The following is a 57,671-nucleotide window of genomic DNA, read 5'->3' on the forward strand; positions in this document are numbered from 1 at the left end:
CTCATGAAATACGGTATTCTGATGTGACAAAACCTGAATCCTGGTCGTTAAAGTGTTTGTTTGCACTCATATTTTAACTGTTAGGACTCAGGTTTTTTTATTTAAAGCAAACTATGGGACAGCAGTGGCCTACAAGGCCTCTTTTTTTATCTCGGGTCATTGAATTGAAAAAAATGAAGATGAATGTCATGTATCTGTTAACAAGCCAAACGGGCCAAAAGAAGGGGATAGAAGTGAATAAAGTGGCTGAGTACAGTGAAGTGATCAATTGGCTGAGAGCGTGTGTTTCAGGCAACAGATGAATATATTAAGTTTAAGAAAAACAATCAATTTCGCTTTTTATAGAATATCGGGTGATTGTCATCAACCAGAGAGAATTATGACAATTGTAAGAAAGTGAACCGGTGCTGGATTGGCATTTTGTCATATTTTTACAGCGCTTTCATATTTTTTTAGACATCTTTCGAAATTTTAATAAGGTAGTGAAATGTTATTAAAATCATTATCTTAAATTAATATTTTGATATAAAGCAGGCTTCTAGAAACTATAAAAACAAGCTGCAAAATAAAACATCATTAAAGTGTCATAAAGGTGTAACTTTATTGTCATATTTTAAACTCACAATGCACATAACGAAATAAGTACAAAACTTAATAAAAAGTGGCGTACTCCGAATTTGCATAAATTGAGAGAGAACAGAATGCGCTTTACCAATATCGCACTTGCATTAGCACTATCTGGGGCAGCTGTAGCAACAACTGCGAACGCAGCTCGTGACACCATCCAAATCGCTGGTTCTTCTACAGTATTGCCATATGCAAGTATTGTAGCAGAAGAGTTCGGTAACACATTCCCACAATTCAAAGCGCCTGTTGTTGGTTCTGGCGGTTCTTCAGGTGGTTTGAAACAATTCTGTAACGGTGTGGGCGATAACACAATTGATATCGCAAACTCATCTCGTCAAATTAAAGATTCAGAAATCGCTGCATGTAAAAAAGCAGGCGTGAACCAGATCTTAGAAGTTAAAATTGGTTATGACGGTATCGTATTCGCGTCAAACTCAAACAAAGCTGCTTATAAATTAAAACCTTACCATGTATTTGCTGCTTTGGCTGCTGAGCTTCCATCGAAAGGTAAAATGGTTGCTAACCCATATACACGTTGGAACCAGATTGACAAATCACTTCCAAACGAACCAATTACTCTGGTAATTCCAGCATCTAACCACGGTACACGTGAAGTGTTCCAGGAGAAAATGGTTGATGCAGGTTGTGAAGCTTATGCAGCAATCAAAGCATTAGACAAAGATGCGAAGAAAAAAGCATGTACAACTTTCCGTAAAGATGGCCGTGTGATTGAAATCGCTGGTGACTACACTGAAACACTGGCACGTTTAAGAACTTCTCCAAGTGCAGTGGGTGTATTCGGTCTAGGTTTCTATGACCAAAACCGTGACAAGCTACGTGTTGCAACTGTAAACAATGTTGCGCCATCTGAGCAAACAATCCTGAACGGTTCTTACCCTGTTTCACGTCCATTGTTCTTCTACGTGAAAGGTGAGCACCTTAAATCAATCAAAGGCCTACAACAGTACACAGAATTCTTCTTAAGCAAGAAAGTATCTGGTAAAGGTTCTAAGTTAGACAAAGCAGGTCTGATCTCTTTATCTGACAAAGAACGTGCGCAAATCCTGGCGAACTTCAAAGCAGGTAAAGCTGTTAAATAATTGTGGTTAAAACAGCTGATGGCAGGGTTTCCTGCCATCAGCTTTTTGCGAAGAGAAATGTTTTTTCAAATAATGAAAATTGAAAAAACGGTGGAGAATACATGAATCTGCTACTCATAGGTGTGTTACTGGCAATTATTGCCATAGCCTATCAAATCGGGTTAAGCAAAAGCCGTAACCTAGCAGGTAAGGGAAATAATTCTGCAATGTTGCACTCACGCCCTGGTTATTATGGTGCGTTGGTGGCGTTGTGGTGTGCGATCCCTGCTTTTTTAATTTTGATTGTTTGGAATCTGGTTGAACCAACCATTTTGGAACAGGTAGTACTGAGTCATGTACCGGCAGATGTTGCTGCCAACCTGAATGCAGCCAGCACCAGCGTTCTGGTAGACCGTGTGCAAGCACTGGCTTCTGGCTTTGGTGTCACTGATACACCAGCCGCCTATGAACTGGCAGCTGCTGAACAATTAGCAAAATTTGAAACCATTGGTTCTTATATCAAACTGGCCGTTGTGATTTGTGCAGCGTTAATTGGTTTGCTATGGGCGAAAAAACGTGTCTCTCAACAGTACCGTGCCCGTAACCAGGTTGAAAAGATCATTAACATTTCTTTAGCCCTCTGTTCTGGTGTGGCCATTCTGACCACCGTTGGTATCGTGATGTCGATGTTCGGGGAAGCCATGCGCTTCTTTAGCTTCGTCAGCCCAATGGACTTCTTCTTTGGTACCCAGTGGAACCCAGGTTTTAGTACCACTGGTAGTGCCGATGGTGAATATGGCCTGTTACCGCTGTTATGGGGAACCTTGCTGGTCAGTGCGATTGCATTGCTGGTTGCAGTACCTATTGGTCTGATGATTGCCATTTACCTGGCAGAGTATGCATCTCCGAAATTCCGTTCTTGGGCAAAACCAACCATTGAAGTGTTGGCCGGTATTCCGACCATTGTATATGGTGTATTTGCCTTAATGATTATTGGTCCATTCCTGAAAAGTGCCGGTGCACTGCTGGGTATTGATATCAATGCCACTAGTGCATTAACTGCAGGTCTGGTCATGGGCATTATGATCATTCCATTTGTATCGTCTTTATCTGATGACATCATTACCCAGGTACCACGTGCTCTACGTGATGGTTCGTTGGGTCTGGGTGCGACTAAGTCGGAAACCATTCGTAAAGTGGTGATGCCGGCTGCCTTGCCAGGGATTATCGGCGCCTTCTTGCTGGCTGCATCTCGTGCAATTGGTGAAACCATGATTGTGGTCCTGGCCGCAGGTAACAGTCCGTTACTACATGCCAACCCGCTAGAAGCAGTTGCAACCGTGACCATGACGATTGTTAACCAGTTAACCGGTGATACCGACTTCGCAAGTCCGCAGGCATTGGTGGCGTTCGCATTAGGTTTAACCCTGTTTGTTATTACCCTGTGTTTGAACATTGTGGCACTTTACATCGTGCGTAAATATCGTGAGCAATACGACTAATGAGTACTTCAAATACTACTTCAATGGATCAACAACCGCTTGATCCACGGGCGGCCGCTGAATTACGCGCACAACGTAAACAGAAAATTGAAAGCTCGTTAGCAAAACGCCATCGTAAAGAAAGCATTTTCCGCATGTTTGGTCTGGCCTCGGTACTGGCAGGTTTATTCTTTGTCGTGTTACTGTTCGGCAGTATTCTGGCCAAAGGTTTACCGGCATTCTGGCAAAGCAGTATGGCAGTACCAGTCTACTTTGACCCAAGCATTATTAATGTGGGCGCCCAGCCAAAACAGCAGGCAGGTGAATCTCCGGCACAATTTAATGACCGTATGATTGCCTGGCAGACTGAAATGGGGATGGTTGATTGGGATGCACTTATCGTTAACGGTATCGTCGCTAAAGATGCGGCGCTTGAAGCCAAGCGTGATGATTTAGGCTACATGTACACCAGTTCTGAAGTCTATCGCTTACGTGATATGGTACTGGCAGATCCATCACTGATTGGTCAAACCAAAGAAGTGAAAATTCTGGCCGATGCCAATGTAGATGTATGGCTTGCGGGCAATATTGACCGTGACCTGCCGGCAGAACAGCAGCAGCTAAGCCCGGAAATCCGTCAGCTGGCAGATGATCTGAAAGCCCAAGGTATTATAGAAAATACTTTCAATACCAACATCTTTGTCAGCCCGGACTCGCGTAGTTCGCCTGCAACTTCTGGTTTGGCTGGTGCCTTCATGGGTTCATTATTCATGATGCTGATCGTGATCTTTATCTCGATTCCAATTGGTGTGGCATCTGCAATTTATCTGGAAGAATTTGCACCAAAAAATGTCATTACTGATATTATTGAAGTGAACATTAACAACCTGGCCGCAGTTCCATCGATTGTATTTGGTCTGTTGGGCGCTGCCATCTTCATTGGCTGGATGCATTTACCGTTATCTGCGCCACTGGTGGGTGGTCTGGTTCTAAGTTTAATGACTTTACCGACCGTAATTATTACCACACGTGCTTCACTAAAAGCGGTGCCGCCATCTATTCGTCAGGCTGCATTGGGCTTGGGTGCATCACGTCTACAAACCGTATTCCATCATGTATTGCCACTGGCATTACCAGGGATTTTAACCGGTGCGATTATTGGTGTTGCACAAGCATTGGGTGAAACCGCACCACTTCTATTAATTGGTATGAGTGCCTTCGTTGCGAGCGTACCGGCATCTCCATTTGATCAATCTACCGCATTACCGGTACAAATTTTCCTATGGCAGGGCAATGAATTGCGTAACTTCTTTGAAGGACGTACCGCTGCCGCCATTATCGTACTTCTTGCACTCATGATCGGCCTGAACAGTCTGGCGATCTGGTTACGTAAGAAATTTGAAGTACGTTGGTAATTGAGGGCAAAATATGACTACTGTATTAAGCACAGACAAACCGAATTCCTTAGAACAGGATAAAGCAGTGAATCCAGAGCAAACACAATTTACGTCAACCGAAGGTGAAGAACACAAACAGCCTGCAACTTCGTTTGTGTCTCAGTTTGATACCCAGGCGGCGAGCAAAAAAGAAGCCAAATCGAACAATGTCAAACTCAGCACCTCCGATGTTCATGTGTACTATGGTGAATCTGAAGCGATTAAAGGCATTGACCTGAATATTTATGAAAATGAAGTGATTGCCTTCATTGGTCCATCAGGTTGTGGTAAATCGACTTTCCTTCGTACCTTAAACCGGATGAATGACACCATTGATTCATGCCGCGTTACCGGTAAAGTCATGCTGGATAATCAGGATATTTATGATCCGAACCTGGACGTGGTGTTGCTACGTGCTCAGGTGGGTATGGTGTTCCAAAAGCCAAACCCGTTCCCGAAATCAATTTTTGAAAACGTGGCTTACGGCCCGAAACTGCACGGTTTGGCGCGTGACAAATACGATCTTGAAGAAATTGTTGAAAACAGCCTGCGTAAAGCGGGTCTGTGGGATGAAGTCAAAGACCGTTTAAGCCAGCCAGGTACTGGTCTGTCAGGTGGTCAGCAGCAACGTTTATGTATCGCGCGTACCATTGCGGTTTCACCAGAAGTCATTCTGATGGATGAACCATGTTCCGCACTGGACCCGATTGCAACTGCAAAAGTTGAAGAACTGATTTCTGAGCTGTCTACCCAGTACACCATTGCGATTGTTACGCACTCGATGCAACAGGCAGCGCGTGTATCAGACCGTACCGCATACTTCCACCTGGGTGATCTGATTGAAGTGAACTCGACTGAAAAAGTCTTTACTCAACCAGACCATCAATTAACGGAAGCGTACATTACAGGTCGTTTTGGTTAATTGCCAACCGCTGTATATCAAAAAACCGCAAATCAATATTTGCGGTTTTTTTATGGCTCTGGTTGAGGGGTAGGGGGAGGGTCATAGCGGATCTGGTGGATTATCCATCTATCAACACGCTTAAAACAAAGCTCAAAATAGATTTCAGTTTGAAGGGCTGAATCCGGAGCAGATCATTCCATCTGCTATCCAGTTGGTGGTTTTAATGTTGAGCTTTCCCAGCTTTTAAAAATCCCGTCCTGTTCAACAGGGCTGTATTTTTTAGTTGTTGCAAAAATGACACTACGGTTAACACGGAAGTAGATTAAATTAAGCAAATAAATGCGCTAATATTGAATTCTCAATATCCGCCCTCATCTAAAGTTGAGCCAAAATAAAATTGAGAACAGATTTTTATATGTTATTTCATTCCCCAAAACTACCTGCCGAAATTCGTATCCGTCATTTAAATGCGCGTATTAACGAACAACGAAAAAAAATAGCGCAGACTACGGCCTCCAAACTGGAGCTGTTGCAATTTAGCCAGCAATTGTCCAAAGAAGCACGCCTGCGTAAAAAGAATAACCAGAAAATTTACGTACTCGATTTTAAAGGGGATATGGCCGCCTCTGCGGTAGAGAATCTGCGTGAAGAAATTACCTTAATTCTGGCCACCGCCAAAGCTGGACGTGACCGCGTGGTGGTGCGTCTGGAAAGTCCGGGCGGGATGGTACATGGTTATGGTTTAGCCGCTGCACAACTGGTACGTCTGCGTGATGCTGGTTTTCATCTGACCATCTGTGTTGATAAGGTCGCAGCCAGCGGTGGCTATATGATGGCTTGTATCGCCAATGAAATTATCTCTGCACCGTTTGCTATTGTGGGTTCAATTGGCGTAGTGGCACAGGTGCCAAACTTTAACCGCCTGCTGAAACAGCACAATATAGATTTTGAACTGTATACGGCTGGTCAATACAAACGCACCGTGACCATGTTTGGTGAAAATACCGAAGAAGGCAAGGCCAAGTTTGAAGAAGAGTTGCAACAAACTCACAGCCTGTTCAAGCACTTTGTTGAAAAGTACCGTCCGCAGCTCAATGTTGAAAAAGTCGCTACAGGTGAACACTGGTATGGTCAGGATGCTTCCGATCTGAACCTGGTCGATAAACTGCAAACCTCAGATGAATACCTGTTAGGGTTATTGCCACAGCATGATGTTTATGTCATTGAAACCCGTCGCAAGCCAACCTTGGGTGAAAAACTCGGCCTACAAGCCGCACAGGTGGCCGATTCTCTGGTGCCTGCGGTCATTAACAAGATGATGGATACTTTAAGCAAAGCCAGTGCCAATCTGGTGCAAATGCGCGATCCTAAGCTCTAATCCAATTTTGCTCATGAAACATGAAAAAGCACTCAATCGAGTGCTTTTTTTCTGTCTTTGTATAAGCTCCAGCTTCCTGCCAGAATTGCGCCGAGCGTAGCCAGGAGCATATCTTTATGCGCATCCCAGACATCACCTTGCTGACCGTTATAATTTTCAGCCGCTTCTGGAGAGAGGAGGATGGCGAGTAACCATTCCAGCCATTCGTAAATCAAACTGCTGCTCATGACCCATTGCACGACCAGCAGAAAAATCACCAAGTCTTTGGCTTTTGGAAAGCAGAGCCGATGTAAGCGGAAAAACAGCGGGTAGAGCAGCACGCCATAGGCAAAATGCACAAAGCGATCATACATATTGCGTTCCCAGCCCAGCCACTGATTTAAATCAAAGCCGAAGTATTGCAGCAGCCAGTCGTTATAGGGCACATAAGAATAGAGATAATGCGCGCCTAAAATATGAATCAACAGAAAGGTGAGATAGAAAACAAAACTCGAAAAGCTTAAACCGACTTTTTTGAAGAGCAATAGCAGCACAATTAGCATGAGGATCGTTCCAACCTGATGTAGCACATAGGCTGAAAATTCCATCGGGTTGATACTGGCAAGCAGCATGGTCAGGCCTAACAGGACCAGCATCAGCCAATGTTTGGCTTGTAATTGGTAGTCGATCATTCTGGTTATAGGATTGGGATTTGTAATTATCATAATAAAAAAGCGAAACCGGAGCTTCGCTTTTTGATGCTGAGTTTTTCAAAATTACACCCTCTTTATGTTGCTTCCAGAGGAAGAAAGAAGATGTTGTGAAAAACTCAAATCATTTCATTAGATTTTAGCAATCAAATCTTTAATTTGTTTTGCCTGTTCAGCGGCATTACCGGTGTAAGACGCAGGGGTCATTTCAGCTAAACGTGCACGATCCGCAGCCGGAACAGCTTCGAGTTCGTTACCGTTGACGAAGCTCACCATCATGTCGCGAGTCATCGCTTGACCACGAGTCAGCGCTTTTAATTTTTCGTATGGTTTTTCAACGTTGTAACGACGCATAACCGTTTGAATCGGTTCAGCCAATACTTCTTGTGCATTGTCCAGATCTTCCAGAATACGGTCAGCATTCAGTTCTAGTTTACCAATACCTTTTAAGCAGGCTTCAAATGCGATCAAGCTCTGTGCAAAACCAACACCCATGTTACGAAGTACAGTAGAGTCGGTTAAGTCACGCTGCCAGCGAGAAATTGGCAGTTTCTCACCCAGGTGCGCAAGAACAGCATTGGCAATACCCAGGTTACCTTCAGAGTTTTCGAAGTCAATCGGGTTGACTTTGTGCGGCATGGTTGAAGAACCGACTTCGCCTTCTTTCAGTTTTTGTTTGAAGAAGCCCAGCGAGATATAACCCCAAACGTCACGATTAAAGTCGATTAAGATGGTGTTGAAACGACGCAGCGCATCAAACAGTTCCGCCATATAGTCATGCGGTTCAATTTGCGTGGTGTACGGATTGAAAGTTAAACCTAAAGATTCAACAAATGCTTGTGAATGTGCAGGCCAGTTGATGTCTGGATACGCAGACAGGTGAGCATTGTAGTTACCCACTGCACCGTTGATTTTACCCAGCAGTTCAACATTGTTGAATTGCTTGATTTGACGCGCTAAACGGTACGCTACGTTAGCCATTTCTTTACCCAAAGTGGTTGGGCTTGCTGTTTGACCATGAGTACGAGATAACATCGGTTGATCAGCATGTTTTTCAGCCAACGCGACAATTGAGTCAATGATTTGCTGCATAGATGCAACCAGTACATCACGGCCGTTTTTCAGCATTAACGCGTGTGACAGGTTGTTGATGTCTTCAGAAGTACAGGCAAAGTGAATGAATTCACCGGCATTTTTCAGCTCGTCGATGTTGGCGATTTTTTCTTTCAGGAAATATTCAACCGCTTTAACGTCGTGGTTAGTGGTACGTTCAATCTCTTTAATGCGGTTCGCATCTTCTTCAGAGAAATTTGCCACAATCGCATCTAAGGCCGCATTGGTTTCTGCAGAAAAAGCTGGGACTTCAGTAATTTCCGGACGGTTCGCAAGCGCTTGTAACCAACGCACTTCAACAGTCACACGAGCATGGATTAAACCAAACTCAGAAAGGAAAGGACGAAGAGCATCACATTTGCTCGCATAACGTCCATCTAATGGAGAAAGTGCAGTTAAAGCGTTCATAACGATTCCTTAAACTTTGGAACTAAACCTAAAACAAATGTCCGTACAGATCAGACCACCTGATACTGTAAACGGGCAAGATCCTGAATATCTTGAAGCAGTTTGCGTTTGCTAAAAATCATCGCCCATGAGCTGCCACCGAGTTGACGCCACAAATGTGCCATTTGCAGGCCGGTAAATAGCGAGGCACGAATACGGTTGGTATGGGCAGAATCTTTAAAGGCCTCGGCATTGCCACGCACCATAATCCGCGGATTAATCTGTCCAGCAGTATCAACATAGGTTTGGGCAAGATTGGCGAGAATACTTGGATGTAAATAGTTATTATCAAAAAAGGACAGCTGTTTTAAGATTTTTTGCTGGGATTGCTCAATAATTTCAATAAATTGCGGATTACTATAGACTTTCTTTTCCAGTTGCAGCAGCGCCATGGCATAGGACATCGGCAACTTGGCATTGGACATTTTCGGTAATCTGGATTTGGGTGAGGTGGTAAACGGATGGGTAATGCTATTTTCGAGGGTTTTTAAACCAAGGGAGATATCGGCCAGCTGACTAAAAAAGTCTAAGGTTTGGCCACTCTGGTTATTACTTGGACGGATATTCAGGCTGGCCTGAATCAGGCGCTCCAGATAAAAGTTACCGCTATCGCCAATACTTTGTCGGCCAGTCAGTGCGGTCATATGGGTCAGCTGCGTGGCCTGAAACACAGCAGCGAGGGCCAAAGCACGATTCTGGCGAACATTCAGAGTTCGAGGCTGTTGAAACGGTAACTCTGTCATGCCGAAACAATCCTTTAAACAAAATCCGGGTGAGGGGCATTGGTATGATGGATCACGCCACCCCCTAAGCACACTTCACCTGCGTAGAACACCACGCTTTGACCTGGTGTTACTGCACGTTGTGGCTGATCAAATTCAACACGTACACCATTTGGTGTTTCTGGATCTTTAAATAATACGCAGTCTTGGTCAGGTTGGCGATAGCGGGTTTTTGCCGTGCAGCGGAAACCGGTGTCAGGAATATCCTGTTCACCTGCGACCCAATCAATGGATTCGCTCCACAGAATCGTGCTTTGCATCAGTGGATGATCATGACCTTGACCAACCACCAGACGATTGCCGGCTACATCTTTATGCAGTACAAACCACGCACCTTCAGCTGCACCTTTCATGCCGCCAATACCAATACCACCGCGTTGACCGAGCGTATAGTACATTAAGCCGTGATGTTCACCAACCTCTTTGCCATCTTCCAGCACGATTTTTCCGGGTTGTGCGGGTAAATATTGTTTTAAGAAGTCATTAAAGCGGCGTTCACCAATAAAACAGATACCGGTGGAGTCTTTTTTCTTTGCAGTCGCCAAGCCCAATTCTTCTGCAATTTTACGTACTTGTGGCTTTTCAATTTCACCGACAGGGAACAGGGTCTTGTTAATTTCACGACCATGCACCGCGTGCAGGAAGTAAGTCTGATCTTTGTTGTTGTCGACACCACGCAATAAAGGTGCATATTGATCACCTTTAGAGTTGGTCATGGTTTCACCACGACGGCAGTAGTGACCCGTTGCAATAAAGTCAGCACCCAGGTTAATGGCATGATCTAAAAACGCACGGAATTTGATTTCTTTATTGCACAGAATGTCCGGGTTAGGGGTACGGCCAGCGGCGTATTCTGCCAAGAAGTGCTCGAAAACCCGATCCCAGTATTCCATGGCAAAGTTGGCGGTGTGCAGTTTGATGCCAATTTTATCGCATACGGCCTGGGCATCGGCCAGATCTTCCATGGCTGTACAGTATTCCGTGCCATCATCTTCCTCCCAGTTTTTCATGAACAATCCTTCAACCTGATAACCTTGTTGAAGGAGGAGTGCTGCAGAAACAGAAGAATCTACACCACCTGACATACCGACGATGACACGTTGTTGCATAGGATTAGGCATCCACACTATGAATTAAGGGAGAATTTTGGTGCTCGTAAATGAGCGATAAAGGATATTTTTGTCCGGTCTGAGCATCCTGTACGGCTTTAATCACCAAAGGACTGCGGGCGCGGGCCGATTCAAGCAGTTCATCCGGGCTCATCCAGACGGCACGGACAATACCAGTGTCTAGCTGTGCATCTGCATGATGGTGAATGGCTTCGGCCAGAAAGCAGAAACGGTAATAGGTACGATCTGGAAACATGGGTGGGGTATAGGTATAAATGCCCAGTAAAGCCTGAATACGTACATCGTATCCAGTTTCTTCCAGGGTTTCGCGAACCGCTGCTTCAATAATGGTTTCACCGGCTTCTACATGACCTGCAGGCTGGTTAAAGACGGTATGTGTAACGCCTTCAGTCTGTTCTTCTACGAACAGAAATTTACCGTCTTTTTCAACAACGGTGGCAACAGTCACATGCGCAGTCCAAGCGGTCATAAAAAAGCACCATGGGGTAAAACGCATATTCTACAAAATTTAGGGGGATGTGGCTATGAGGGAAGGGGATTTCTTTGGAGAAGATGATTTTTGAGTTTGAGTAAAAAATTGTGTGAAACAAGGACTTAATAATGAGCGTGGAACATGAGAAATCCATAAAGAAGTCCAAATCAGGTGATTTTGACTTCTTAGTATGAGCTAATATGCTGATTTAAAAAGAGAAGTAAAAATAATTTCGTATAACCTGTATTATGTTAATTTTAGGGAAATTTAACTATTCTGATTTTGCTGAAATCATAAATTTATAAGAGATAAATAATGCTAATAAAAAGATATTGGATTATTTCCTCGTATGTCCTGTTACTTATTGGATGTACATCAAAAGATATTTCAAAAGATATTCCTAAAGAAGGGGAAATAGTGACATGGAAGCAGAATCCAAATTTGATAGTAAAAGCAAAGCTTGGTCCACGTAGAAAACATATTCCTGACCAATTTGATAATGAATTTTATCGCCCTGAACGTGAACATTATTTAGGGCAGTTTCCAATTGACTATATTCCTGAAAAATTTCCCGCTATAACTCAAGAGGAAGCAAATACTTTACCAATGCCTGACTCTAATCGACAATTAGAATTTTATTTAACTTTCAATAGGGAAAAAATAGAAGCTACGGATGGTTTTGCACCTGATCATAAAGATCAGGTACGAGTACGAATAAAAGGTTTAGGTTTAGAGATGAGGGAAAATAATACTGATACAAAAAAAGTAATTCTTAATAATATTACTCCGGAATATGTCAAGATGGATTCGAAATTTAAAAAATTCGGCTTGGAATGTTATCGGAGGATTTTTTCTGATGAATATCTATTTTGTTATGCAGATTCGAATATTCCAAATGTTTCTGGTGTCTTTCTTAAAGTTAATACAAGAGGAAGAAGACCAGAAAATGGAGAATCAATTGAAATAATAGGAAATAACTATGAATCAAATAAGTATGGGGATATATGGGTTCAATGGGAAACTAATTTAAACAATTGGGAGAAATGGCAAGATATTGATAATGCAATATGGCGCTTATTAGACACATGGAACTCAGCTCCATCATCTCAAAAAAATAACTAAATTTTACTTATTTAACATAATGGCTGTTATGCGAAATATTAGTCATGACTAAGGAATGACTCTTCTAGTTTGGTAAAAGCTGGAGCAGTTTTTAGCCACTCTTGTACGTATATGCTCACAGCAATTCCGGTCCTTTTCGCCTATACGACCTGGCTTCAATTTCCTATGATGAAGACATGGAGAACAGGAAGTTCCAGAGAAGAATAACAAGAGATAGGCACAAGGAAAGTAAGGTACGACAGGAGTTATACCGAGCGAACCAATACGAAAAACCCCGGCAGGATGCCGGGGTTTTTTATTATTTAAATGATTTGGGGGAATTAGTACTATGTTAATTTTAGCTTTGCTAAAAGCTAAGTCATTAACTGTTTTTAAATTATATATTTTATAAATATTAAGAGTTTGTAATGAATTATTTTCAAAAAGGAATGGTGCTAATGGCTATGGTGCTTTTAGGAGGTTGTATGCCAAAAGAAAAAGTACATATCCCGAAAGAAGGAGAGATTGTGACATGGAAATTTACAGATCAGCTCATCATCAAAGCTGAGCTTGGACAAAGACGAAAACATATACCTGACACACATTGTACGAAGTGTGAGCGAGAGTTTTATCGACCGCACCTTGAGCATTATCTTGGTCAATTCCCTATTGACTATCAACCTAAAAAGTATCCATCGTTGAGCGAGTCGGAAGCAAAAGAAACGCCTTGGACAATGATAGATATGGGGGGAGGCCTTGAATTTAATTTGATATTAAATGGTTCAACTGTACAGGCAACGGACAACAGTATTCATGGGAATTATACTTTAGATCATTATGATCAAGTCAAAGTATTTGTAAGTACATTAGGAGGCTCTACAGAAAGGAATACAAAGCAATTTTTTGATTCAGAAATAATGAAAAACTTAAATATTGACTCAAAGCAAACTCAAAATGGTGTGGATTGTTATCAGTTTAATAATGGTTCAAAAGGAAAAATGTGTTTCGGGCATTCAATGAATGCTTTGAGTTCAGGGTTTCAGTTTTATGTCTCACCAGACCATAATTTTCAATTATTCGTGCGCTCTCAAGAGTTTATTCTTGGAGGAGTAAAAGTTAATTGGATTGTAGATCAAAAGCATTTTGATAACGTTCAAGAGATTGACGCAAATATATGGCGACTTCTAATGGCTTGGAATATATCACCAGTAGACCAAAAATAGTTTTATAAAAAATATATTTATTTATCAAAAGCTTAGTAAATAATTAAATATATTTTTTTCAGAATTCCTTTCAAATGCTGGACTCTTTTAAATAAATTCTTAGCTTTTATTTAACATAAAATCTCTTATGCGAAATCCAATTTTACTTATAATTCCCCGAAACCTTTACATAATTCTGCGCTGAATAGGGCAAAAAGGCTTTTTCTTTATCGGTTAGCGGACGTACTTTTTTAACAGGACTACCCATATACAAATAGCCACTTTCCAAAACTTTGTTTGGTGGAACAAGTGAGTCTGCACCAATCATCACATCATCTTCAACAACAACGTCATCCAAAATAATCGTGCCAATACCCACCAAAACGCGGTTCCCAATAGTACAACCATGCAACTTCACATGATGACCAATCGTCACATCTTCACCAATAATCAAAGGTGAACCATTTGGCTTGTCGGCTTTTTTATGGCTGACATGCAACATTGAATGATCTTGCACATTGGAGTTTTTACCAATACGAATAGAATTCACATCCCCGCGAATTACGGCAAACGGCCAAACCGAGACATTTTCGCCGAGAACCACATCACCAATGACCACGCCCATCGGGTCGATATAACAGGAATCATCAATCTGTGGATGGGTATCTAAATAAGGACGAATGTTCTGACTCATAGTGATCTGCTCGTAAAAGTGGAATGATCAAGACAATAGTATAAAAGAAAAAGCACCCATTCGCTGAATGAGTGCCTTCACTTAAGTCTAAAGTCGTGCTTTAAACTTAGAACAGGTTGCTAAAGAACTGCTTGATATGGTCAATGAGGCGCGAGAAGAAGCCAGCTTCTTCAACTGCGTTTAAAGCCACCAGTGGTTTTTCAGCAATTACTTTACCATCTAAGCTTGCGACATATTTACCAATGACCTGGCCTTTTTGTAGCGGCGCAGTCAATTTCGGCTGAACCACCAATTGCGTTTTAATTTCATTGGCTTTGCCTTTAGGCATGGTCACATTAAAGTTTTCAGCCAGACCAATTTGTACTTCATCCGACTGACCGAACCAGACTTTAGACTTGGCCAGGACCTGATTTGCAGGCTGTACATTTTTGGTTTCAAAGTTGGCATAACCCCAAGCCAGCAATTCACGTGTTTGTGTCGCACGTTCCTGCATGGTTGGCGCACCAAAAATCACAGAAATCAGACGCGTTGGGCCACGTTTTGCAGAAGTCGTTAAACAGTAGCCGGCTTCATTGGTATGACCGGTTTTTAAACCATCAACACTTGGGTCTGTATAGAGCAGGGCATTACGGTTGCCTTGACGGATGCCATTAAAGGTAAATTCTTTTTCTGAATAAATCGGATAATATTTAGAACTGTCTTTAATGATGTGCTGGGCCAAGGTTGCCATATCTTTGGCTGTTGAATAATGGCCGTCTGCTGGCATACCGGTCGAGTTAATAAACTGGGTATTGGTCATGCCAATTTTTTTGGCTTCTTCGTTCATCATGTGTGCGAAGGTGCCTTCATTGCCGGCAATGTGTTCCGCCATGGCTTTAGAGGCATCATTACCCGACTGAACAATAATTCCACGCAGCATTTCAAGTACAGTTGCAGTGCCATTCAGCGGAACATACATACATGATTCCGCGCTACTGCCGCGACACCATGCTGACTCGTTCATGCGCACTTGTTCATCTTCAGTGAGTTCACCGCTCAATAGTTTTTGTTCGATGATGTAGCTGGTCATCATCTTGGTCATTGAAGCAGGGGCTAATTTTTCATTTTCATTTTTTGAAGCGAGAAGTTGCCCTGTCTCGTAGTCCATTAGCACGTAGGATTTATTATTCAATTCTGGTGGTGCAGATAGGACAGTTGCTGCAAAGCTAAAACTAGGAACTAATAATAATGCAGCAAGGGCAGTTTTTTGGGTCATTTCTAGTGGGTTCCTATATCTTGATGTAAGCACGAAGAGCCTAGCATTTTAGGATAAAGCAAAGTCGACTTCTATGGGAGAAATCGGCTTATCGGAAAAAGTATTGTAACCAAATAGTTTTATTTGCTGTACGCGGTCAATTCCTGGCAAATGGCCTTATTTTTCTGGCTTCCCGCTTTTTTGGCATCGGCCTGTGCTTCAACCAGCATCGGCTTAAAACTTTTTTGCTTGCTTAGGGCTTGTAAAGCTGCAACCGGATCTTTTTCTGCCGGCATATATTCTTTGGCCAGTTTGGCATAGCCCTGATTAAATTTAGTCTGGTCTTTGTCCTGAATTAACGCTGGGCACACTTCAGATAATACATAAATGGCTGCCAGTTCCTGCTGGGTGACTTTTTGAAGTGGTGTGACTTCAATATTTTCATTCTGTGCCAGTGCGGTTTGCCCCAAACCCAAAGTAATGGCGATACCAGCCAGAAGTTGCAAAGATTTCGTTTTTAATTGGGAAGTGTACATAAAAAAATAGACCTAAAACTTAAAAATACCACATGCCCATAAGCTTAATGATTTTTGACAGAATGAAAAGAAAAGAAGTGTATCTGAGCAGGCTGACACACAACCAAAATTAAAAAGCCAAATCAGAAATGCAATAAAAAAGAGCAATCAACCTATGCTGATTACTCTTGATGTGAAGATGGTGCGTCAGTACAAACCTAAAGTTCGATTACAGCAGCATCCTGACAAACAGTTCTCTGTTCATCTGCCGTGGTTTCTTTAGCAGCATCACGTGCTTCAATCAGAATATTCTTATATTCAGCATCAGCCTGCAGTGCGCTGTAGCTTAAAGTCTGACCTTTTAAGTCTGCCAGGTAAGTTTCAATTAAAGCCTGAATATTGTTATCCAGTTTGGCGTTTTTGCCAATAATGGCCGGACAAACCTCAGCCATCACCTGAGCGGCAGCAATGTCTTCTTTCACAATGGTATTGGCTTCTTCTACCGTCAAGCCTTCAGCATTGACCGCTTGAGAGAGAATTACCGCAAAACCAAGCCCCAGTAAACGACGTACAGATAAGCGACGAATCATGTTATACACACTTTTTATTGATGGAAGTTCGACACTAAATATATATACTTCTCATTATATTTCAATGAAATGTGCTGACCGGTCATTTATTTAATTTGAAGAGTAAATTTGTGAATATCTTAATTGCCAATGATGATGGCGTTTTTGCGCCAGGGATCCAGGCGCTTGCACACGCATTAAAACCTTTGGGCCGTGTGGTAATTGTCGCGCCAGAAAGTGAGCGTAGCGGGTTTTCCAGTGCCTTGACCTTAGATCGTCCTTTACGTCCAATTCCGATTGCTGAAGATATCTGGGCGGTGAATGGCACTCCGGCAGACTGTGTCTATTTATCTATGAATGGCCTGTTTGATTTTGAATTTGATCTGGTGGTGAGCGGGATTAACAGCGGCGCCAATCTGGGTGATGATGTACTGTATTCAGGTACCGTTGGTGCTGCTTTTGAAGGGCGTTTAATGACGCAGCCGGCCATAGCTGTATCACTGGCTGGCCCTAATGTCCGAGCTTATCAGCATCCGGCCGATTATGCAGTTGCCGCGCAGTGGGTGCATGATTTTATTGCCAACGGCTTGCCAACCTTGCCGCCACGCCACATTTTGAATATTAATATTCCAGATGTGGCGGAATTAAAAGGCGCAAAAATTACCTATCAGGGCCGTCGCAGTCAATCTAAACCGATTACCAGCCATGTCGATCCGCGCGGTCGCCAGGTGTACTGGATTGGACTGGCCGGAGAAGCCGTTGCAGACCCGCGTAAAGATGTGGGTGAAATCCAGTCGGATTTCTTTGCTGTGGCCAATGGCTATGTCAGCATCACCCCAATTCAGATGGATGCGACCAATTACGATATTCTGGGGCATCTGCATGACAGCTTGAGTCCAGCCCTGTAAAGAATGTTATAACTTTGTGAAAAAGTACCGTCTGAAACTCTTTTTCGGTGCTTTTTTGTTAATCTTAGCGCAGTTCAATAATTACATTTAAGATGTAGAGAGGAAGATTAATGCCTTTGGTGTCACACGGTCGTTTATTTGCAGCACCGACAACATTGTTGAAAACTTTATTTGTATCTACAGCCGTTATTTCTACGCTCATCATCAGTGGCTGTGCGTCTAAACCTCAAGTACATAATTCTGCACGTTATGCGGCTGCGCCAAATTTCTATACCGTACGCTCAGGTGATACTTTAAGCGGCATTGCAGCACGTTATGGTTTAAGTTATCTCAGTATTGCGGAAATGAACGATATTGCCGCGCCATACCGGATTTATGTGGGCCAGTCGATTCGTCTGAAAAGTGGCAGTGCACCGCGTACCACCACGACGCGTCCGGTAACGCAGCCAGCACCAATCCAGCGTCAGACCATTGCTATTCCAAAAACTACGCCAGCACCGACCGCACCGGTAACCACGACGACCACAACCACACCACGAACCACTACTCCGGCGCCGACAGTGAGTTCTACCGTAGGTTCTTTACGCTGGGTGAAACCATCCAATGGTGCAGTAATTGAAAACTTCAATTTAGCGTCGAATGTGAAAGGGATTCGTTATGGCGGCAATGTTGGTGATCCGGTCTTTGCAGCTGCAGACGGGCAGGTGGTGTATGCCGCAGATGGCCTGAAAGAATACGGTAACCTGGTGTTAATTAAGCATATTAATGGCTACATTACGGCTTATGCACATAACAGTAAACTTAACGTGAATAGTGGACAAAATGTAGCAGCAGGGCAGAAAATTGCCGAAATGGGCTCATCGGGCACCACCCGCACCATGCTGGAATTCCAGGTCCGCCTTGATGGCAAGCCGATCAACCCGACTAATGTTTTACCAATAAATTAATTTTTTTAAGTGCAAAACGTAAATTTCACCGTATAATACAATGAGTTGCTTTTATCAAAGGTAGGAGCATCTCATAAGTTCAGAGGGAAATTTATGTTAGATCAACTTCGAGCAATGGGTGTATTTGCTTGTGTTGTTGAAAAAAGCTCGTTTAGTGGCGCTGCGCGTGAACTCGGTATCACCACAAGTGCTGTAAGTCAGCAAATTCGTTCTTTGGAAAATGAAATGGAAGTAACGCTGTTACACCGTTCCACCCGAAAACTGAGTTTGACTGAAGCTGGACAAGCTTTTTTCCACAGCTGTCAGGAAATGCTCGCCGCTGCGGAGCGTGGTAAAATACGCATTAATGAATTACGCGATGACCTGGTAGGTGATTTGCGTATCGCAACCACCCCGGAACTGGGTGCGAATCATGTCATTCCGGCATTGTCGCACTGGATGTCAGCCCATCGTGGCTTGGCCATACATGTCGAAGCGGACAATCAGTTTATTGACCTGATTGAAGGTCGGATTGATATTGCTTTGCGCATGAGTTCAAAAATTGAAGATAGTCAGCTGAATGTAGTGCCACTGGCGCGCGTTGAGCAGGTTCTGGTGGCATCACCAAGTTATCTGAACCAGACCACACCGGTGTCACGTCCTGAAGATTTAAAAAATCATGACCTGATTCCAGTAAATTTGATGAAAAATTATGCCAGTTTTTCATTTCATCACGCCAGTACGGGTGAAGTGGTCGGACTGGACATGAGCTCTCGCCTCACCACAAATAATGTTCTGATTGCCAAATCATTATGTTTACAAGGGCACGGAATCGCGAGACTTTTATATCTAGATGTACAAAAAGATTTAATTAACGGTTCTTTGGTCGAAGTATTACCTGAATGGAAATTGCCGACCTTTACATTGTATGCGATTACGCCAAAACGTGAGCAGCAGCCAATGAAAGTGCATCGTTGTCTGGATGCTTTAAAACAGTATTTTTGTCAGTTACCTGGCGGCAGAATTTACCAGGAAGCCTCATAAAATATAACAATTCAGAAATTAAAAAAGCCGCATCATGCGGCTTTTTTATGCAGATTGAGATCTGTTGAGATCAACACGCGGCTTAAGCCAGGAACGTTTTGATCATTTTCACCAGACGTTCAACCAGCTGATCGGCCTGTTCCTGGCTAATGTTCAAGGTTGGCAGTAAACGCACCACGGAGCCGGCGGTCACATTGACAATCAGTTTGTATTCATCACGGGCAATATCCACCAGTTCTGCGCAGGCTTTAGGTAATTCAATCCCGATCATCAGGCCAAAACCACGCACGCTGACATTTTGGTCAGCCAGCTGGTTGCGTAGCTGCTCAACAATATAGCTACCCATTTTTGCGGCATTCTCGACCAGATTTTCTTTCTGGATAATATCAATCACGGTGTAGACCACACGTGACCCCAGGGCAGTACCACTGTAGGTTGAACCATGGTTACCGGCCGTGAGTACACCCACACCGCGACCTTGGGTCATCACTGCACCAATCGGGAAGCCATTGCCCAGGCCTTTGGCAGTGGTTAAGACATCTGGCACAATATTGGTGTGCTGATAGGCAAAATATTTACCGGTACGGCCGTTACCAGTTTGCACTTCATCCAGCATCATCAGCCAGTTGTGCTGGTTACAGATGCGGCGGATATCTTCTAGGTAGCTAAAGCCTTGAGGCGCGGTATTAACACCGCCTTCGCCCTGAATTGGCTCAACCAGAATCGCGACGATGTCCGGATACTGAATGGCGGCTTCTTCAATGGCTTCAACATCACCAAACGGTACACGGATAAAACCTTCTACCAGCGGTGCAAAACCTTCCTGGACTTTTTTATTGCCGGTGGCAGATAGGGTTGCCAGGGTACGGCCGTGGAACGACTGATCGGCGACAATAATTTTCGGATTGGCAATGCCTTGTAAATAACCAAATTTACGTGCAATTTTAATGGCACCTTCATTCGATTCTGCACCACTGTTAGAGAAGAAGACTTCTTCCATACCAGCGACTTCTGCCAGTTTTTGTGCAGCGGCAGTTTGCCAAGGCACTTCAAACAGGTTGCTGGTATGAATCAGGGTCGCGGCCTGATCCGCGATGGCAGCAGCAATTTCCGGATGAGCATGACCTAAACCACAGACTGCAATACCGGTCAGGGCATCCAGATATTCGGTGCCATCTTCAGTGTACAGATAAGCGCCTCGGCCGCGGACAAAGCTGATCGGCTGACGGCCGAAGACGGGCATCAAATGAGACGGTTGATCAGTTTGCACAGGGGCAAGGGTAACGTTGTTCATGACTAACTCTTATCTGTAAGAAAGAAAGGAAAAAACTTATATAAGCAAAATCTGCCCCCGATTGAAAGTGTAAATGTAAATAAAAATGGAAATATTGCTTTAAGCATACTGTTTTGCTGTGTTTTCGGTATAATGCAAAACAGATTAGTTGAGGATTTATCAATGACTGAACAAGCACGCGATACCGAAGCGTTAATTCGTGACCAAATTGCTAAACATGCAGTTCTTCTTTACATGAAAGGCACACCGCAATTCCCACAATGTGGTTTCTCAGCTCGTGCAGTAGAAGCGCTCAGTCAAATTGGTCGTCCATTTGCCTATGTGAATATTCTTGAAAACCAGGATATTCGTGCAACTTTGCCGAAAATTGCCAACTGGCCAACTTTCCCGCAATTGTGGATCAATGGCGAGTTAATTGGCGGTAGCGATATTATGCTGGATATGTTCCAAAAAGGTGAGTTACAGCCTTTGGTTGAACAGTACAGCCCAGCGCCTGAAGCTTAATTCAGTCGTATAAAAAAGCGCCTTTCGGCGCTTTTTTGCTTTTTTAGACCGGCCATTATGAGCCAGTCTGGTTACGGGCATCTTCTACCGGAATAGCCTCAATTGCTGCTTCAGCAGGCTGATCTTTTTTCTTGGCCTTTTTTTCTTTCTTGGCTTTTTTCTTTTTCTTTGGCTCTTCCTCTTCAATTTCTGCGCCATCTTCAATGGCTTGCCAGTATTCAAGCTGCGCCATCACCATGTCATAAATCGAGCCTTTGCTATAACGGCCTTTTTTATCCAGTTTACCGACCGGACGCGCCATCAGAATTTCTAGCGCCTGATCAATCACATCAATGGCATGAATATGGAATTCGCCTTTTTGCACCGCTTCAATCACATCTTTACGCAGCATGAGATGCTGCATGTTTTGACGCGGAATAATCACGCCTTGCTTGCCGGTCAGGCCCTGTAATTTACAGGCATCATAGAAACCTTCAATTTTGGCATTGACGCCGCCGACAGGTTGTACCTGACCCAGCTGGTTCATGGAGCCGGTAATGGCCCAGGACTGATCAATCGGTAACTGGCTGATTGCTGAAATCAGGGCAGACAGTTCCGCAACGGTGGCGCTATCACCATCGACCTGACCATAGCTCTGCTCAAAGGCCAGTGCGGCAGAGAAGTGTAGAATCTGTTCGCGGCCAAAATGGGCTTTCAGGAAGCTGGACATTAACAGCACGCCTTTGGCATGCAGCGAGCCACCCAATTCAACACTGCGTTCAATATCCAGAATATCGCCGCCGCCCTGATAGACCGATGCCGTCAGGCGTGAAGGCAGACCAAACTCGACATCGGCATAATGAATCACGGACAGGGCATTGATCTGACCCAGACGATGACCTTTGGTTTCAATCAGCTGGGTGCCGCGTGACAGGTCTTGCCAGTACAGTTCACGTAAATAGCCTAAGCGATATTTACGATGATCCAGCGCCATGTTGATATGTTCTTCTGACACCATCTTTTTGTCGGCTTGTACCGCATGATGATGTGATTCCCGAATCAGATCACCCAGCGTCAGGGCATGTAAGGACAGCGAGCTTTGGTCCTCGGCCAGACGACTCGAGTCGGTTAACAGCGCGGCCAGGGCAGAGCGGTCAAAGGGCAGTAGTTTATCGGCCTGAACATAATCAGCTATCAGCTGCATATAAGCCTGCTCATTGGTGTCATTACGTTGTAATGTATCGGTGAAGTCGGCACGGATTTTAAAGACGCTGCCCAGCTCCGGTTCGACTTCCAGAATTTCATAATAGATTTCCGGCTCGGCCAGTAGAATGACCTTTAAGGTCAGGGGAATTGATTCCGGTTCAATCGAAATACTGCCGGTTAAAGTCAGCATATGTTCCAGTGAGGACAGTTTTAGCTGGCCCGATTTCAAGGCACGTTTCAGCCCTTGCCAGGCATAAGGCTGTTCCAGTAACTGTTCGGCTTCCAGAATTAAAAAACCGCCATTGGCACGATGTAAGGCACCGGAACGGATTAAGGTGAAGTCAGTGGTGATGGTGCCGTTCTGGGTCATCTGTTCCACATGACCGAGCAGGTTGTAGTGGGTCGGGAAATCTTCAAAGATCACCGGCGCACCCGAATTCGGTTTATGCGTGACAACAATATTGGCCTGATAACGCGCTGGCACCCGGCTAAACACTGCCGGAGTGAAGTCATCTTCTTCCTGTTCCAGCACCATTTCAACATTGTTGATAATGTCTTCGGCATAGTATTTCAGATAGTCTTCAAGCCCTTGAACCTCTGAAAATTTATTCAGCAATAAATCAATCCGCGGCATCACCACCTGTTTGGCAATGTCACGATTCAGGACCTGAACCCGATCGCGGGCATCATCTTCCAGATCGCCCAGATGCAGACCCAGACGTTCCAGTTTTTTATCCATATAGCGCATATTGGCGGCAATTTCGGCGCGCTCTTTGCTACTTAAGGCATTGACATCTTCCTGGGTCATTTCCTGCAGCTGGTCATCTTTAAACTGCACCGGAATAAAGCAGTGCTCGTCATTGCGCGAGACCAGTTTTAAATCCAGCGTTTCACCTTCTTTGGTCAGTTCAATGAGGGCCTGTTGCTGTTCATCGCCAGTTTGCTGGCGAATCTGTTCAATGCGGTTGTGATAGGTTTCGGCGCTAAAACGGCGTTCCAGCTGTTTTAAAATGGTCTGCCAGCTCTGATGCAGCTGGGTCTGGAATTTTGGTGCCTGACCGGCCGGCAGTCGCAGGGCAATGGGCTGACGCGGGTTTTTAAAATTATTGACATACACCCAGTCATTTGGCGTGGCCATGGTTTTGGCATGCTGCTGCAGTAAACGCCGGATCATGGTGCGTTTGCCCAGTCCTGCCGTACCGACCGCAAAAATGTTATAGCCGGAATAAGGCAATGCAATGCCGGCTTCTACTGAAGCGCGGGCACGATCCTGACCCAGAAAATTATTTAAAGGCTTAATCCGTTTGGTGGAGGCCGGAATTTTTTCCAGATCCGGAATATGGGTCAGCTGTTCCGGGCTTAAGCGGGTGTTATTAAGTGTCGTTTGAATTTCGGCTTGTTCGAAGGCTGAGGTAAGAGTTTGTTCTGGTTGTAAAACTAATGTTTGTTGTTCGGTAATTGAAGCAGATAAAGAAGAGGTCATGTGCTCGTGTCTTTGCGTCACTGTGAAATCCAAAACGAAATTATTGCAATAGAGATTTAAGGTATACAGGTTTAATAGAAAATTTCAAGCCAGGCCGCTGCATTTCTCCAGAAAATCACAGGGCGTTTGCATAAATCAGGTTGAAACCAAATCCATTAAACGATTGAATAGCAACATTCAGTTTTTTGACAAAAATAATGTAATGACAACACAATCTACAGGATGGAAATCTGCCTTTACCGCATTTTTAGATCGGCGTGCGCTGATCATGCTGTTTCTTGGCTTCTCGGCCGGTATTCCCATTCTTCTTATTTTTTCCAGTTTATCGTTATGGTTAGGTGAAGCCGGCATTAGCCGTAATGCCGTAACTTTCTTTAGCTGGGCGGCGCTGGGTTATTCATTTAAGTTTGTCTGGGCACCATTAATTGATGAGTTACCAGTGCCATATTTAACCCAAAAACTGGGCCGGCGCCGGGCCTGGCTTTTAATTGCCCAGGTCCTGATTATATGCGCCATCTGTATTATGGCCTTTTCAGATCCGGCCTTAGGGCAGACGCATCTCTACCAGATGGCGGTGGGTGCGGTGCTGCTCGGTTTTGCTGCGGCCACGCAAGATATTGTGATTGATGCCTATCGTATTGAGCTGGCTGAAACCCAGATGCAAACTGTATTGGCTTCGACCTATAACGCCGGTTATCGTATCGGGATGATTGTAGCTGGTGCGGGCGCTTTATTTCTGGCGGCGTATCTGGGCACGGCTAAAGGCAACTATATTTATGAGGCCTGGAAATACACCTATCTGGTGATGGCGGCGGTGATGCTGATCGGGATGTGTACCACGCTGGTGATTCGTGAGCCGGTGGTGGAGCGTGTCCGTAAAGAATATAAACGCAGCGATTATTATCGACTGGTGGTGGTGTTTTTTGTTGCCGTGATCAGTTTTGTGCTGAGTTATATCTATTCCGGTCAGGCGCTGGATGCGCTGAAAAACCAGCTCAGTATTCAGGATTCCTTCCTGCTGTTTACGCTGGAGGCGATTCGCTTTATTGGCTCGGGTGCGGTGGCTTTACTGATCGGAACTGTGCTGGTGAAACTGGGTGCAGTCAATAAACAGATGGCTTTTGAAACCTGGGTGCATCCGGTCGCGGATTTCTTTAAGCGCTATGGTTTAAAGCTGGCTTTGGTGTTACTGCTGCTGATCGGGTTTTATCGGGTTTCGGATATTATTGCAGGGGTCATTTCCAATGTGTTTTATCAGGACCTGAACTTCAGCAAAGAACAGATTGCTGAAGCAGTCAAAGTCTACGGGGTGATTTTCTCGTTGGTGGGTGGCTTCCTGGGTGGTTTGCTGGCCCAAAAAATGAATATCATGAAACTGATGTTTCTGGGCGCAGTGCTGGCCAGCTCGACCAACCTGATTTTTATTGGACTGGTCAAATCCGGGCAAAGCCTGAGTGATGTGCAGGTGAATGTCGGGGCGCAGCAATATAAGGTACAGGCTGATGAAGCCGGTTACTGGAGCATACAGGTACCGAGCAACGTGCTGGCTCAGGCCAATCAGATTCAGGTACAGGCACAATACGCCAATCAGTCCGATCAGGCGCAATTAAGCATGCCGTATTTGCAGCAGACCGGCACAGCCCAAATCCAGTTATTACCGATTACCTCGGATGACCGGATTTCTGCACAGGAAGCCGAGCAAAGTCTGGTGATTCGCGGGCAGCTGAGTGGACTCGATGCTGTACAGCTACAGCAAGAACAGCCGCTGAGTCTGGTTCTGGATGGCAAGGAATATCCGGCCAAGCTGGAAGAGGGCGGTCTGTTTAGTGGTGTGATTGAAGGCCAGCAGTTACAGACAGCGCAAAATAGCACGATTCAGGTGCAGGCCCGATTGCTGGATGGCAGTACACTCAGTGCTAACCGCAGCTATCAGCTGGCACCGCAACATCCGGCGCTGGATATTGATATTCAGGCCCTGACACCGGTGGATATCAACGCTGATGCAGCGGTAGAAGTTCGCGGCAAGGTGATTAAACCGTATAGCAGTTTATGGCTCTATCTGGCAATTATTATTGATAACCTGGCCTCCGGTCTGGCCGGTGCGGCATTTATTGCCTTCCTGTCCAGCTTAACCAGTGTGTCGTTTACCGCTGTACAATATGCGATCTTTAGTTCGCTCATGACCCTCACTCCTAAAATTTTAGGTGGATATTCAGGTACCATAGTCAATAATATCGGTTATCCGAGTTTCTTCCTCATGACCACGCTGCTTGGAATTCCGATTCTGATTCTGGTGGTGTGGGTGGCAAAATTATTGCGTGCTCATGAACACGCTCAAATTCAACAAAAGGACGAATAATATGCGCATGCTGCATACCATGTTACGTGTAGGCAATTTAGAACGGTCATTGCAGTTCTATACTGAAGTACTTGGCATGACTTTACTCCGTAAACGTGACTACGAAGAAGGCCGTTTTACTTTGGCATTTGTCGGCTATGGTGATGAAGACAACCATACCGTGCTGGAACTGACCCATAACTGGGATACAGACAGCTATGAGCTGGGCAATGGCTATGGTCATATTGCCATTGCAGTGGAAGATGCTTACAAAGCCTGTGAAGAAATCAAGGCGCGCGGCGGCAATGTGGTGCGTGAAGCGGGTCCAATGAAAGGCGGCGTGACCGTAATTGCCTTTGTGGAAGATCCGGACGGTTATAAAATCGAACTGATCCAGCAGGATGACAATGCCCGCAATAACTAAGTTGGCGCAGTAGTATAGCGCCACAAAATAGTGAACATTAAGCCAGCAGACTAGCTTTATTGTTCCGGCCCAGTAAGATGGAACTTTACCGTGAGGTAAAACCCGCTGACTGGGCTTTTTTATGTCGATGCAAAAATAAAATCACAGGATGTAGACATGCTAAAACTACTTGCATTGGATCGCTTTACCATATTGTTAATTGTGATGGTGATACTGGCCAGTATCGTGCCGGTGTCTGGACAGGTTGCTGAAGTCTTTGGCGTTATTACCACGGCGGCCATTGCGGTGCTGTTTTTTTTACATGGCGCAAAGCTGTCCAGAGAGGCAGTGGTACAAGGCATCATGCACTGGCAACTGCATACGCTGGTGTTTGCATTTACCTTCTTGTTATTTCCCGTCTTAGGTCTCATAGCCAAACCCGTATTACTGCCGTTGCTGGGACAGGAGCTGTACTGGGGCTTTTTATTTATGTGCTTCCTGCCCTCTACAGTGCAGTCTTCTATTGCCTTTACCTCGGTTGCACGCGGCAATGTCGCCAGTGCAGTCTGTAGCGCGTCTTTTTCCAATATTGCCGGCATGTTCATTACCCCGGTTCTGGTCAGCCTGTTTATTTTTGGTCAGTCGCAGCACGATTATGATCCGACCTCATCCATTATTCAGATTACCTTATTGTTATTGGTGCCTTTTATTCTGGGGCAATTGCTGCGGCCGTGGGTCTATCCATTTTTGGTCAAGTTCCCAAGTCTGGTTAAAGGCTTTGATCAGGGCACCATTTTAATGGTGGTCTATGGCGCCTTTAGTGGCGCCGTGGTGGCCGGACTGTGGAATGAAGTCAGTGGCACAACGTTACTGATTTTAACTGTGGCCTGTTCGGTGTTACTGACCATCATCATGCTGCTGGCGCTGTACATCCCGAAATGGTTGGGCTTTAAACGTGAAGACCAGATCGCGATTTTCTTCTGCGGCTCTAAAAAAACCCTGGCCAGTGGTGTACCGATGGCGCAGATTCTGTTTATTGGCCAGCCTTTGGGCATGATTGTGCTGCCAATCATGATTTTCCATCAAATCCAGCTGATGGTCTGCGGCATTATTGCCAATTACTGGTCGAAGCAGCCTGAAATTGAGAGCAAAGAATAATTCGCATATTGGCATAGATTCACGTATAATATGCCCCAACTTGTTGTGCTTAGCTCTGACGGTATCCGTCTCGGTGGGCCAAAAGAATGGTCTGTTGTGGTGTTGGTCTGCAGTTTATCTCGAATAAACAGCTTTTTTCCTCAGTCTTGAGAGTGATCAATTGCGACGACAGCAAAACCTTCTTTAATCTTATGGAGTAATCGACGATGCGCGCCGATATTCACCCAAAATATGAAAAATTAGTTGCTACTTGTTCATGTGGTAACGTGATCGAAACTCGTTCAGCTGTTGGTAAAGACACTCTTTACCTAGACGTATGTTCAGCTTGCCACCCATTCTACACTGGTAAGCAAAAGAACGTTGACACTGGCGGTCGTATCGACAAGTTCAAACAACGTTTTGCTGGTATGTCACGTTCTATCAAACGTGGTTAATACCCAGAATGAAAAAAACGGGCATTTGCCCGTTTTTTTGTGCCTGCACTTCAGGCGAAAAGTACAAGACCTTATTGGTCTTGTACATCAATGAGATGATCCAGTTTCTTCTGGAAGTAATCACCCTGAATATAACGGACATCCACATTCCAGGCGTTGGCAAACAGGTTCATATCGTTTAGTTCATGCAGCACCACTTCCACCGGCTTGATTTCGCTAAACTGCTGAATCTGTTCCTGTAACTCCTGAGTCGCGCTATCTTGCATCAGTTTGCTGGTCAGCGATGGATGCAGGGTCACATATTGCACATCCAGCTGTTTAAGAATGGATTCGCTATACATCGACTGGCCGAATTCACGGATGGAAATCTCCGCACCATGCTGATGCAGCAAATGCATCTGCTTTTGGGCATCCATCAGGTTCTGGCTCACATCTTCTTCAGAGAATTGCAGAATTAACGGATAAGCCTGCTGACTGCCCACAATGGTAATCAGTTTGGACACAAATTCCGGGAACGCGCGGTCTTGTAACAGCACATGCTTGTTCAGGTTAACAATCAGCTTGGCTTCCGGATATTGGGTAATGAAGTTGTGTAGCTGTTTGCAGGCTTCGACCAGAATCCAGCGATCCAGTTTAATTGAGAGTTCCGGATCTTCAGCCAGATCAACCAGCCCGGTCAGACTTTTCCATTCTGCTTGATGAATAAAGCCGCTGCTGACTTCATAGGTATATAAATTGCTGTCCTGTTTGTCATACAGTTGCTGGTATTTCAGATGAATTTCATTACGATCCAGGCTGTGGCGTAAGGCGCCTAATAGCGATGAAGCAGCGGTTTCGACCACAGGTGCAACCTTTGGCTCGACAATTTCCAGCGACAGATCGGTCATGGATAAATCCAGTCCGAGGCTTTGCTCATCTTTTTGCTGATAAGGCAGTGCGGTTACAAAGGCACGTTCCATCAGCTGTTCAAACTGGGTGCTGTCGGCAATTTCACCTTCTAGTACCGCATAGCCCATACGGAAATTCAGCGGATAACTTTGCCCATTGACGCTCAATAACTGCGGTTTACTCAGTGAGCTGAGACCAATCAGTTTGGAATGCAAAATGGTGGTTGATTCTGCCTGAAACAAGCCAATATAGATCGATGAATTGACCTTGAATAAAGGCACATTGGTCTGTTCTTTCAGGAAGGTTTTAATATTACCGAAATAGTTTTTCAGCGTAACCCAGTCCGATTGCAAGACTTTTTCAGGGCAGGAGGCCAGGGCAAATACCACCAGCGCATTAATTTTGGATGGCTGATTGTTCAGGGTGCGGTTAATCAGCTGATGGGTCGGCTGCTGACCAGCTGTGCTTTCATGGCTGGCTTTGGCTGGTGCTGCAGCGGCCTGCTGAATATCAATGGTCAGCTGCAAGGCATCTTCATCAGTGGCCGGTAAAAATTCCAGCTGTAGCGGATTTTGCGCGGCGACATGACTATTTAAAGAGCTGTAGCTGAAACGGCCTAAATCAAACAGACCTTGCGATACTTTTTTAAAGCGCAGTTTAAAATCGGCTAGATCTTCCGGTTGCAACAGGTCAAGCAAAGGCAGACCAATAATCTCATCTTCATTCTGAAAGCCAAACAGCTGTAAATATTCCTGATTGGCCTGTACATGAATGCCTTCCTGAATAATCGCCACCGCCTTGTTGCTGTCTTCCACCAGAGACTGCGCCTGCGTCTGGGCATTTTCCAGCTCTTCTTTGAGCTGGGCATGGGTTTGCTGCAAACGGCTGAAAGAGAGGGCACGAAGCAGACCCAGATAGAAACTGTCACTATCGTTCAGGTTGACCAGATCATAAATGCCTTTGCGGATGAGGGCGCTATATTGGGTGGCATCATAGTCTTCAGGTTGCAATAACACCAGCGGTAAATTCGGCTGTTTTGAGGCGCGAATCAGGGTCAGGGCCTGATCAATTTTCAAGTCGTAGGCGCGGCCAAAAATCACCACATCCCAGGTTAAATTCAGCTGTTTTTCAAAATTTTGCAGGTCATCGAGCAGGGTGGCCTGCACGGTATGTTCCTGTGCATTCAGCTGTTCGCAAATCTGATTAAAACGGATTTGGTTATCATCGATAATGAGTAAACGTGTTTCGGTACGTTTAAATTTTTTAGATAGTAAAGGATTTCTCACTTCAACGCTTCCCATAAATCTTGATTCTTAACGTCATTCATCTGCTTGTGAATAAAGGCATCGACTGTGGCTTGCTGCTGGTCATTTAACAGTTCAAAGTCAAAACGCATAAAGCTTTGAGTAATGAGTAACGGTTTAATTAAAAAGACTTTAATGTCTTCATCCCCTAAACGCAGCTGTACGGTCTGCTTGTCTCTTAATAATTGAATCCCCGGTAAAATAAGATGAGTGCTGACTTCATTCAGCTGTGAGCTCTGCATGAGCAGGGCAGGATGATAATGCCCGCTATGCCGGTCAGATTTCACATAGACGGCACATGGAATAATGTCCTGCGCCAAAACTTCAAGGCCCAGTTCCAGGGTTTTGTCAGTCGACTGTTTAATCCAGCGAATCACACCGCCACGCCACGGACTTTGCGGATTTTCCTGCACCAGAATAAATTCACCGGTTTTAAGGTTTTTTGGCGTTTCACCTTCCCATTTAATCCGGTAACCATTCACACTGATATCCAGCACTTCCGCGCCGTAAATCTGTTTGGCCTCGCGGTCCAGATTCTGGATTTTACTGATGTCGGCAGTGGCATGACTGTGCATCTGGTTGATGAACTGGCTTTCACTCTGGAACTGGTAATTTTCACCCAGTTGCAGGGTTTCCTGAAAATTCTTGCCTTTAGACAAATAGAAGTGCGCCACGCTTAAGCCAAAACAGATTTTGACCTGGGCCGAATATTCATAACGTTCATGGCGACGCTCAGGATTATGAGTGAGCAGGGTATGAATATGAAAATGCAGGGCCGGAGTTAAAAACAGCTTTTCATTGCGGGAGAAATGTTCGGCCTTGCGGCCCTGATTTTCACTAATATGATCCAGCAGTGCCTGCGTCGAAATAAAAATATCCGGCTCAAAATCACCCGATTGATGCGAGTTATAAATTGGCGGATAGTCTTTGTTGGTATCGACAATATAGCGTGACAGGGTGGTTTCTTTGGGTAAAATCTGAATCAGCTTGACCCAGTCAAAACTGCAGAGATACAGCCCCTGAATTTCGGCCGGACGAATCTGATGGGAATTGAAAATATCCAGCAGGATTAATTGCGCATATGCCTGACTGATATTTTGCAGCTGATGCTGGGTGCCTTGCAGATGGTTAATATTGTTCTGATGAAAATTGTGCTGCAGCGCGCAGTTAAACAGTTGATGCGCAGTGAGCCATTGCCCGGAAAATGGCGAGCTATATAGCATCTGTTGCTGATACAGCAATAAGGTCAGTTGTTGCAGCGCATAATAGGTGGCCACAGTCCGCGCAGTCTGCAGGTTATTTTTCAGGTTAAAGGCAAAAATGGAAAACTTCTGCTGGGCCAGCTGGCGGTGACTGCGGCGCGCGATTTCAATATAGACTTTGGCAAAATGACTACGTAACAACAGCGCCAGCTCGATAATGTGCTCATTGCGGTCGCTGCTAATCAGACCCTGGTTAAAAAAGTGTTTTTCCAGGCTGGTCAGGACATTTTCCAGCGTCGGGTGAATGGCCTGAATCAGGTCAAAGCGCAAGGTTTCCTGACATTTGAGTTCAGAAATTTCCAGTAAGGCTTTGAACAAGGCTTTTGACGAGTCCCCAAGCTGTAAAATGGATAAGTCAGCTGCCCACTCCTGAATACTTTTGACAGAATTCTGGCAAAAACTGAGCTGTTCCAATTTCAGCTCAGTGGCAACCTGAAAAATATCTGAATGATTCATAGTCATCGTTGTTATTTAACTCAAATTCAAGCAGTTGAAACCCCAAAAAGCGGTGTTTTATTCTTTTCGCCCGCAATTTCCCTAACGAGTTTAGGAACCAGATAACCCGGCAAGTTCGCTAAAACCTCTTTATAAATAAGATCGATGTCCTGTGGCATCAGATCGAAATGATGTGCACCTTTCACTTTATCTAATACATGCAAGTAATACGGCATCACCCCAGCATCGAACAGGCGATAACTTAAATCGACCAGAACCTGAGCAGAATCATTCACCCCACGAAGTAAAACTGCCTGATTCAGGACGGTAATTTGATGTTTCACCAGTGTATTTAATGTACGGCAAGTGAAGTCATCCAATTCTGATGCATGATTTGAGTGTACCACCAGAATAATCCGTAGCCTACTGTTTTTTAATATGGAAATCAGCGCTTCATCGACACGGTTGGGGATTACAATCGGAACGCGTGAATGAATTCTCAAAAATTTAATCTGCGGCAGCGATTCCAGACGTTCAATCCAGCTCTGTAAACGTCGATTGGTTAACGTTAATGGATCACCGCCACTTAAAATCACTTCGTTAATGTCGGGCTGAGATTCAATATATTGTTTGATGTTTAGCCAATCTTCATTTTTAGGCAGGTTGTCCTGATAGGGAAAATGGCGGCGGAAACAGTAGCGGCAATGTACTGCACAAGCCCCGGTCAGGGTCAGTAGAAAACGCGACTTATATTTGTGCAGGACACCCGGTTGCTGGTTGGCCTGTTCTTCACCTAAGGGATCGGTGACAAATTCAGGATGATCTTCCAATTCCAGATGATGTGGCAAGACCTGTAACAGCAGCGGATCAAAGGGATCGGCGACTTTCATTTTTCCGACGAATGCACGCGGCACACGTAATTTAAACTGTTCAGATGCCAGAATTGCGCCGGAGAGTAACTGTTCAGGCGACAGTTGCAGAAGACTCAGTAACTCTTGAGGATCGGTAATTAAATCACTGAGCTGTGATTGCCAGTTTTGCTGTTGATACAAATAGTTTGTCATGCCGGAAAAAGAATCATGGAAGTGGGAGGGCAAGGCCTAATCGTGCTAGTTTAACAGTTTGCAGGCGCTGGGAATGTGCTTTGTGTGCGAAAAATCAGGACATCCGGGCCAAGCGGAGTCTAGAACGAGCTGCGCTGATTTTAAGCATCTGCCAGTTGGGAATAAAGCCGGTAGATGGATATCTGCTTGTAACTTAGGCAGCAGCGGCCGGTTAAACAAGAATTTTTCATTGCGGCAAGGCATATTGGTCATTTAGAATACGTCACATAAAATGAATGTGCATGTGGCAACTAATGTTCGTGTCAGACTTGCTAAATGACATCGCAACAGCCCGTAGCATCGATAGCTTAAAGTTAGTAAGTTTGGAGTGTGCCAGTCATGGCCAATTATTCTACGAATGAATTCAAGTCAGGCCTTAAGGTTATGCTTGATGGTAACCCATGTTCAATCATGGAAAACGAATACGTAAAACCAGGTAAAGGTCAGGCCTTCAACCGTGTGAAATTACGTAACCTTAAAACAGGTAAAGTATTAGAAAAAACTTTCAAATCTGGTGATTCACTAGAAGCTGCTGACATTGTAGAAGTAGAAATGGACTACTTGTACAACGACGGCGAACTGTGGAACTTCATGGATCCTGTAACATTTGAACAGATCGCAGCTGATAAAACAGCTATGGGCGATGCTGCAAAATGGTTAAAAGACGATTCTAATGAAAAATGTACCATTATGTTGTTCAACGGCGTGCCTTTAAACGTCAGCGCTCCGAACTTCGTGGTATTAAAAATTGTTGAAACTGATCCAGGTGTTCGTGGTGATACTTCTGGCGGTGGCGGTAAGCCAGCGAAACTTGAAACAGGTGCTGTGGTACGTGTTCCATTATTCGTTCAGCAAGAAGAAAGCGTTCGTGTAGATACCCGTACTGGTGAATATTTAGAACGTGCATAATGGTGTAAAAATATACTATTATCGAAGGGATGATGATCAATCATCCCTTTTTTTATGCCAAAGTCTTAGAGGCATAGAAAAATAACAGGTGTAAAGTCGCAAAGGAAAACAGCAGTACCTCGAACAACAACAATCAAGCTGATTTAAATGCATCGAAAATATGAGGGATTGAATGGAAACATTACCAACGAAGTCGAGCCTAACTTCGAAAATTATCTGGCTGCTCGTCGCTATTGTGGGTGCAGTGTCTTTCGGGATTCTGGCACTCAGCCGTGGTGAGCATGTAAACGCAGTCTGGCTGGTCCTCGCCGCCGCCTGTGTCTATAGCATTGCTTACCGCTTCTACAGTTTATTTATTGCCAATAAAGTCTTTGAACTCAATGCTAGGCGTTTAACTCCCGCGCATCGCCTGGCCGACGGTTTAGATTATGTTCCGACCAATAAAAGTGTCTTGTTCGGCCATCACTTTGCTGCAATTGCCGGTGCCGGACCGCTGGTTGGTCCTATTCTGGCAGCACAAATGGGTTATTTACCGGGCACCATCTGGCTACTGGTCGGGGTGGTGCTGGCCGGTGCGGTACAGGATTTCCTGGTGTTGTTTATTTCGACCCGTCGTGACGGCCGTTCACTGGGTGAAATGGCCAAGCAGGAACTGGGCAGCTTTGCCGGTATTATCGTGATGCTGGGTGCACTTGGGGTGATGATTATCATCCTGGCGGTACTGGCGCTGGTGGTGGTGAAAGCCCTGACCAACAGTCCGTGGGGTGTATTCAGTATTGCCGCCACCATTCCGATTGCCATTTTTATGGGCATTTACATGCGTTTTATCCGTCCGGGTAAAATTGCAGAAGTGTCGATTATCGGTTTTGTGCTGATGATGCTCGGTATTATCTACGGTGAAAACATTGCGCAGCATCCGTACTGGGGACCGTTCTTTACCTTGTCAGGGACTGAGCTGACCTGGGCATTGATCATTTACGGTTTTATTGCGTCGGTTTTACCGGTGTGGCTGTTATTGGCACCGCGTGATTATCTGTCAACTTTCTTGAAAATTGGTGTCATTGCAGGTCTGGCGATTGGTATTTTATTTGCCATGCCGGAAATGAAACTGCCAGCGGTCACCAAGTTTGTTGATGGGACTGGTCCGGTATTTGCCGGTTCGCTGTTCCCATTCCTGTTTATTACCATTGCCTGTGGTGCGATTTCCGGTTTCCACGCCCTGGTGTCTTCAGGAACCACGCCAAAACTGGTCAACAACGAACGCGATATCCGTATGATTGGTTATGGCGGTATGTTGATGGAATCTTTCGTGGCGATTATGGCGCTGATCTGTGCCGCGGTGCTTGATCCGGGTGTGTATTTCGCGATTAACTCGCCAGCGGCTTTACTGGGTACGTCGGTAGATACGGCAGCAGAAGCTGTGCGTAACCTTGGTTTTGTGGTCACGCCTGAAGCCTTGACCTTGCTGGCCCAGGAAGTCGGTGAAAACTCGATTCTGTCCCGTACTGGTGGTGCGCCAACCTTCGCAATTGGTATGGCCCATATCATCACCGAGATTTTCAATAGCCGTGAAATGATGGCGTTCTGGTATCACTTTGCCATTCTGTTTGAGGCGCTGTTCATTCTGACAGCGGTGGATGCCGGTACCCGTGCCTGCCGTTTTATGGTTCAGGATACCGTAGGTATTGTGATTCCTGCAGTGAAAAAATCACACAACTTCTTTGGTAACTTGCTGGGCACGGCAGTTGCAGTGGCTGGTTGGGGCTTCTTCGTTTATCAGGGCGTGGTCGATCCACTTGGCGGGATTAACAGCTTGTGGCCACTGTTTGGTATTGGTAACCAGATTCTGGCTGCCATGGCGCTCATTCTTGGTACTGTCATCCTGTTCAAGATGAAGAAACAGAAATATGTCTGGGTGACCATCATCCCGACCGTGTTCCTGTTTATCACCTCGATGACTGCTGGCTGGCAGAAGATTTTCCACGAAAATCCGAAGATCGGCTTCCTGGCACAGGCAGAGCGTTTCAATACCGCCATTGCCAATAATGAAATTCTGGCACCAGCCAAAAGTATTGCGGAAATGCAGACTGTGGCAATGTCGAACCAGATTAATGCGGCATTGTGTGGCTTCTTTATGATTGTGGCGTTTGTGATGCTGTTTGCTGCGATTGGGGTGATTCGCCGTGCCTTGGCCAATCCGGAACCAACCGTGCATGAAGCAGAAGCAATTTACCGCGATCCTGAAGATATTCAGCCGGCCAAAGGCCATTAAGGAGCGAGAAGATGAATCTGAAATTTGCTCGAGCGGGTAAAACGGTGATTTATAAAATCATCAAAATGACCGTGATGTCGCAGAAGGATTTAATCCTGAATCCTAAAAACTGGTCGCGGATTGCCACATTGTGGCAGCGCCTGCAGCAAAGTTTCCGGCTGATGGTGGGGGTGCCTGACTATCAGACTTATCTGGAGCATATGCGGCAGCATCATCCGGATCTGGAAGCGATGGATGCCAAAACCTTTTACCGGCACTGTGTCGATTCACGTTATCCATCTTCCGGAAACCTGAAGAAGTGTCCGTGTTAAAAGTCTAGAAATCATCTGATTTCTTTAGAAAAAAAACAAAACGGTGTATGTTAGGACATACACCGTTTTTATTTGGGGAATGAAGGTGATTTGGGGCATGAAACAGGATAAGAAATCGGAACCAGTACACGATCAGGCGCAGCTCCAGAGCGAGCTGCAGCGCTATGCACCCAAAATCCAGCAGTTCCTTGAACAGGTTAATCAGATTGTTCTGGATAAACAGCAGCAGACCAAACTGGCACTGGTCTGTTTACTGGCCGGCGGCCATGTGCTGTTTGAAGATTTACCCGGTCTGGGCAAAACTACCTTATCCAGCAGTCTGGCGCATTTGGCCGGACTGAAATTTCAGCGGATTCAGTTTACCAATGACATGCTGGCCAGTGATGTAATTGGGGTGAACATGTTTAATCAGAAAGAACATCAGTTTGAGTTTAAGCAAGGCCCGATTTTTACCCAGATTTTATTGGCCGATGAAATTAACCGCTGTAGCCCGAAAACCCAGAGTGCCTTGCTGGAAGCAATGGAAGAGGGCAACGTCACGGTCGATGGCGTGCGTTACGAACTGCCGCAACCATTTTGGGTCATTGCTACCCAGAATCCGCTGTTTCAAAGCGGAACCTATGCATTGCCTGAATCACAACTGGATCGCTTTTTAATGCGTTTATCACTGGGCTATCCATCGCGTTATGCAGAAAAACTATTGCTGCAGCAATCTTCCCGGCAGAGCCTGATTGCCAGTTTGCAGCATGTGTTTAGTGAAGATGAAATCCTGGAATTACAACAGCAGGTGCATCGGCTATATGTCAGTGACGCCGTGCAGGATTATATTCTGGATCTGGCCGAAGCCAGCCGTAAAAACCGGCATGGACTATCGACGCGCGGAGTACTGGCCCTGAAAAAAGCCGCCCAGGCACATGCGTTAATTGAACAGCGCAGTTTTGTCACTCCGGATGATGTACAAGCGGTTTTTGTGGCGGTGGTGGCACATCGTATTGGTTTAAGTGAGGGTGAAACCCAGCAGCTGCTGCAACAGGTGCAGGTCAGCTAAGTATGCTCGGGCAGAATTTTTGGCAGCACTGGCTGGAGAAACGCTTTCAATTCCAGCAGAAAAAACGCCTCACGCAAAAAGATGTACTGGTATTTATTTATCAGCAGGGTTACTTATATCTGGTGCTTATCCTGATTACCTTTGTGGCCGGTATTAACTATGCCAATAACCTGATTCTGGGCTTCTGCTTTTTAATTAGCGCGATTTTATGTGTCAGTTTTTATTTGACCTTTAAGCAGCTGCATGGCTTGCAGCTTGAGGTGGTGGCACAGCAGGTCGGGCAGGCCGGGGAAAATGTCCAGCTGCACCTGTTTTTTCAGCAGGATACGCCACAGCTGCGTTATCTGTGGATTCAGGTTGATCAGCAATTACATAAACTGGCGCTGAGTGAAGCCAAACAGCAGTATAGCTTAGCTTTTTATACTGCCCAGCGCGGCAAGTTTCATTATCCGGCCATCCAGTTATATTCGGTTTATCCCTTTGGTCTGGTACGTGCCTGGACCTATCTGTATTTCAATGACTTTGCCTGGATTGCACCGAAAGCGGCGCAGCACACCACTGAAAATAAACACAACCGGCACAATGAAGAACCGGATTTAGATGAATTCCGGGAGCTGCGCAGTTATCAGCTCGGAGATTCTTTGCAGGCAGTGTCCTGGAAACAGGTGGCGCGTGGACAAGGTTTATATGTCAAGGTCTTTGAGCAATATCAGAATCAGCAGCAGCTTGAAATTGACTATGCGCAGATGCCCAGCACATCGCATGAAGAAAAACTCAGCCTAATGATGGGCCTAGTCGAGCAGTGTGAACAGCAGCAATGTGCCTATGCCCTGTATTTGCCGCAGGTAGAATTACCGGCCGCCTGTGGCGAGCAGCAATTGCTGCTCGCCAAACAACTGTTGGCGCAGGCATAAAGATGAATTCCAGTATCCGTATTTCGATTCTCTCAAGCCTGGGCCTGCTGTTACTGGCACAGCTGATCTATCTGCCTGTGCTGCTCAGTATAATTTTTATCATCATCCTGATTAGTCTGTATTTCAGTCTGCAGCCCGGGCGTCAGCCGATTGCCAAATACTGGACCTTTAGCCTGATTGCGCTGGCGCTGCTGAGTATTTATTTACAGTACCGCGCCTTTATTGGGGTAGAGGCCGGCGTGGCGGTGTTATCAACCTTTTTATTTGCCAAGGCCCTCGAAACCCGAACCCGGCGCGATGTGATTATCCTGTTCAATTTCGCGCTATTTGTCAGTGCCAGTTCCTTCCTGTTTAGCCAGTCAATCTGGATGGCCTTTATGGTCATTTTAAGCCTGCTCAGTTGTCTGATCGGGCTGTATCGCCTGCAAACCAGCGAATTTGAATATCAGGCTTCGGCTGTACAGGCCTTAAAACGCGATGCCCGCCATGTGGGGCGTTTTGTGCTGTATGCACTGCCATTTTTTGTCTTGCTGTTTATGTTTTTCCCGCGGCTACCGCCACTGTGGCATATTCCGATTCCGGAAAATAAAGGTATTACCGGAATTAGTGACAGCATGTCGCCGGGCGATATTGCCGAGCTGTCACAATCTAGCGCGCTGGCCTTTCGGATTATTGGCGATGTGCAGCAACTGCCACCACGGCATGAGCTGTATTGGCGGGCGATGGTGCTGGATGAATATGATGGCCAGCGCTGGCGTAGCAGCTTTGTTAACCAGCAGCCGTTAATGCGTAGCGATGTATTGCAGCCGGCGCATGCGCGTAGTTTTGATTATCAATATCTGGCGGCTGACCCGGGCGTGCGTTGGGTGATGGGGCTGGAGAAATCGGTACCGCTGGAGCGCCGTTATTATAGCCAGCAGGATTGGGGCATTGTACCGCGGCGTTTAACCCAGCGGGTCGAGCCGATTCCGTTGCGCTGGATCGGCGATATCCAGGCTCAGACCGTGAGTAATGCTCATCTGAATTTACGCATCAATACTCAATTTTCGGTACAGCAGGATCTGCAAGCACAACAATTGGCCCAGCGTTTATTTTTGCACAGCGGACAAGATCCTGAGCGTTATGTACAGCAGGTGCTGCGCTGGTATCGGGAAAATGGCTTTGTATATACCTTAACCCCGGGGCGATTAGGGCAACATCGTGTTGATGAGTTCCTGTTTCAGTCACGTCAGGGCTTTTGTGAACATTATGCTTCCAGTTTTGTGATGCTGATGCGTTATGTCGGAATTCCGGCGCGGGTGGTCACCGGTTATCAGGGTGGAGAGCTGGCCCCAGATGGTAAAAGTTGGGAAGTACGCCAGTTAGATGCGCATGCCTGGACCGAAGTGCTGTTAAACGGCAAATGGCAGCGTTTTGACCCCACAGCAATGATTAGTCCGCAGCGGGTTGAGCAGGGCATGCAAAACCTGATTGCGGAAGATCAGGCGGTATTGGGCGAGCGCGGCAGTGGCTGGACTTATCGGCATTATCATTTAATGAATAAACTGCGTATCTGGAGCGACTATGCCAGCTATCAATGGCAAAGCAAGGTGGTGGGCTATAATGCCGAGTCGCAGCGGGGCTGGCTGGCCAAACTGGGGCTACATTCCAGCTATGCCAATATCCTGATGCTGATACTGACCATTTTAGGTCTGCTGGGGCTATATATGGCCTGGTTGTATTATCAGCATCTTCGCCGGCAGCCAAAACTTGCCCAGCTGTTGCAGACGTTTTCGAAGCCGTTACCGCCTGAATTACAGAAAAAGCCTGCTGAAACGTTTAACATGTGGATGTCTCGTTTGGCGGCTCAGGCTGAGTCACAGCAGCATCATGTGTTTAAGCAGACCGTGCAGTTATATGAGCAGATGCAGTATGCATCTGAGCAGGTTTCTGAGGCAGATTTGAAAAAATTCAAAGCATTGCTGAATTCTTGTGCATCTGCATTGAAAAATCATAGAAAAGGCTTGTCATAAAATTTAAAAGTGAATATGATGCGTCACATATAGGCGTATAGCTCAGTTGGTTAGAGCGCTACGTTGACATCGTAGAGGTCTCCAGTTCGAGTCTGGATATGCCTACCAATGCATTAAAAATATATGTTGTTACATAACTTCATATAGGTAATAAAGCCCTGAATTATAACGATTTAGGGCTTTTTTATTGCTTTTCTTAAAGATACATAACTTCGCTTATAGTTTAAAAATATGTACACGGTGGTGTACACTGCGTTAAAAATATAACTCATGTGTACAAGGTTATGAAAAGAAGCGAAATAAAGAAGCGACCATTATCACCAGCCGTATTGGATGGGTTAGAACCTGAAGAAAAAGAATATCGGGAGCTAGATGCTAACGGCTTATATTTTCGGGTACAGCCAAGCGGTAAAAAATCATGGTTGTTTAGATATAAAAAAGAAAATGGTAAGTGGTCATGGTTGAGTATTGGCTCATATCCAGCGATGAAAGCAGTTGTTGCTAGAAAAAAGGCAGCAGAATTTCAGGAAAATATCTATGCTGGGGTGCAGCTTGAAACCAAGCAGAAGATTAAACAAAACAAGATTGAACTGGAAAATTTACTATTCAGTGTTTTGATGAATGACTGGCTTGCAACCAAGAACGGTAACTGGGATGCAGTCACCTATGACAAAGCGGTGAAGTCAATCAACAGGCACATTATTCCAGCGTTTGGAGAGCGCAACTATTTAGAGATAGCACCGCATGAATGGTTAGATTTTTTTAGAGGTTTGCAGGAAGATTTAGGCATTTATACACAGGTTGAAAAATTGCGCTCATATTGTAGAAGCGCATACAACCTTGCCAAGTTTAAAAACAAGATCGAATCTAATCCGCTTGATGGTATGACAGAGTTTTTAAACAAGGGCGACAGGGGCAATATGAAATATGTTGAACTTGATCAAGTGGGCAGATTAATAAAAGCAATTAGGCAGCACCCATCAAGACCAGTGGCAATAGGTTTAGAGTTGTTGGCGCTATTATTCCCTAGACCCTCAGAACTTCGGGAAGCCGTTTGGGATGATTTTAATTTAGATCAAGCCGAGTGGATTAAGCCAGCCGAGAAAACAAAAACAGGTATTGTTCACGCTGTACCATTGCCACGACAGGCGGTTGAATTGCTTAGAGAGCTACACACTTATAAAACAGAATCTGAGTATTTATTTCCGAGCCGTGATAGTTACGAAAAGCCCATAAGTAATATGACATTTAATGTTGCGTTAAATCGCTTGGGCTATCAAGGGCGACAAAATCCGCATGGTTTTAGACATATTGCCAGCACCGCATTAAATAATAAATTTAGCGACAAGTCACAGGTCATAGAAGCGTGTTTAGGTCACATCAAAAAAGGTGTAAAGGGTAAATATGATAAGGCACAGCACTTTGATGAGCGTATAGAGGTCATGCAGTGGTGGGCAGATGAATTAGATCGGTTGGTGGGGTAAATAATGAAAATACCGTATCCAATTAAGGATTATTTTGTTGATGAGCAATATGATTTTAGTGAGAGCTTGGAGCGTTGGCGGTGGGAGTTCATAAGACGCAACCCTGAGTATCAAGCATTTTATGAAAAGCATAAAAACTACTCACACCCTAGTGAGTGGTCAGATGTATGGAAGTTTGGCTTAAGAGGATTGCCCGACCCAAAAAATGATATGGGGTTAAGCGTTCTTTCAACTCGAGTAGGTTTTATTGAGCTTCCTACTTACAGGCAATATAAGAAAGAAATAAAAAAAGATTGGTACACCCATGAACGGTATTTGCATGGATTACTAAGGTCACTCACAGAATTTCAATCAAAGCACATGCAACTGGCTGTGATAGATTTATCTATACCTATTGACTTACAAATAAAAAAATTAAAAGAAGATATAAAGTTCAGAGAGGAATATGACGAAATAAATATGGTCATAAAAAATTATAGATTTAGTGATTGGAAAGAATATTTGAAAATATTGGATGCGAAATATAGCGGACTTGATGAATCTCAAATAGCAGAGCAACTCTACCCAGAAGTTGAAAATATTTATCCCGATTACTCTGGAAAAAAAAGAATTATCAAGGCATTACAGCGTTCAGAGTATCTCATTAATAACTTTGCTACTGGTGGCAATGAAATGAATCGCCAACTTTAAGGAAAAATTACAGCCGAAAGATTTTTCCTATTTTTCTATGTAGCCATGTAGATAATTAAGTACATCCCAAGTAATGCAAAAGGATGTATTTAATGTTAAAGCGATTCAATGAAGTATGCGACCTCTTAAGCCTCAGTCGTGATGGCTTGCGTAAAGTTCAACTCAAAGACCCCACCTTCCCAAAACCAATAAAGCTAGGCAACAGCAAACAAGCTCCAGTGTTCTTCGATATTAAAGAGCTAGAGCAATGGCTGGAGAAGAAAAAAGCAGAGCGTACTGGGGAGCTTAAAGCATGAACAACACTCAATTAAAACAAGTCCTAGCACACCTCAAGCAAGGCAAAACCCTTTCACAAGCTGAAGCTATTGACCTTTTTAACTGCTACCGCCTGAGCGCAATCATTCAGCGTTTACGGTGTGCAGGTTACGACATTGTGACCCACTACGAGCGCAATAATTCAGGCATTGGCCGACATGCACGTTATGAGCTTGTTAAAGAGGTGTAAGCATGAAAAACAATCATAAGCATTATCTGAAATCACTTGTTGAATACATGAAGCCACTGGCAACAGAAAACCATCATTTTAAAAACTTCAAATTATCCCAGCAGCACCAGGGCATTAAAGGTGTGAAAAAATGAAATATCTATCAAGTCAGACACGACAAAACCGACAAAACCCGCCTTTCAGCATGAATATTTTTTCAAAATGCCTAGAAAGTGGGGTGACAAAACCGACAAAACTAGATTATAGTTATCTTGCTTTGAGCAAAATCTCAAAGTCAACTTTAGCAGGTTGCAACAATAAAGGCGTACATAGTCCGCTTCGGACTTTTTTTGTGCGTTATCTCTCTATGCCTACGCATATTCTTTATGCAAGTTGTGGGGGGCGGACACCTTCGGGTGTGCTGGTTACCTTTATTACCAGTCTGCTAACCGACCCTCATGGCTTGCGCCAATCATTTAGCAGTGAAGTGCAAGCCTTTAATCAAAATAAAGGAGCGCATTCTCATGCCTAATCAAATCAATAAAACAGCAGCAAATCATTTAGAAGATGCTCAAGTCTATCTTGAATCACTAGAGAGCGTATTGCTTCGCTTGTACACTAGCTACGACCAGTGCGACCTTTCAGATGATAAAGCAAAGGCCATGCTCAGTGTGTGTGAAGTGCTGGCGAATGGTGCTTTAGAAGATATTGAAAGTGCCAGTGTAAAAACTAAATTATATATTTCCGCTTATATCGACTTAGCGAATGGCATTGTAGTCACTATTGATGAGTTATCAGATTTCAATCTAGCTAAAGGCCACACAGCAGCAGCTATACACGGCCTATTCTTAGTGGCTGGACAATTAAAAGAATCATTAGAAACTGCGGTTTATGCTGTTATGAAAGGGGGTGCAGCATGAATGCAAAATGCCCCGATACTTTAGAAATGTTCTCTACTGATGTTGCTGAGTTTGAACGCTCGAACCTATCAAGCCAAAGCAGCAGCGTTTTTAAAGCAGTTATTGCCGATAGCTTTATCGACCCCCAAAACCCCGATTTTGATTGCGAGGGGTGCAAAGCATATCCGCTTGCATCACCCGACAATTTAAGTATTTTAACTGGCTATTTCGTTAATGGTGTGGCTCATAAATGGGATGCCACAACAGAACCGCATACCGTTATTGAAAAAAAGAAAGTGGCTTTTAATGTAGGTAGTGGGGTGCTGGCTACCAACACAAATAAAAAATATTTGTCTTATGCGATTGGGACAAATGACCCTGAGTTATTTGTGAAGATAGCCGAAGCAGGGGAGGCAGTTATATATCATAAGGATATTGATACAGCTTATCAAATTGTAAACAAGGGTATGCCTGAATCAATATTTAGATTGATTGCAGGCAAATCTGTACCTAAAGACAATGCTGATTTATTTGTTCAAGTGGATGACAGTTTTAAAAAATTTACTAAAGCAGATATTAAAAAACTGTTTTTAGAAAAAGTTAATCAATTGAAGCAATCAATAGATCAGGATTCGTTTGAACAGCCACAGGCGCATGAGTGGAAAGAGCCAAAGCCGATCAAATCAGAATTGTTGCCAGTGCAGCAGCTTAGTCAAGATATGCTACCACTGGAGTTTAAAGAGTATATTTTTGACGAAGCTATCGGGGCGGATAATATGTCACCTGATATGGTGGCAGCTTGTTTGATTACTTCATTCGCCTCCCTGATTGGTGCAAAAGTTGGAGTTAAGCCGAAAACATATAGCAACTGGACGATAGTCCCTAACTTATGGGGCGGCATTGTTGCACCACCATCTAGTAAAAAATCTCCAGCTTTTAATGCTGGCACTTATCCACTGGATCGGCTAGTTGCAACAGCAAGAGAAGAATTTAAGGAGGTGAAGAAAAAGCATGAAATCCTATCTTTTGCCAAAGATGCAGATAAGAGTGCATTGAAGTCCAAGATTAAAGATGCAAGTAAGAAAGGTGATGAAGAAAAGCAAAAGCAGCTCATTGAAGAAATGATGCAGCTTGAAGATGAAGCACAGCCAATTTTAAGACGCTACAAAACCAATGATTCTTCACCAGAAGCACTGGCGGAACTTGAAAAGCAAAATCCTAACGGTGTGCTGGTGCTTCGTGATGAATTAACAGGATGGCTGGAATCCGTAGATAAAGACCCATCGGAAAGGGCTTTTTATCTTGAAGCGTTTAACGGTGATAAGCCTTATGAGTTCGACAGAATTTTACGTGGGCATGGATATATTGAAAATCATTGCTTATCAATTTTGGGCGGTATTCAGCCTGATAAGTTAATCACTTATCTTGAGCCAAGTATTAAAGGTATGGGCAATGATGGCTTGTTTCAGCGTTTCCAAGTCTTGGTCTATCCTGATGCGACAGAGTGGCAATATGTGGATCGGATACCTAATAAGTTGGCTAGAAATGAAGTATTTGAGCTATTTAAGCAAGTGGATGAAATGGATGAGTATTCGCTAGTCAAAATGGGTGCAAATCCGACTGATGATTACAACACAAGACCTTATTTCCGCTTTGGTCAAAAAGCACAGGAGCTTTATATTAAGTGGACAACCGATCTTCATAAAAACAAGATTGAGAATGAAGAACATTCAATCATTGCACAGCACTTGCAGAAATATCCAAAACTGATGACTTCACTGGCCTTAATTTTTCACATCATTGATGGAATCAAGTTTGGCTCAGTCGGTGATATTAGTGAGCAATCGGCTGATATGGCTATCCAGTGGTGTGAGTACCTAGAATCTCATGCTAGACGAATTTACGGCCTTGTATTGGATGCTGCGACCATCAAAGCATCTTCTATAGGTCAAAAATTATTAAAGCTGAATGCCGAGCATGATTGGCGGATGAAAGGCTTTAAAGCGCGAGAAGTCCACCGTAAGAACTGGAAAGGTTTAACTGATATTGAATCAGTGGAAAATGCACTGGAGTTATTAGTTGATAACAATTGGCTAGTATTGGAAGAAATCGAGCCGACTGTTAAGGGTGGCAGACCATCAAAACGCTATTGGATTAATCCTAGAATCTACGAAATGTCATAAAAATCGCACTGACAAAACTGACAAAACTAGGTTATGTCAGTTTTGTCACCTTACTTTCTGAGTATTTTTAAAAAAATATTGGCACAAAAAAAAGTCCCTAATTGCGAGTCGGGGACTTTTTTCGTTACATCAAATCAATTTCTACTGCTCAAAACATCTTAAAGACGGATATTTAGAGGACATCATTCCTCCAAAAAATGCTTTGACGATTTACTATACATAACTTTTTTGTATGATTCAAACTAAAACATATTAATAATAAAAAAGAATGAATTAATTTAATTTAAATAACTTAAAGTTTGACATTGTGCTAAATGATGGCTAGTGTTGGTAACAAGTTACTAACAAAAGAATTTAGGGGGCTTGAGTGAATCAGGCGAATAAAAGCAGTTTAAGAGTTCGGAAGAAACGCCAGCTTGATGCTGCAAAGGTGAAGTTTTTTGATGAGCATGGCGGAGCGATTCTGTTAGCACTTCAAACAGCCAACCATGCAAAAGAAAGCGAGATTAAGCAATTGAAGTCAGAAGCCGTTGAGCGCGAACGGATCATGAAGGAGCAGGCGGAATTAAATGCCCTCATGGATGCTGCTTTATATGTGAATGCTCGTTTACGTGAAATTAAAGAAATGTTTGAAGGTGAAAAGAAATGACAGATTTATCTCAAATCGAAATTTTAGCCAAAGAGTTTAAAAACCAGGTTGATGCTATTAAGAGTGATACAACAGAACTGAAGGCCGTTGTTCTGGAATTAGAGCAAAAAGCTGCCCGTCGTCCTGGTGGTGGTTCATTCGAGGAGAAGTCAGGCAGTAAGGCACTTAAAAAGATCATTGAATCTGACCAGGTGAAGTCCTACCGTGACAAACAGGCAAGCGCGGTCACAGTCACAAGTAATTTTGAGATTAAAGCACTCACTACTGAAGGCTTGGGAATTGTTGGTTCCACTGGATATGACACCCAAGCGCAGCGCGACCCAGAGGCGATCCGCTTCATTAAGAAGCCGACAACGCTCATTGATGCTTTGCGAGTGATTCCAGTATCAAGTGCATCGTATGAATATGTGAAATTAAAATCCACTTATGAAAATGCAGCGGACTACCAGACGCTAGAAGGTGATACCAAAGCCGAGCAATCAATTCCAACTGAGGCGAAATCGGTAACGCATCGCACAATTGCAGTGACCACAATTGTTTCTAATCAAGTTATTTCGGACAACAACAGCTTACAGGCTACAATTATCTCCCTTCTGGGTGGTGGTGTGCTGCAAAAGTTAGAGCGTGAAATTGTACAAGGTGATGGCACTGGCTCAAGTATTGAAGGCTTTGCAAAACACGCGAAAGCGCATGAAGCTGAAGCAGGGACTTTGTTGGTTGATGCAATCGGTGAAGCGCGAGCAGAAGCCAAAGAAGCAGGATTGCAACCAAGTGTTGTAGTAGTCAATCCAGTAACACTGCAACAGATGGTAGGCGTGAAGCAAGATGGTGGCGGTTATGTCTTATCAAGCAATGGGCTACCGGGCTTATCAGATATGTGGACGCTACGAATTATCGAAAGTGCAGCTTGTCCGCGTAATGAGGCTTATGTGCTGGACATGGAGCAAATCGCAGTCCTAGACCGTGAACAGCTTACAGTCAAGATTGATGACATGACCCTAATGGATCAGAACTTAACTCGAATCCGCGTTGAATTACGAGCTTCGTTTGCAAACTTCATTGAAGGTGCAATTGTGAAGGTGACAGTGGCAGCAGCAGAACCGGTGGAAGGTTAATAGCGGCTGGAATATAGAGAAAGGGGCTTTATAGCCTCTTTTTTTCTTATAGGTGGATTATGAAACCAACATGGACAGCAAGATCAGCAAGATTGAAAAGCAATTGCAATGCAGCACCGCAGCCAGTGGAAGTATTGTTGCATTCAGGCCGACAAATGGAGCCTGAAGAAATTAACTTTATATCTAGTGTGCAGACATTGCCTTTAGAGGGTGTGGCATTGGTACTGTGCAAATATGCAGACAACGAGGCCAAGCTGGAACTGATCCGCATAGCTATGAAGTTCCATATTTATCGAAATGATTTTGATATATATCTGAAGAACAACAGGCAAAACCCGAAAGTAAAAACAGCTTTGGATATTTGGAAAAATATCAAGGGCGGTCAGATTGGATTCTTTAAAGCATAGTTATTCAATACAAGTGATGGGCTAGTCCCATCACTTTTTTATTTAGGATAGAACAATGGCAAAACTACCAACATTAAAACCAAGATTGCGGACGTTAAAGACGAGCCAACCCATAAGCAATGTGACTGCAAATAAGAGAAATCGTGGCAGATCATGGCGCAAGTTACGATTAGAAGTTTTATTGAGAGATAAATATACATGCCAGCACTGCGGACTGGTCAGCATAAGTTTAGAAGTAGACCATACAATCCCATTGTTTTTAGGTGGAACGGATGCAATGAGTAATTTAAAAAGCTTATGTGTGGACTGCCACAAGGTTAAAACCAGTCAGGAGAATGCAGTGGGTGGGGGCTTTTGATTGTTAAAATGAAGTCTATTTTACGGATACCGCGCCCTCCACATTCACAAAAAAAATTGCCTTTTTAGGAATGTTTACCAATGGAGCTAACCGAGAAAAAAAAGAAATTTATCGAAGGTATCAGGCAAGGTATGAATCAAAAGGAGGCAGCTATTTATGCTGGATGCCCTGAAAAATCAGCAAAGCAGCAAGGTTATAGGCTGATGCAGGATAGGCAGGTGCGGTTCTACCTGGAGAGAGATATACAACCTAAAAATATTAACATTCCAGAGATTATTAACAATTCAACCGATCCGCTTGAGCTGCTCAGTCAATTTATGAATGATGAGCTGGTGGATATGCACACCAGATTGGAGATAGCTATATTTTTACTGCCTTATTTCCACTCAAAACACGCCTGAATTGACTATTTATTAAACTTGATGTATTCACACGCGCGCGCGCGCAACACTGCTAATTTTGTGGTTTTAGGGCTTAAAATCCCAATAGAATTAAAGTGTGGGTAGCAGGCCGGTTCCTTATCTTTAATGTGCTGAAGAACAACAATCCCCCCCCCGATGGTCAAGATTCTAAATCTGAGCCACCAATAAGGTGAGCAGCTTATTTAAAACCCTCAACTGCGGTCAAATAAACACGACTGGAAGCACGTATCTGCAATCGAAAGTATTTCGTGATTTTTTACCAAGAATTTTTAAATTTTCATGTACACAGGCTTGTACATTGTAGTTTATATGGAAATATACTTTAATTTATTCAATGGTTTATGCTGTAGTTGGGTATTGGATATGCCTACCAAATTTTAAAGGCTTATAAGTGAAACACTTATAAGCCTTTTTTTATCTCTGTAATTTCTCCATCCACCAATTTATCAGTAATAGCTCTATATAAGTCAAAGCTGTCCCTCATCAAGACTAACAAGAAGCTTTCTCCCTCTTTTGCAAAAAGACACAGCAGGTCCAGTAAAATTTGCTAGGCTAATATTTTTTATACAAGAATACTGCCCATGAAAAATATTGTTCTTTTTGCTGCGCTTGCAGCCTCGCTTATGGCCTGTAGCACCGTACAGCAACCCCCAGCACAGGTAGGACTTGCCAATCCGGCCAGTCAATATTGTATTGAACAGGGCGGCCGACTGGAAATTAAAGACGAACACAGTGGTCAGGTGGGCTATTGCCATTTGCCAGATGGCAGTATCGTTGAAGAATGGGCGCTGTTCCGTCAGCAGCCAGGCCAGTGTGTGGCAGAAGAAGCCAAAAAACTGATTGGGCAATCGGGCAGTTTGCCACAGAGCGAAATCAAGCAGCGGACCCAGGCCAAAATTGTTCGCAGCGTCCATCCTGGCCAGCCGGTCACCATGGATTATCGCGCTGACCGAGTCACAGTAACCATTGATCCGAACAGTAATAAAATTGTGCAAGCATCCTGCGGTTAAGGCTAAACAGTCCGCCCAGTGCGGACTTTTTTATGGGTGTCAGGAAATTGAAATTTCAATAGGTGAGGGTAGGAGTGAGTTAAAGGCCAATTGAATGCTTGAATTGTTAAAATTTGATTAATACACAAACTGAAAGTTGTGATATGGTTCACATATTGTTTATTTTTCTGTTAGTATAAATTAAATTTGTTTAATAATAGTAAAGAACATGAGGCAAATCCTGATCGTGACCTTTATTGTCATGGTTGTCCTGTTAATGGTCTGGGTGTTTCAGCAGGAACAACACCGCAGACAACAAGAAATGCAGAATATTGTGCAGGAGGCACGCGACTCTCTGCATCTGATTGAACAAGATCGGGCTTCACATCGTTCATCGCTGGATGATCACATGCGACAGATCGAACCCTCTATTGAGCGGGCTGGAAGTTTAGGCCAAAAATTCTAATTCAGCATGAAATGCTCTGAATGAAAATTAAAGATAAATTTTAGAAACAATGAAAAATCAGTGTGATATAATTTACCGATTAGACAATTAAATTAGCGTATTTATTTTTTAAATAGTTGATTTAATTATGGTAAGTAAAGCTGCATAAAGTTATGCGGCTTTTTTGTTTAGAATTTATCTGATTTGAGCTGTTAAGGGCTCAAAGCATAATGGCTAAATAGACTTATCCTGTGCGTGTAACTTTTGGCATATCCGTTGCTTGGCAATGCTAGGGGTAGGGATGAATTTTCTCCGTACTTTCGCATCACTGTTGGGTATTTAAGTTTATTTACAAGGGCGAGGTCATGACGACTCCTAATCCATCTTCAGAAAATGTGCTTGAGCGCTTATTTAAGTTAAGCGAAAACAAGACCAGTTTTCGTACTGAGGTTCTTGCCGGTGTAACCACATTCTTAACTATGTGTTACATCATTATTGTCAATCCAATGATTTTATCCGAAACCGGGATGGATCACGGGGCTGTCTTTGTTGCAACCTGTCTGGCAGCCGCAATTGGCTGTCTGGTGATGGGACTGATTGCCAACTATCCGATTGCGCTGGCACCGGGTATGGGCCTGAATGCCTATTTCACCTATTCGGTTTGTCTGGGCATGGGTGTGCCTTGGCAAACTGCGCTGGCTGCGGTGTTTGTATCCGGTCTGGTGTTTATTGCCATCAGCATGTTCAAAATTCGTGAAGCCATTGTCAATGCCATTCCAATGTCCCTGAAACTGGCCATTGGCGGCGGGATTGGTTTATTCCTGGCCTTAATTGCACTAAAAAACGCAGGCATTATTGTCGATAACCCGGCGACTTTGGTGGGTCTGGGTGACTTGAAACAGCCTTCAGTGCTGTTGGCCTTATTTGGCTTCCTGATGATTGTGGTGATGCACCAATTCAAGGTGCGTGGTGCAATTATCATCAGTATTCTGGTATTAACGGCTATTTCTACGGCTTTGGGCTTAAGCGAATTTAAAGGTGTGGTCGGTGAAATCCCGTCTATCGCGCCAACGTTCATGCAAATGGACTTTGAAGGTCTGTTTACTGCCAGCCTGATCGGGGTGATTTTCGTCTTCTTCCTGGTCGATCTGTTTGACTCCACCGGTACCCTGGTCGGCGTTTCACACCGTGCAGGCCTGCTCAAAGATGGTAAATTGCCACGTTTGAAAAAAGCCTTATTTGCCGACTCATCTGCCATTGTAGCGGGTGCAGCACTGGGTACCTCTTCAACCACACCGTATATTGAATCGTCTGCCGGTGTTGCTGCGGGCGGGCGTACCGGTCTGACTGCGGTAGTGGTGGCGGTGCTGTTTGTACTGTGTTTATTCCTCGCGCCACTGGCCCAATCGGTACCGGGCTTTGCTACTGCACCTGCCTTGTTATTTGTGGGTGTGCTGATGATTCAGGGCATTGTACATATTGATTGGGAAGATATTACCGAAGCGGTTCCAGCCTTCCTGACCATCGTATTTATGCCATTTACCTACTCAATTGCGGACGGTATTGCCATGGGCTTTATCAGCTATGCGTTGATCAAGCTGTTGACCGGTAAAGCTTCATCTGTGCCGTATATGGTGTGGATTATTGCAGTATTGTGGGCATTAAAATTCGCGTTATTTGGCGGTTAATCCCCAGCAACCATTTTGAGGGTGTAAACTCGGTTTGCACCCTTTTTTATTTTCATGAGGATGAGAGATGAATCAACTTGAGCTGATTCGCGCCTTACCCAAGGCAGAGTTGCATGTCCATATTGAAGGGACGTTTGAGCCGGAACTGATGTTTGCCATCGCGCAGCGTAACAACATTGCCATTCCATATCAGTCAGTCGAGGAAGTCAAAGAGGCCTATAACTTTCATAACCTGCAGTCGTTTTTAGACATCTATTATGCCGGTGCCAATGTACTGGTACATGAGCAGGACTTTTATGATCTGGCCTGGGCCTATTTTGAAAAGTGTGCAGAAGATCAGGTGGTACATACCGAAATGTTCTTCGATCCGCAAACTCATACTGACCGCGGGATTGCCTTTGCGACAGTAATTAACGGTTTGCAACGTGCCTGTGATGATGCACAAAGCAAACTGGGCATCAGTTCCCGTTTAATCATGTGTTTCTTGCGTCATCTTAGCGAAGAAGCAGCATTTGTAACGCTGGAACAGGCACTGCCGTATAAAGAACAGATTATTGCAGTCGGTCTGGATTCCAGCGAAGTGGGGCATCCGCCTGCTAAATTTGCCCGCGTTTTTGCCAAAGCCCGTGAATACGGTTTCTTGGTGGTGGCGCATGCCGGTGAAGAAGGTCCACCAGAATATATCTGGGAAGCACTGGACTTGCTGAAAGTGAATCGTATTGACCACGGCGTGCGTTCTGAAGAAGATCCGGCACTGATGCAGTGTCTGATTCAGGATGAAATGCCGCTTACGGTGTGCCCGCTCAGTAATTTAAAACTGTGCGTGGTACAGGATATGCGGCAGCACAATATCCGCCGTTTGTTACAGCAGGGCGTGAAGGTGACGGTTAACTCGGATGATCCGTCTTATTTCGGCGGCTATATGAATGACAACTTTATTGCCATTACCGAAGCGTTAGATTTAACGGCAGATGAGTTAAAGCAACTGGCGATTAACTCTTTTGAAGCCTCGTTCCTGCCAGCAGCGCAGAAACAGGCCTGGATTGAAAAAATCCAGGCGTTATAAGCGCATCTAGCTTCATAAAATGATGAAAAAAATAGGCCTACTTCATGTAGGCCTGTTACTTTATTGTTATAAAAAAGTAAGTTAAACCAATATTAGGCTAAGAATCTTATAGGATTCTAAACAGATAAAGCCAATATAAGTACAGATGCCAAAATTTATAATTTTTACAGATTTAGATGGGACTTTATTAAATCATGATAATTACAGCTATGGGCAGAACATAGAGCTGATCCAGCGTTTAATTCCGGATTCTCCGGTTATTTTATGTAGCAGTAAAACCGCAGCGGAAATCCGCCATTTGCAGCAACAGCTCGGTTTAAGCGGCATGCCTTTTGTGGCTGAAAATGGGGCATATATCTATTTTAATGCGCAGCATGACTATCAAAGTCCCTTATCCAGTACCGACATTGCGGTGCAACTACAGCAGTTAAAAGCAGACTATGGCTTAAATTTTCAATGCTTTAGTGACTGTGATGCTGCGCAGATTGCAGCGCTGACCGGTTTGGTGTTGGACGATGCAGCCCGGGCTTTAGAACGTCCGTATAGCGAAGTCATTATCTGGAATCCGGACAGCCGAACCGAAGACGAAGCGATATTGTCGCAACATCTGGCCAGTAATTTGCATATGGTTCATGGTGGACGCTTTAGCCATATTTTAAGCCGTGACTGTGATAAATCGCTGGCGGTGAACTGGCTGAAACAGTTTTATCCGACGCAAATGGTGTGTATTGGGCTGGGGGATAGTGAAAATGATCTCGATATGCTGAAAGCCTGTCAGCATGCTGTGGTGGTCAAACGGCCGTATAAAGCAGCATTGGCATTAGAACACGATTCTGTGTACTTCACCCGGCAGCAGGCACCAGCGGGTTGGGCAGAAGGATTACAGTACTTTTTACAACAATAAACTGGAGAGGATGATGGTCGATTTTGCACAAGAAGGCATGATTACAACAATACATGATTTAAAACAGCGCCATCTACATGAATATGAACAGGAACTTCGCGAATTTACCAAGTCCAAACCGGTCACCTTAATTTTACCTTCCTTATATTCCGAGCTTGAACATCCGGCCTTAACCCAGATTGTCGAAGAGTTGAAAGGCGCTGATTATATCCAGCAGATTATTATCGGTCTGGATCAGGCCAATGCGGAGCAGTTTGCCCATGCGCGGGAATTCTTCTCGGTATTGCCGCAAAACCATGTAATTTTATGGAATGATGGGCCACGTTTGCAGCAGCTGCATCAGCAGTTAAATCAGTTAAATGTCGCGCCTTTGCAGCGTGGCAAAGGTCGTAATGTCTGGTATTGTGCCGGTTATGCCATGGCCGAAGGCAAGAGTCAGGTGGTGGCCATGCACGATTGCGATATTCGTACCTATAAGCGTGACATGCTGGCCCGACTGATTTATCCGATGGTACATCCACAATTCAGTTTCCAGTTTTCCAAAGGTTATTATGCGCGGGTGGCCGACCAGAAAATGAATGGCCGGGTATCACGTCTGCTGGTGTCACCTTTATTGCAGGCGCTGAAAAAAGTCTTCGGGCCGCTGGATTATCTGCTTTATCTTTCAGCCTTTCGTTATCCCTTGTCGGGGGAAATGGCAATTCATGTCGAAGCGTTACGTGACCTGAAGGTGTCGGGCGATTGGGGGCTGGAAATTGGCGTGCTGTCGGAAATTTACCGCAACTATTCCACCAAGCGTATTTGTCAGGTCGATATTGCCGATGATTATGAACATAAACATCAGGAAATCACCACCGCCAATGGGGATGGTGGCCTAAAACGGATGAGCCGGGATATCGCACTGGCATTTTTCCGTAAGCTGGCGGCGCTGGGGGTGCAGGTCAGTCTGGACAATATTCGGATTATCCGCGCGGCCTATTATCGTAATGCGCTGGATCTGATTGATCACTATTATTATGATGCCACCACCAATGGCCTGAACTATGACCGGCACAGCGAAGAAAATGTGGTGGAATTATTTGCTCAGAGTATTGTCGAGGCAGGGGAGCAGTTTATGAATTATCCGAACCAGCAGTCTTTTATTCCAAGCTGGAACCGGGTGCAATCGGCCTGTCCAACGGTATTTGCGGATATGAAGCAGGCAGTTGCCCTGGATAATGCTTAAATTTGCCATTTATTTGTGCATTGCGGTCAAAAAGATAAACCGAATCCGCGCTAAAGCCCTTAAAATAGGCCGGTAAAATGACGCAAAACTGAAGGAAAATACATGAAAAAGTTGGCTTATGTTTTAGCACCGCTGGCATTACTGTTAAGCGCATGTGCATCTACAGGCACCACTCAGCCTACAGCGGCAACAACGACCCAGCAATTGGGCGGCGCAGCACTGAAAATTGCGATTAATGCCAAATGTGTCACCGAGCTAAACAACATTCCGGCATGGCAAACGGCCACCAAAGTCATGACCAGCACCCAAAAGCAAAATATCCAGACTGAAATCTGTGGTTGTGTCAGCGAAAAAGCACCACAAAATGTGACTGCGGTAGACTTGGCGACAGCAGCGATTGACCCGGCAGCGCGTGCCACCATTGTGAGCAATGTTGTATCAAAAACCATTCATGCTTGTGTGCAAGAAGCAGTACAATAAGCGCAAGATGAAAGAAATAGGCTGACAGGTTCAGCCTATTTTATTGAAGGTAATAATGTCGATGAAAATTGCTGGTGTAGATGAAGCAGGGCGCGGGCCTCTGGTGGGAACCGTGGTGGCTGCGGCAGTCATTCTGGATCCAAACAATCCGATTGCGGGCTTGAATGATTCCAAGAAACTGAGTGAAAAGAAACGTGAAAAGTTATTCATTGAGATTCAGGAAAAAGCCTTGGCTTGGGCCATTGCTGAAGCCAGTCCGGCTGAAATTGACGAGCTGAATATTTTACAGGCCTCATTGCTGGCTATGCGCCGTGCGGTTGAAGCCTTGCAGGTCCAGCCCGATCAGGTCCTGGTCGATGGCAATAAAATTCCGCAAGGACTAAACATGCCGTGTGAAGCGGTGGTGGGTGGAGATGCCTTGCACGCCGAAATTTCCGCAGCCAGTATTCTGGCCAAAGTCACCCGTGACCGGCAGATGCTGGAACTGGACCAGAAGTTTCCACAGTTTGGTTTTGCCAAACATAAGGGCTATCCGACCAAAGCGCATTTTGAAGCAATAGCTTTGCATGGCGTGACTACAGAGCATCGCCGTAGTTTTGGACCTGTACGTAAAGCGCTGGCTTTGCTGGAGCAACAATAATTTTGAAGCGCTGAAAAAAACTTAAAGCGGCCGTAGAGCCGCTTTATAACAAGATAACTTTAAGTCTTAACGGTTAAAGTTATTTTGTGGGTAATTATCATCTTCATAAGAAGGCTGATAATCCTGATCGAGATGTTGCAAATGCTCATGCATGGCACGTTCATGTTGAATACGTTGATAAATTTCTTCACGATGAACAGACACTTCTTTTGGCGCATTCACACCAATACGCACCTGGTTGCCTTTGACACCAAGTACAGTAACACTGACTTGATCCCCAATCATTAATGTTTCTCCGACACGTCGGGTCAGAATCAGCATGTTTATCTCCTTGCAAAATGCTAAACCTGCATTGATTTGAAAGTTTTGAAAAGCACAAAATATTTCAAGCGAAATTTTATCAGAACTCCCCCTGACAAAACCTTGTCGGATACAATTCTGTTAAGATTTCTAATTCTCATTATTTCAATATAACAGAGCCACTATAAAAAATACTATAGTGGCTCTGATTTTTTGTAGTTTTTCGCAATATTGTCTGACAATTCCAATAATTGC

General features: G+C 44.5%; 56 protein-coding genes and 1 tRNA gene. 42 read left to right on the forward strand and 15 right to left on the reverse strand.

Annotated features, from left to right (window positions below):
- The first annotated feature begins 701 nt into the window (after positions 1-701).
- The 5 genes from FTT68_RS01400 to sohB all read left to right on the forward strand — a co-directional run bounded on the left by FTT68_RS01400 (position 702) and on the right by sohB (position 6,905).
- Complete coding sequence (locus FTT68_RS01400) at positions 702-1,727, forward strand: substrate-binding domain-containing protein (protein WP_005176746.1); 1,026 nt, start codon at positions 702-704, stop codon at positions 1,725-1,727.
- Between the two features lie 101 nt (positions 1,728-1,828).
- Positions 1,829-3,208 carry a phosphate ABC transporter permease subunit PstC gene (gene pstC / locus FTT68_RS01405; RefSeq protein WP_005176748.1) on the forward strand — a complete coding sequence of 460 codons (1,380 nt, stop codon included), beginning with the start codon at positions 1,829-1,831 and terminating at the stop codon, positions 3,206-3,208.
- Complete coding sequence (pstA, locus tag FTT68_RS01410; protein WP_180175120.1) at positions 3,208-4,602, forward strand: phosphate ABC transporter permease PstA; 1,395 nt, start codon at positions 3,208-3,210, stop codon at positions 4,600-4,602. Before pstC ends, pstA begins: the two co-directional genes overlap by 1 nt.
- Before the next feature lie 13 nt (positions 4,603-4,615).
- Positions 4,616-5,545: a phosphate ABC transporter ATP-binding protein PstB gene (pstB, locus tag FTT68_RS01415; protein WP_005176754.1), complete on the forward strand. Its 930-nt coding sequence runs from the start codon at positions 4,616-4,618 to the stop codon at positions 5,543-5,545.
- 397 nt (positions 5,546-5,942) lie between these two features.
- Positions 5,943-6,905 (forward strand): protease SohB, encoded by a 963-nt coding sequence (sohB, locus tag FTT68_RS01420; protein WP_180175121.1) that lies wholly within the window; start codon positions 5,943-5,945, stop codon positions 6,903-6,905.
- A 32-nt stretch (positions 6,906-6,937) separates the two neighbouring features.
- Here sohB and FTT68_RS01425 read toward each other — a convergent pair whose 3' ends face one another.
- From FTT68_RS01425 to FTT68_RS01445, 5 genes are all read right to left on the reverse strand, one after another.
- Positions 6,938-7,576, reverse strand: a complete 639-nt coding sequence (locus FTT68_RS01425; protein WP_180175122.1) for a DUF2238 domain-containing protein — start codon at positions 7,574-7,576, stop codon at positions 6,938-6,940.
- 150 nt (positions 7,577-7,726) lie between these two features.
- Positions 7,727-9,115, reverse strand: a complete 1,389-nt coding sequence (gene purB, locus FTT68_RS01430; protein ID WP_005176761.1) for an adenylosuccinate lyase — start codon at positions 9,113-9,115, stop codon at positions 7,727-7,729.
- Positions 9,116-9,165: 50 nt separating this feature from the next.
- Complete coding sequence (gene hflD / locus FTT68_RS01435) at positions 9,166-9,897, reverse strand: high frequency lysogenization protein HflD (RefSeq protein WP_180175123.1); 732 nt, start codon at positions 9,895-9,897, stop codon at positions 9,166-9,168.
- A gap of 14 nt (positions 9,898-9,911) precedes the next feature.
- On the reverse strand, positions 9,912-11,045 hold the full coding sequence (gene mnmA, locus FTT68_RS01440) for a tRNA 2-thiouridine(34) synthase MnmA (protein ID WP_075166642.1): 1,134 nt from the start codon (positions 11,043-11,045) through the stop codon (positions 9,912-9,914).
- Between the two features lie 4 nt (positions 11,046-11,049).
- Complete coding sequence (locus FTT68_RS01445; RefSeq protein WP_005176771.1) at positions 11,050-11,535, reverse strand: NUDIX hydrolase; 486 nt, start codon at positions 11,533-11,535, stop codon at positions 11,050-11,052.
- 318 nt (positions 11,536-11,853) lie between these two features.
- Here FTT68_RS01445 and FTT68_RS01450 point away from each other — a divergent pair, with 318 nt between their 5' ends.
- Complete coding sequence (locus FTT68_RS01450; protein WP_228278815.1) at positions 11,854-12,660, forward strand: hypothetical protein; 807 nt, start codon at positions 11,854-11,856, stop codon at positions 12,658-12,660.
- Between the two features lie 407 nt (positions 12,661-13,067).
- Positions 13,068-13,862 carry a hypothetical protein gene (locus tag FTT68_RS01455; RefSeq protein WP_168383967.1) on the forward strand — a complete coding sequence of 265 codons (795 nt, stop codon included), beginning with the start codon at positions 13,068-13,070 and terminating at the stop codon, positions 13,860-13,862.
- Between the two features lie 142 nt (positions 13,863-14,004).
- Here the strand turns inward: FTT68_RS01455 and FTT68_RS01460 are convergent, their stop codons facing one another.
- The 4 genes from FTT68_RS01460 to FTT68_RS01475 form a co-directional block, all read right to left on the reverse strand.
- Positions 14,005-14,535, reverse strand: a complete 531-nt coding sequence (locus FTT68_RS01460) for a gamma carbonic anhydrase family protein (RefSeq protein ID WP_168383966.1) — start codon at positions 14,533-14,535, stop codon at positions 14,005-14,007.
- 106 nt (positions 14,536-14,641) lie between these two features.
- Positions 14,642-15,790, reverse strand: coding sequence for a D-alanyl-D-alanine carboxypeptidase PBP5/6 (gene dacC, locus FTT68_RS01465; RefSeq protein ID WP_160241460.1), 1,149 nt, complete (start codon positions 15,788-15,790; stop codon positions 14,642-14,644).
- A 119-nt stretch (positions 15,791-15,909) separates the two neighbouring features.
- On the reverse strand, positions 15,910-16,305 hold the full coding sequence (locus tag FTT68_RS01470) for an MCR_0457 family protein (RefSeq protein WP_016658407.1): 396 nt from the start codon (positions 16,303-16,305) through the stop codon (positions 15,910-15,912).
- Positions 16,306-16,502: 197 nt separating this feature from the next.
- A complete protein-coding gene (locus tag FTT68_RS01475) occupies positions 16,503-16,874 on the reverse strand; it encodes an MCR_0457 family protein (protein WP_180175124.1) in 372 nt (123 codons plus the stop codon).
- Between the two features lie 110 nt (positions 16,875-16,984).
- Between FTT68_RS01475 and surE the strand changes: the two genes are divergently transcribed.
- The 3 genes from surE (at position 16,985) to FTT68_RS01490 (ending at position 19,731) form a co-directional block, all read left to right on the forward strand.
- A complete protein-coding gene (surE, locus tag FTT68_RS01480; protein WP_075174788.1) occupies positions 16,985-17,761 on the forward strand; it encodes a 5'/3'-nucleotidase SurE in 777 nt (258 codons plus the stop codon).
- A gap of 110 nt (positions 17,762-17,871) precedes the next feature.
- Positions 17,872-18,708, forward strand: coding sequence for a peptidoglycan DD-metalloendopeptidase family protein (locus FTT68_RS01485; protein WP_016658404.1), 837 nt, complete (start codon positions 17,872-17,874; stop codon positions 18,706-18,708).
- Between the two features lie 93 nt (positions 18,709-18,801).
- Positions 18,802-19,731: a LysR family transcriptional regulator gene (locus FTT68_RS01490; protein ID WP_005176807.1), complete on the forward strand. Its 930-nt coding sequence runs from the start codon at positions 18,802-18,804 to the stop codon at positions 19,729-19,731.
- A gap of 82 nt (positions 19,732-19,813) precedes the next feature.
- On the opposite strand, the gene FTT68_RS01495 is transcribed toward FTT68_RS01490, so the two are convergent.
- Positions 19,814-21,025, reverse strand: coding sequence for an aspartate aminotransferase family protein (locus FTT68_RS01495; RefSeq protein ID WP_005176809.1), 1,212 nt, complete (start codon positions 21,023-21,025; stop codon positions 19,814-19,816).
- Positions 21,026-21,187: 162 nt separating this feature from the next.
- On the opposite strand from FTT68_RS01495, the gene grxD reads away from it, so the two are divergent.
- The gene (grxD, locus tag FTT68_RS01500) at positions 21,188-21,529 is read left to right on the forward strand and encodes a Grx4 family monothiol glutaredoxin (protein ID WP_005176812.1); all 342 of its coding nucleotides are present in this window, start codon (positions 21,188-21,190) and stop codon (positions 21,527-21,529) included.
- Between the two features lie 55 nt (positions 21,530-21,584).
- Here grxD and FTT68_RS01505 read toward each other — a convergent pair whose 3' ends face one another.
- On the reverse strand, positions 21,585-24,197 hold the full coding sequence (locus FTT68_RS01505; protein WP_171526934.1) for a Lon protease family protein: 2,613 nt from the start codon (positions 24,195-24,197) through the stop codon (positions 21,585-21,587).
- Positions 24,198-24,399: 202 nt separating this feature from the next.
- Between FTT68_RS01505 and FTT68_RS01510 the strand changes: the two genes are divergently transcribed.
- The 4 genes from FTT68_RS01510 (at position 24,400) to rpmE (ending at position 28,530) form a co-directional block, all read left to right on the forward strand.
- On the forward strand, positions 24,400-26,556 hold the full coding sequence (locus FTT68_RS01510) for an MFS transporter (RefSeq protein WP_180175125.1): 2,157 nt from the start codon (positions 24,400-24,402) through the stop codon (positions 26,554-26,556).
- 1 nt (position 26,557) lies between these two features.
- Positions 26,558-26,959: a lactoylglutathione lyase gene (gene gloA / locus FTT68_RS01515; protein ID WP_005176820.1), complete on the forward strand. Its 402-nt coding sequence runs from the start codon at positions 26,558-26,560 to the stop codon at positions 26,957-26,959.
- 156 nt (positions 26,960-27,115) lie between these two features.
- On the forward strand, positions 27,116-28,096 hold the full coding sequence (locus FTT68_RS01520) for a bile acid:sodium symporter family protein (RefSeq protein ID WP_104472970.1): 981 nt from the start codon (positions 27,116-27,118) through the stop codon (positions 28,094-28,096).
- 206 nt (positions 28,097-28,302) lie between these two features.
- Complete coding sequence (gene rpmE / locus FTT68_RS01525) at positions 28,303-28,530, forward strand: 50S ribosomal protein L31 (RefSeq protein ID WP_005176824.1); 228 nt, start codon at positions 28,303-28,305, stop codon at positions 28,528-28,530.
- A 71-nt stretch (positions 28,531-28,601) separates the two neighbouring features.
- Here the strand turns inward: rpmE and FTT68_RS01530 are convergent, their stop codons facing one another.
- From FTT68_RS01530 to epmB, 3 genes are read right to left on the reverse strand one after another with little or no spacing between them, the layout of a single operon-like run.
- Positions 28,602-30,719, reverse strand: coding sequence for an EAL domain-containing protein (locus FTT68_RS01530; RefSeq protein WP_180175126.1), 2,118 nt, complete (start codon positions 30,717-30,719; stop codon positions 28,602-28,604).
- A complete protein-coding gene (locus FTT68_RS01535) occupies positions 30,701-32,446 on the reverse strand; it encodes a GTPase (protein WP_180175127.1) in 1,746 nt (581 codons plus the stop codon). Before FTT68_RS01535 ends, FTT68_RS01530 begins: the two co-directional genes overlap by 19 nt.
- A 20-nt stretch (positions 32,447-32,466) precedes the next feature.
- The gene (epmB, locus tag FTT68_RS01540; RefSeq protein ID WP_016658396.1) at positions 32,467-33,483 is read right to left on the reverse strand and encodes an EF-P beta-lysylation protein EpmB; all 1,017 of its coding nucleotides are present in this window, start codon (positions 33,481-33,483) and stop codon (positions 32,467-32,469) included.
- Positions 33,484-33,861: 378 nt separating this feature from the next.
- Here epmB and efp point away from each other — a divergent pair, with 378 nt between their 5' ends.
- From efp to rnhB, 27 genes are all read left to right on the forward strand, one after another.
- Positions 33,862-34,431: an elongation factor P gene (gene efp, locus FTT68_RS01545; RefSeq protein ID WP_005176835.1), complete on the forward strand. Its 570-nt coding sequence runs from the start codon at positions 33,862-33,864 to the stop codon at positions 34,429-34,431.
- Between the two features lie 172 nt (positions 34,432-34,603).
- Positions 34,604-36,703, forward strand: a complete 2,100-nt coding sequence (locus FTT68_RS01550) for a carbon starvation CstA family protein (protein WP_005176837.1) — start codon at positions 34,604-34,606, stop codon at positions 36,701-36,703.
- An 11-nt stretch (positions 36,704-36,714) separates the two neighbouring features.
- Positions 36,715-37,014 carry a YbdD/YjiX family protein gene (locus FTT68_RS01555; RefSeq protein ID WP_005176838.1) on the forward strand — a complete coding sequence of 100 codons (300 nt, stop codon included), beginning with the start codon at positions 36,715-36,717 and terminating at the stop codon, positions 37,012-37,014.
- 97 nt (positions 37,015-37,111) lie between these two features.
- The gene (locus FTT68_RS01560; protein WP_005176839.1) at positions 37,112-38,062 is read left to right on the forward strand and encodes a MoxR family ATPase; all 951 of its coding nucleotides are present in this window, start codon (positions 37,112-37,114) and stop codon (positions 38,060-38,062) included.
- A 2-nt stretch (positions 38,063-38,064) separates the two neighbouring features.
- Positions 38,065-38,976 carry a DUF58 domain-containing protein gene (locus FTT68_RS01565; protein WP_180175128.1) on the forward strand — a complete coding sequence of 304 codons (912 nt, stop codon included), beginning with the start codon at positions 38,065-38,067 and terminating at the stop codon, positions 38,974-38,976.
- Between the two features lie 2 nt (positions 38,977-38,978).
- On the forward strand, positions 38,979-40,988 hold the full coding sequence (locus tag FTT68_RS01570; protein WP_180175129.1) for a DUF3488 and transglutaminase-like domain-containing protein: 2,010 nt from the start codon (positions 38,979-38,981) through the stop codon (positions 40,986-40,988).
- A 31-nt stretch (positions 40,989-41,019) separates the two neighbouring features.
- Positions 41,020-41,096 (forward strand) — tRNA-Val (locus tag FTT68_RS01575).
- Between the two features lie 176 nt (positions 41,097-41,272).
- Positions 41,273-42,472, forward strand: coding sequence for a tyrosine-type recombinase/integrase (locus tag FTT68_RS01580; RefSeq protein WP_180175130.1), 1,200 nt, complete (start codon positions 41,273-41,275; stop codon positions 42,470-42,472).
- A gap of 3 nt (positions 42,473-42,475) precedes the next feature.
- Entirely contained in the window at positions 42,476-43,162 is a 687-nt protein-coding gene (locus tag FTT68_RS01585; RefSeq protein ID WP_180175131.1) for a hypothetical protein, read from the forward strand.
- Positions 43,163-43,254: 92 nt separating this feature from the next.
- Entirely contained in the window at positions 43,255-43,458 is a 204-nt protein-coding gene (locus FTT68_RS01590; RefSeq protein ID WP_168461557.1) for an AlpA family transcriptional regulator, read from the forward strand.
- Complete coding sequence (locus tag FTT68_RS01595; protein ID WP_180175132.1) at positions 43,455-43,667, forward strand: helix-turn-helix domain-containing protein; 213 nt, start codon at positions 43,455-43,457, stop codon at positions 43,665-43,667. The genes FTT68_RS01590 and FTT68_RS01595 overlap by 4 nt, the downstream gene beginning before the upstream one ends.
- Positions 43,668-43,797: 130 nt before the next feature.
- Positions 43,798-44,178, forward strand: coding sequence for a hypothetical protein (locus FTT68_RS01600; protein ID WP_180175133.1), 381 nt, complete (start codon positions 43,798-43,800; stop codon positions 44,176-44,178).
- Complete coding sequence (locus FTT68_RS01605) at positions 44,171-44,566, forward strand: hypothetical protein (RefSeq protein WP_163169983.1); 396 nt, start codon at positions 44,171-44,173, stop codon at positions 44,564-44,566. Before FTT68_RS01600 ends, FTT68_RS01605 begins: the two co-directional genes overlap by 8 nt.
- The gene (locus FTT68_RS01610; protein ID WP_180175134.1) at positions 44,563-46,728 is read left to right on the forward strand and encodes a YfjI family protein; all 2,166 of its coding nucleotides are present in this window, start codon (positions 44,563-44,565) and stop codon (positions 46,726-46,728) included. The genes FTT68_RS01605 and FTT68_RS01610 overlap by 4 nt, the downstream gene beginning before the upstream one ends.
- A 367-nt stretch (positions 46,729-47,095) precedes the next feature.
- Positions 47,096-47,377: a hypothetical protein gene (locus tag FTT68_RS01615; protein WP_168382302.1), complete on the forward strand. Its 282-nt coding sequence runs from the start codon at positions 47,096-47,098 to the stop codon at positions 47,375-47,377.
- Positions 47,374-48,492 (forward strand): phage major capsid protein, encoded by a 1,119-nt coding sequence (locus tag FTT68_RS01620; protein ID WP_180175135.1) that lies wholly within the window; start codon positions 47,374-47,376, stop codon positions 48,490-48,492. Before FTT68_RS01615 ends, FTT68_RS01620 begins: the two co-directional genes overlap by 4 nt.
- A 59-nt stretch (positions 48,493-48,551) precedes the next feature.
- Complete coding sequence (locus FTT68_RS01625; protein ID WP_180175136.1) at positions 48,552-48,899, forward strand: hypothetical protein; 348 nt, start codon at positions 48,552-48,554, stop codon at positions 48,897-48,899.
- A 55-nt stretch (positions 48,900-48,954) separates the two neighbouring features.
- Positions 48,955-49,257, forward strand: a complete 303-nt coding sequence (locus FTT68_RS01630) for an HNH endonuclease (protein ID WP_180175137.1) — start codon at positions 48,955-48,957, stop codon at positions 49,255-49,257.
- A gap of 80 nt (positions 49,258-49,337) precedes the next feature.
- Complete coding sequence (locus FTT68_RS01635) at positions 49,338-49,658, forward strand: terminase small subunit (RefSeq protein ID WP_180175138.1); 321 nt, start codon at positions 49,338-49,340, stop codon at positions 49,656-49,658.
- 602 nt (positions 49,659-50,260) lie between these two features.
- Positions 50,261-50,689, forward strand: a complete 429-nt coding sequence (locus FTT68_RS01640) for an I78 family peptidase inhibitor (protein WP_005176977.1) — start codon at positions 50,261-50,263, stop codon at positions 50,687-50,689.
- Positions 50,690-50,897: 208 nt separating this feature from the next.
- Positions 50,898-51,134 carry a hypothetical protein gene (locus tag FTT68_RS01645; RefSeq protein WP_075166657.1) on the forward strand — a complete coding sequence of 79 codons (237 nt, stop codon included), beginning with the start codon at positions 50,898-50,900 and terminating at the stop codon, positions 51,132-51,134.
- Positions 51,135-51,478: 344 nt separating this feature from the next.
- Positions 51,479-52,801: an NCS2 family permease gene (locus FTT68_RS01650; RefSeq protein ID WP_005176982.1), complete on the forward strand. Its 1,323-nt coding sequence runs from the start codon at positions 51,479-51,481 to the stop codon at positions 52,799-52,801.
- 67 nt (positions 52,802-52,868) lie between these two features.
- Positions 52,869-53,867 (forward strand): adenosine deaminase, encoded by a 999-nt coding sequence (locus tag FTT68_RS01655; protein WP_180006832.1) that lies wholly within the window; start codon positions 52,869-52,871, stop codon positions 53,865-53,867.
- 145 nt (positions 53,868-54,012) lie between these two features.
- Positions 54,013-54,771: a mannosyl-3-phosphoglycerate phosphatase gene (locus tag FTT68_RS01660; protein ID WP_160243388.1), complete on the forward strand. Its 759-nt coding sequence runs from the start codon at positions 54,013-54,015 to the stop codon at positions 54,769-54,771.
- A 13-nt stretch (positions 54,772-54,784) separates the two neighbouring features.
- Positions 54,785-55,996: a glycosyl transferase gene (locus FTT68_RS01665; protein ID WP_180006831.1), complete on the forward strand. Its 1,212-nt coding sequence runs from the start codon at positions 54,785-54,787 to the stop codon at positions 55,994-55,996.
- Positions 55,997-56,098: 102 nt separating this feature from the next.
- Positions 56,099-56,476 (forward strand): hypothetical protein, encoded by a 378-nt coding sequence (locus FTT68_RS01670; protein WP_005177001.1) that lies wholly within the window; start codon positions 56,099-56,101, stop codon positions 56,474-56,476.
- 61 nt (positions 56,477-56,537) lie between these two features.
- The gene (gene rnhB, locus FTT68_RS01675; RefSeq protein WP_104500160.1) at positions 56,538-57,116 is read left to right on the forward strand and encodes a ribonuclease HII; all 579 of its coding nucleotides are present in this window, start codon (positions 56,538-56,540) and stop codon (positions 57,114-57,116) included.
- A gap of 66 nt (positions 57,117-57,182) precedes the next feature.
- Here rnhB and csrA read toward each other — a convergent pair whose 3' ends face one another.
- Complete coding sequence (csrA, locus tag FTT68_RS01680; protein WP_016658388.1) at positions 57,183-57,437, reverse strand: carbon storage regulator CsrA; 255 nt, start codon at positions 57,435-57,437, stop codon at positions 57,183-57,185.
- Positions 57,438-57,671 lie beyond the last annotated feature (234 nt).

The sequence above is a fragment of the Acinetobacter sp. Q85-2 genome (genome assembly GCF_013420555.1).
GTDB classification, from domain to species: domain Bacteria; phylum Pseudomonadota; class Gammaproteobacteria; order Pseudomonadales; family Moraxellaceae; genus Acinetobacter; species Acinetobacter indicus.

What these genes read in the sequence shown, in the direction of transcription:
- FTT68_RS01400 (WP_005176746.1), top strand. Translation starts at nt 702, where the DNA reads ATGCGCTTTACCAATATCGCACTTGCATTAGCACTATCTGGGGCAGCT.
- pstC (WP_005176748.1), top strand. Translation starts at nt 1,829, where the DNA reads ATGAATCTGCTACTCATAGGTGTGTTACTGGCAATTATTGCCATAGCC.
- pstA (WP_180175120.1), top strand. Translation starts at nt 3,208, where the DNA reads ATGAGTACTTCAAATACTACTTCAATGGATCAACAACCGCTTGATCCA.
- pstB (WP_005176754.1), top strand. Translation starts at nt 4,616, where the DNA reads ATGACTACTGTATTAAGCACAGACAAACCGAATTCCTTAGAACAGGAT.
- sohB (WP_180175121.1), top strand. Translation starts at nt 5,943, where the DNA reads ATGTTATTTCATTCCCCAAAACTACCTGCCGAAATTCGTATCCGTCAT.
- FTT68_RS01425 (WP_180175122.1), bottom strand. Translation starts at nt 7,576, where the DNA reads ATGATCGACTACCAATTACAAGCCAAACATTGGCTGATGCTGGTCCTG.
- purB (WP_005176761.1), bottom strand. Translation starts at nt 9,115, where the DNA reads ATGAACGCTTTAACTGCACTTTCTCCATTAGATGGACGTTATGCGAGC.
- hflD (WP_180175123.1), bottom strand. Translation starts at nt 9,897, where the DNA reads ATGACAGAGTTACCGTTTCAACAGCCTCGAACTCTGAATGTTCGCCAG.
- mnmA (WP_075166642.1), bottom strand. Translation starts at nt 11,045, where the DNA reads ATGCAACAACGTGTCATCGTCGGTATGTCAGGTGGTGTAGATTCTTCT.
- FTT68_RS01445 (WP_005176771.1), bottom strand. Translation starts at nt 11,535, where the DNA reads ATGACCGCTTGGACTGCGCATGTGACTGTTGCCACCGTTGTTGAAAAA.
- FTT68_RS01450 (WP_228278815.1), top strand. Translation starts at nt 11,854, where the DNA reads ATGCTAATAAAAAGATATTGGATTATTTCCTCGTATGTCCTGTTACTT.
- FTT68_RS01455 (WP_168383967.1), top strand. Translation starts at nt 13,068, where the DNA reads ATGAATTATTTTCAAAAAGGAATGGTGCTAATGGCTATGGTGCTTTTA.
- FTT68_RS01460 (WP_168383966.1), bottom strand. Translation starts at nt 14,535, where the DNA reads ATGAGTCAGAACATTCGTCCTTATTTAGATACCCATCCACAGATTGAT.
- dacC (WP_160241460.1), bottom strand. Translation starts at nt 15,790, where the DNA reads ATGACCCAAAAAACTGCCCTTGCTGCATTATTATTAGTTCCTAGTTTT.
- FTT68_RS01470 (WP_016658407.1), bottom strand. Translation starts at nt 16,305, where the DNA reads ATGTACACTTCCCAATTAAAAACGAAATCTTTGCAACTTCTGGCTGGT.
- FTT68_RS01475 (WP_180175124.1), bottom strand. Translation starts at nt 16,874, where the DNA reads ATGATTCGTCGCTTATCTGTACGTCGTTTACTGGGGCTTGGTTTTGCG.
- FTT68_RS01485 (WP_016658404.1), top strand. Translation starts at nt 17,872, where the DNA reads ATGCCTTTGGTGTCACACGGTCGTTTATTTGCAGCACCGACAACATTG.
- FTT68_RS01490 (WP_005176807.1), top strand. Translation starts at nt 18,802, where the DNA reads ATGTTAGATCAACTTCGAGCAATGGGTGTATTTGCTTGTGTTGTTGAA.
- FTT68_RS01495 (WP_005176809.1), bottom strand. Translation starts at nt 21,025, where the DNA reads ATGAACAACGTTACCCTTGCCCCTGTGCAAACTGATCAACCGTCTCAT.
- grxD (WP_005176812.1), top strand. Translation starts at nt 21,188, where the DNA reads ATGACTGAACAAGCACGCGATACCGAAGCGTTAATTCGTGACCAAATT.
- FTT68_RS01505 (WP_171526934.1), bottom strand. Translation starts at nt 24,197, where the DNA reads ATGACCTCTTCTTTATCTGCTTCAATTACCGAACAACAAACATTAGTT.
- FTT68_RS01510 (WP_180175125.1), top strand. Translation starts at nt 24,400, where the DNA reads ATGACAACACAATCTACAGGATGGAAATCTGCCTTTACCGCATTTTTA.
- gloA (WP_005176820.1), top strand. Translation starts at nt 26,558, where the DNA reads ATGCGCATGCTGCATACCATGTTACGTGTAGGCAATTTAGAACGGTCA.
- FTT68_RS01520 (WP_104472970.1), top strand. Translation starts at nt 27,116, where the DNA reads ATGCTAAAACTACTTGCATTGGATCGCTTTACCATATTGTTAATTGTG.
- rpmE (WP_005176824.1), top strand. Translation starts at nt 28,303, where the DNA reads ATGCGCGCCGATATTCACCCAAAATATGAAAAATTAGTTGCTACTTGT.
- FTT68_RS01530 (WP_180175126.1), bottom strand. Translation starts at nt 30,719, where the DNA reads ATGGGAAGCGTTGAAGTGAGAAATCCTTTACTATCTAAAAAATTTAAA.
- FTT68_RS01535 (WP_180175127.1), bottom strand. Translation starts at nt 32,446, where the DNA reads ATGACTATGAATCATTCAGATATTTTTCAGGTTGCCACTGAGCTGAAA.
- epmB (WP_016658396.1), bottom strand. Translation starts at nt 33,483, where the DNA reads ATGACAAACTATTTGTATCAACAGCAAAACTGGCAATCACAGCTCAGT.
- efp (WP_005176835.1), top strand. Translation starts at nt 33,862, where the DNA reads ATGGCCAATTATTCTACGAATGAATTCAAGTCAGGCCTTAAGGTTATG.
- FTT68_RS01550 (WP_005176837.1), top strand. Translation starts at nt 34,604, where the DNA reads ATGGAAACATTACCAACGAAGTCGAGCCTAACTTCGAAAATTATCTGG.
- FTT68_RS01555 (WP_005176838.1), top strand. Translation starts at nt 36,715, where the DNA reads ATGAATCTGAAATTTGCTCGAGCGGGTAAAACGGTGATTTATAAAATC.
- FTT68_RS01560 (WP_005176839.1), top strand. Translation starts at nt 37,112, where the DNA reads ATGAAACAGGATAAGAAATCGGAACCAGTACACGATCAGGCGCAGCTC.
- FTT68_RS01565 (WP_180175128.1), top strand. Translation starts at nt 38,065, where the DNA reads ATGCTCGGGCAGAATTTTTGGCAGCACTGGCTGGAGAAACGCTTTCAA.
- FTT68_RS01570 (WP_180175129.1), top strand. Translation starts at nt 38,979, where the DNA reads ATGAATTCCAGTATCCGTATTTCGATTCTCTCAAGCCTGGGCCTGCTG.
- FTT68_RS01580 (WP_180175130.1), top strand. Translation starts at nt 41,273, where the DNA reads ATGAAAAGAAGCGAAATAAAGAAGCGACCATTATCACCAGCCGTATTG.
- FTT68_RS01585 (WP_180175131.1), top strand. Translation starts at nt 42,476, where the DNA reads ATGAAAATACCGTATCCAATTAAGGATTATTTTGTTGATGAGCAATAT.
- FTT68_RS01590 (WP_168461557.1), top strand. Translation starts at nt 43,255, where the DNA reads ATGTTAAAGCGATTCAATGAAGTATGCGACCTCTTAAGCCTCAGTCGT.
- FTT68_RS01595 (WP_180175132.1), top strand. Translation starts at nt 43,455, where the DNA reads ATGAACAACACTCAATTAAAACAAGTCCTAGCACACCTCAAGCAAGGC.
- FTT68_RS01600 (WP_180175133.1), top strand. Translation starts at nt 43,798, where the DNA reads ATGAAATATCTATCAAGTCAGACACGACAAAACCGACAAAACCCGCCT.
- FTT68_RS01605 (WP_163169983.1), top strand. Translation starts at nt 44,171, where the DNA reads ATGCCTAATCAAATCAATAAAACAGCAGCAAATCATTTAGAAGATGCT.
- FTT68_RS01610 (WP_180175134.1), top strand. Translation starts at nt 44,563, where the DNA reads ATGAATGCAAAATGCCCCGATACTTTAGAAATGTTCTCTACTGATGTT.
- FTT68_RS01620 (WP_180175135.1), top strand. Translation starts at nt 47,374, where the DNA reads ATGACAGATTTATCTCAAATCGAAATTTTAGCCAAAGAGTTTAAAAAC.
- FTT68_RS01625 (WP_180175136.1), top strand. Translation starts at nt 48,552, where the DNA reads ATGAAACCAACATGGACAGCAAGATCAGCAAGATTGAAAAGCAATTGC.
- FTT68_RS01630 (WP_180175137.1), top strand. Translation starts at nt 48,955, where the DNA reads ATGGCAAAACTACCAACATTAAAACCAAGATTGCGGACGTTAAAGACG.
- FTT68_RS01635 (WP_180175138.1), top strand. Translation starts at nt 49,338, where the DNA reads ATGGAGCTAACCGAGAAAAAAAAGAAATTTATCGAAGGTATCAGGCAA.
- FTT68_RS01640 (WP_005176977.1), top strand. Translation starts at nt 50,261, where the DNA reads ATGAAAAATATTGTTCTTTTTGCTGCGCTTGCAGCCTCGCTTATGGCC.
- FTT68_RS01645 (WP_075166657.1), top strand. Translation starts at nt 50,898, where the DNA reads ATGAGGCAAATCCTGATCGTGACCTTTATTGTCATGGTTGTCCTGTTA.
- FTT68_RS01650 (WP_005176982.1), top strand. Translation starts at nt 51,479, where the DNA reads ATGACGACTCCTAATCCATCTTCAGAAAATGTGCTTGAGCGCTTATTT.
- FTT68_RS01655 (WP_180006832.1), top strand. Translation starts at nt 52,869, where the DNA reads ATGAATCAACTTGAGCTGATTCGCGCCTTACCCAAGGCAGAGTTGCAT.
- FTT68_RS01660 (WP_160243388.1), top strand. Translation starts at nt 54,013, where the DNA reads ATGCCAAAATTTATAATTTTTACAGATTTAGATGGGACTTTATTAAAT.
- FTT68_RS01665 (WP_180006831.1), top strand. Translation starts at nt 54,785, where the DNA reads ATGGTCGATTTTGCACAAGAAGGCATGATTACAACAATACATGATTTA.
- FTT68_RS01670 (WP_005177001.1), top strand. Translation starts at nt 56,099, where the DNA reads ATGAAAAAGTTGGCTTATGTTTTAGCACCGCTGGCATTACTGTTAAGC.
- rnhB (WP_104500160.1), top strand. Translation starts at nt 56,538, where the DNA reads ATGAAAATTGCTGGTGTAGATGAAGCAGGGCGCGGGCCTCTGGTGGGA.
- csrA (WP_016658388.1), bottom strand. Translation starts at nt 57,437, where the DNA reads ATGCTGATTCTGACCCGACGTGTCGGAGAAACATTAATGATTGGGGAT.